The sequence below is a fragment of the Pseudomonas gregormendelii genome (assembly GCF_017114825.1).
Lineage (GTDB): Bacteria > Pseudomonadota > Gammaproteobacteria > Pseudomonadales > Pseudomonadaceae > Aquipseudomonas > Aquipseudomonas gregormendelii.
The window spans coordinates 1-57,671 of record NZ_JADEVO010000010.1 but is presented as its reverse complement, the minus strand read 5'-3'; the positions used below and the strand labels follow the sequence as shown (position 1 = coordinate 57,671).

Sequence of the window (57,671 nt, the reverse complement as noted above, 5' to 3'; positions counted from 1 at the left end):
GACGCCACAGACCTGGCCAGTGTGCAGATGGAATTTGGGCTGGTACCAGGACTGGATCTGTCCTTGAGCGAGCGCCGCGCCCACCTCCTTCTCGCTGGCCAGCAACAACGGCGTTGCCGGCGCGGATGTCACCGGCAGACGGCTCAGGTGTTTGTCGAGCAACTCGCGCAGCGCCTGAGGGTGCAGTGGTTTGCCGACATCACCCAGCAACTCAAGCCCCAGCAGGGAGACGATCTGGTGCACCGCCCGCCGCAGGTCCGCCGACAGCGAACTGCTGATGATGATCGACCTGACCTGCCCGCTGGCACCCAGGCGGCGAAAGAACTCCAGGCCGTCCATGCCTTCCATCTGCAAATCGCACAGGGCGATGTCGACCGGCCCCACCTCCTGCAGGATGGCCAGCGCCTGCGCTCCGTCGCAAGCTTCGAACACCTCGCGACAGCCTGCCTGCCGGAACATGCTCACGGCCACTGAACGTTGAAAGGCGTGGTCTTCGAGTATCAGAACGCGCGGTGCCGGGCAGGTCATGTCATCTCGACTCGTCTTGGAAGGGAAGACGATTATCCAGCGGATCATATTTAGGAAACGCCCCAAACCTTGTAGGAAATTTCCCAAGTATTGTCTGATGATGCCTGAGTGCGGTCACGCCAACCGCTGCGCCAGCCGCTCCATCGCCTGATGCAACTCGTCAATGGCCTCGGTTAATTGCGCCGGGTTCACCACCTCGCAAGCCGTTTCCAGACGCTCGCATGCGCCGATCAGCCCCTGAGCCTTGATGATTCGCGCACCGCCCTTGATGCGGTGAGCCAGGTTCGCCAGCCCCGGCACGTCGTTTTGCGTGAACAACCGCATCAACCGCGCCATATCGTCATCGTTGCTGGACGCCAGGTCATCCAGCAGGCGCTTGATGGAGGCCTCGTCGCCCCGCGTCAACTGGTGCAGCCCGGCCAAGTCAATCTCGTCCGTGAGCGGGGTGGCTGCCTGCTCGGCACTCGGGGCGAGGCTAGACAGCCGGGCGCCGAGGTCCTCGAGGCTGATCGGCTTGAACAGGCAGTCATCCATTCCCGCATCCAGGCAGCGCTGCTTTTCCTCGGCTTGTGCATTGGCGGTAAATCCCAGGATGAGGCTGGGCACCAGGCCCTTGTCGCGCTCTTCCTGGCGGATCACCCGGGCCAGTTCATAGCCTGTCATGACCGGCATGTTGCAGTCGCTGATGACCACATCAAAAGGCTGGCTACGCCATGCGCGCAAACCCTGCGCGCCGTCTTCGGCATCCCGCACCCGATGGCCGAGGTAACTCAGTTGCTGGGACAGCAGCAAGCGGTTCGCCGGGTAATCGTCGACGATCAGGATACTCAACGCACGATGCGCCGGTGCCGGTGCGACCGGCACAGTCGCTGGCTCATGCCGAGGTTGCAGCGTAGGCAGATCGAGGACAACGTCAACCCGGGTGCCCTTCCCCACATGGCTGTTCAACGTCAGCTGGCCGCCCATCATTTCGCACAACGTGCGGCTGATGACCAGCCCGAGGCCCGAGCCGCTGCGCGCCGACTGGCGATTATTGCTGGCCTGGGTGAATGGGCTGAACAACCGTTGCTGATCCTCATCGCTAATGCCGATGCCAGTGTCGGCAACCTGCAGACGCAGCGTCAGGCGCTCGTCTGGACCGGGGTAAACCCTCACTTGCAGATGGACCTCGCCAGCCTCCGTGAACTTGATGGCGTTGCTCAACAAATTGGAGATGATCTGCTTGAAGCGCAGAGGGTCGACCAGCACCTCGCGATGGGCGGCGACATCCAGCTCAAGGCTCAGGCGCAGCTGTTTCTGTCGCGCCAGCCCCTCGAAAATACGCGTGACGGCGATCACCAGCTGACCCAGGTTGGCGCGCTCCGGGGCCAGGCTCAAATGCCCGGATTCAATGCGCGAGACATCCAGGATATCGCCGATCAGATCAAGCAGGCTGCGCGCTGCACCTGAGGCCACTTCGATGGCAAAACGGTCGGTCAGCCCCTGCTCGGCCTTCTTCATCGCCAGTTCCAGCATGCCGATCACAGCGTTCATTGGCGTGCGGATCTCATGGCTCATCGTGGCCAGGAAGGTGGTCTTCGCCCGGTTCGCAGTGTCGGCGTCGTCCTTGGCTTCGCGCAGCGCCTGCACCAGGCGCTGGCGCTCGCTGATATCGATCCAGCCCCCGATCAGACCACTCACTTCACCGTTACTGGCACGGTACGGCAGCATCCAGTGGTAGATGGTCAGTACGTTTGCGCCCAGGGTCAGCTGGCGATCCTGGACCTGGGGCCGGCCGTCCTTCATCACCTGCAGGTAATCTTCATGGCAGGCCGCCGCTTCCTGCACGTTCTTGAACATGCCCTCGATCACGGTCTTGCCGACCACCTCGTCGCGCTCGATGCCAAATACGTCGAGGTAACCCGAATTGCAGATCAGCAGCCGTGCCTGGCGGTCGCGCACGTAGATCGGGTGCGGCGTGCCGTCGATCAGCACGCGCATGAATTCCAGCTGATCGCTGAGGGCCACTTCCGCCTGCTTGCGTTTGGCAATCAGTTGGCGCAGGTAGGCGATCCAGCCCAGTGCCAGCAACAGCAACACGGCCGCCAGGGCGAAGCCTTGAATGATCGCCGCGCGATGCCGTACCCAATAGCTGTCGTCCACCACCACTTCGCTGCGCCAGCGGTTGGACACTTCGTCCAGCTCCTCCGGGGGAATACTCAGCAGGGTTTTGTCGAGGATCGAATACAGTTCGCCGGCATCGCGGGCGGTCGCAAAGCCCAGGCGCGCGGAGTCGGTGCCGACCGTGCTGGTGATCCGCAGCCGGTCGCGATACTGCCGGGAAATCATGTAGTGCGCAGTGATCAGCGCGCTGACTGCAGCATCGGCCTGACCGTTGGCCACCAGGGTCATGGCGTGCTCGGCGTTGTCGGCATCGATCAATTCAATGCCCGGGTACTGCTCGATCAACTGGTCGCGCATCGGCGTGCCGCGAATCACCGCCAGGCGTTTGCCACCCATCTCGTCCAGGGTCGCGGGACTGCCGCCGGAGGTACGGCTGACCAGCACGTAAGGCGTGCTGAGGTAGGGACGGGTAAACCGCAAGGACTTCTCGCGCTCGGCGCTGGGGGTCAGGCTGATCAGCAGGTCCGCCCGGCCGGATTCGACCTGCCGGATCAGCTTGGGGACGGTGTGCACGCGCTGAATGTCGAACTTCAACCCGGTGCGCAGCGCGACCTTGGCCAGCACATCGGCACCCAGGCCGCGAAACTTGCCGTCCTGACCGTAAAACGACACCGGCAGGAAACTCTCGTCTATGGCCACCTTGACGTGGGGATGCTGCGCCATCCAGCGCCGTTCCGCGGCGCTGAATTGCAACACTTGCAACCCGCTCATGTTCGCCCCGCCCGCGCTCCAGCGTCGCTGGATGCTCACCCGCTCGCTCGCCGGAATCACCGCCAGCGCCGCATTGACGATGCGCAGCAGGCGCGGGTTGTCCCCGGTCATGGCAAAGGCGAAGTCGTTGACGTTGGTGTCGAGAAAGGCCGCCAATTGCACGTTGTTCAGGTAGTTTTTGTTGATCAGGTAGTTGGCGCTGATGGAATCGCCCAGGTAGACATCAGCCGTGCCGAAGGCTACCGCACCGATCGCGCTCAAGGTCGAGGGATAGAGTTGCAAACGGGCGTTGGGAAAGTGCGCCTTGACGGCTTCCGGCGGCAGGTAGTGGTAAAGCATCGCCACCTGTTTTCCAGCCAGGTCCGGCGTGGCGTTCTGGCTATCGCCGATGCGGGTGACGAGGGTCGGCTGGTCTTCGGCGTAGGGGCTGGACATCACCAGCTGCGGGTTCGCCGCCTCGAAGTCGTTGGACGTACCGAGCAGGTCGACTTCGCCCTGCTGGACCGCGTGCACCACATCCGCCCGGGACGGATAACGCCGCACTTCGATGCGCACCTGCAGTAGCTCGGCGAGCAATGCCGCGTAGTCGGCCGTCAGCCCTTCATAGTCACGCCCGGTGCCAGTGATGCCAAAGGGCGGGTAGTCCGGTGCCGAAGCGCCCAACACCAATATGCCCTTGTCACGCAGCCATTGCCGGTCGGGCTCATCGAGCGCCACCTGGTAGCCTTCGATCTGGGAACGCCCCAGCAACCGCAGGTTTTCCACCGGCGCTGCTGCGGCCCATACGCAATGAACGGTGCCCGACAACAGCACCACGGCCAGCCATTTACCCCATGCCCGACTCATTCACACCAACTGATTGCGCTTGGCGAAATCGGCGAGGTACACCACGGACTTCACGTTGAGTTTTTCGATCAGGCGGGTCTTGTAGGTGCTGATGGTCTTGCTGCTCAGCAGCATGGCTTCGCCGATCTCCTTATTGCTCATGCCGTTGGACAATTGCTGCAAAATCGTCAGTTCTCGATCGGACAGGCTCTGGATCAGTTCCAGGTCAGTGGCCTGGGCATCACTGCGCCGCACTGAGCTGCTCGCCAGGTTTGGAAAGAAGGTGTAGCCGGTCAGGACGGCCTTGATGGCCCTGACCAGTTCGTCGAGGTCGTCATTTTTGGAGATATAGCCGGCGGCACCGGCCTTCATGCAACGCATGGCGTAGAAGATCGGCGATTGCGAGGTCAGTACTACGATTTTGCAATGCGGTTGGTCGGTCATGATCCGGCTGATGACTTGCAGGCCATCAAGCCTGGGCATGGCGATGTCGAGGATGATCAGGTCCGGGGCGAGTTCGCGGGCACGTTGCACGGCGTCCGCGCCGTTGCCGGCCTGGGCGATCACTTCGATATTTTCCTGCTGCAGGAGCATTGAGACTGATGCCCGAATGAACGGGTGATCGTCTACCACCATCGCTTTGACCATAGGCACCTCTGCAAGACATGACGGGCATTGTAGCGAGAGGGCGCGGCGATGGCTGCCTGATGGCGTTTTTTTTGATGGGGTACAGGTTGCAGGCGCACGCTAACCTTGCAGGAGCCCGGCCTGTAGCGATGGTGGTCGATCATTGATGTAGGAGCAAAGCTGGCTCGCGATGGCGGTGTACCCGTCAGCTCAAATGTTGAATGCCTGACAGAAATCGCGAACCAGCTTTGCTCCCACAGAGGTGTTTCGAACTAACCTCGGGAATCTCAGCTAGCCGTCGCCAACAACAAATCCACCACCGAGCGGCTATGCCCACGACTCTTGCCATGCTCATACAACGACCCGGCAATTTCGTCTGCGCGAATCGGCAGGATTGACAGCAAGGTGTCGCTCAGTCCGTGGCTGGCCTGACAAAATCCCTGCATGTAAATGCCCGCTGTGCAGCGCTCGTCGGTGATGAGTTTGTAGTGGCGATCCACCTCGAACTCGCCCAGGTATTGTTCCAGCGGCGCCAGCAGTTTGCGGTGCATCTGGCGTTCGTAACCGGTGGCCAGCACCACGGCGTCGTAGAGGCGAACCGTGACTTCACCGGTGGCGTTGTTGCGCACCGCCAGCTCGATGCCGCGCTCGGTGGCGGTGGCTTTTTCGATGGTGGTCAGGGTGCGGAAAGCGTGGCGGGCGATGCCTGAGACTTTCTGGCGATAGAAAATGCCGTAGATGCGCTCGATCAGGTCAATGTCCACCACCGAATAGTTGGTGTTGTGGTACTCGTTCACCAGCCGCTCACGTTCAGTGCTGGCCTGCTGGAACACCAGGTCGGTGAATTCCGGCGAGAACACTTCGTTGACGAAGGGGCTGTCATCCGCCGGTTTCAACGCCGAGCCGCGCAGGATCATGTCCACCTGCACCGACGGGAAGCTGTCGTTCAGATCGATAAAAGCTTCTGCCGCGCTCTGGCCGCCGCCAATGATCGCGATGCTCATTGGCTGGTTGTTCACGCAGGGCTGACGGGCCATCTGCGCCAGGTATTGCGAATGATGGAACACCCGGCTATCGCCCTTGAGAGACTTGAACGCCTCGGGGATGCGCGGGGTCCCGCCGGCGCTGACCACCACCGAACGGGTGGTGCGCACGTGCTGCTGGCCCTGTGCGTCACGGGAGATCACTCGCAGCGCCTCGACCTGCTGGTTGTGCAGCACCGGCTCGATGGTCAGCACTTCTTCACCGTAGCGGCTCTGCGCGTCGAACTGCGCGGCGACCCAGCGCAGGTAGTCGTTGTACTCCATGCGGCACGGGTAAAAAGTGCCGAGGTTGATGAAGTCCACCAGGCGCCCGTGGTGCTTGAGGTAATTGACAAACGAGTAAGGGCTGGTGGGGTTGCGCAGGGTCACCAGGTCCTTGAGGAAGGAGATCTGCAGCTCGCTCTGGGTGACCAGGGTATTGCCGTGCCAGCGGTAGTCGGCCTGTTTGTCGAGGAACAGTACATCCAGTTCACCCTGGGTCGGCCCGCGCTCTTGCAGGGCGATGGCCAGTGCCAGGTTCGAAGGGCCGAAACCGACGCCGATCAGGTCGTGAACGATGGGCGATGCAATTGCCTGTGTCATTTCCAGTGTCCTCTGGATGAGCCCCTCAACAGCGGGGAGAAAAAGCTGAGTGACCAAGGCGGCGAGTGCCAGGTCGTCTGTTGATAGGAAACGAGGACAGTGAAACAAAATTTAATACTTACCCTTGACGAGAGCGTCAGGGTCAATGGCCATCCCATTGCCGCATCCGCACCCGGCAATGTTTCATCGCGTTGACGATGTGTTTTTCCACCAGGGCTCGGGAAATGCCCAGGTGCTCGGCAATTTCGGGATGGGACAGGCCATCGATCTTGCGCAGCATAAAGCTCTCCCGGGACAGCCGGGGCAGTTCCGACAAGGCGCGCTGGAGCATTTCCAGGCGCTGGCCGTGGTCGAGGCTGTTATGTGGCGACGGGGTGAAGTAGCGCTCCTCGTTATCGAGCACTTCCAGCGACTCGACCTGGCGCAGGGCATTGCGTCGGTGATCGTCGATCACCAGGTTGAGCGCAGTGCGATAGAGAAAGGCCCGCGGTTGCTCGATCGGTGTGGTGCTGGAGCGTTCAAGTACCCGCAGATAGGCGTCATGCACCACGTCTTCAGCCACCTGACGGTTACCTAGCTTGGCGTTCAGGAAACACACCAGCTCCCGATAGTAGTTCTCCAACATGACTCCCAGCCGCATGGGTGCGGATTCAATCCTTGAGCCACCCCGCCGAACGCCGAAATAGGCAGTGGCAAGATAGTGGCAGAGCGAGGCGCGTAATTTATAGTAATTCTCATATAGATTTAAAGTATTGCTTGGTCTTGCCCGACAAATTGTCACGGTCTATATGTGTGCCCACATGAGTCCGCGCCTAAATTCGCCGCGGCATTTCTCGTATTAAGGACAGCTCCCCGTCTCTGCCGGCCTGCCGGCAGCGTTCGACTATTGCCGGATATTCCCCGGCAGAGCGCACGACGGGTCGATTTCCATTGGCCGGAACCCTGCATGAAACGTCCCCGACACACCCGACGCGCCCTGCTTGCAGCCCTGTGTCTGATTCCCGTTATCGCCGTCGCCGCCTGGCAGATGATCCCGCCCGGTCGGGACAAGTTCGCCACAGTACAGGTCACCCGGGGTGACATCGAAAGCAGTGTCACCGCGCTGGGCACCCTGCAACCCCGGCGCTATGTCGACGTCGGTGCCCAGGCTTCCGGGCAGATACAGAAGATCCACGCGGAGGTCGGTGATGTGGTCAAGGAAGGTCAGTTGCTGGTGGAAATTGATCCGTCCACCCAACAGGCCAGACTCGATGCCGGGCGCTTCTCGATTGAAAATCTCAAGGCGCAGCTTGAAGAACAGCGGGCCCAGCACGCGCTGGCGCGGCAAAAATTCCAGCGCCAGCAGCAGCTCAAGGCTGGCGGGGCGACCCGCGAAGAAGACGTGCAAACGGCCCAGGCCGAACTGCGCGCCACCCAGGCGCGCATCGACATGTTCCAGGCACAGATTCGCCAGGCACAGGCCAGCCTGCGCAGCGATCAGGCGGAACTTGGCTACACGCGCATCTATGCGCCGATGGCCGGCACCGTCGTCGCCCTGGACGCCCGGGAGGGCCAGACCCTCAACGCCCAACAGCAAACTCCGCTGATTCTGCGCATCGCCAAGTTGTCGCCGATGACGGTCTGGGCCGAAGTTTCGGAGGCCGATATCGGCCACGTCAAACCCGGCATGCAGGCCTGGTTCACCACCTTGAGCGGCGGCAACCGCCGCTGGAGCAGCACCGTACGGCAGATACTTCCGGTGCCGCCCAAACCTCTGGACCAAACCAGCCAGGGCGGCGGCAGCCCGGCCAGTTCGAGCAAGAGCGGCAGCGCGCGAGTGGTCTTGTACACCGTGTTGCTCGACGTCGACAACGCCGACAACGCCCTGATGGCGGAGATGACCACCCAGGTATTTTTCGTCTCCGACCAGGCCAGGAATGTCCTCACCGCCCCCATCGCCGCCCTGCAAGCCGGTACCCAAGCCGACCAGCAGACCGCCCAGGTTGTCGCTGAAAATGGCAGCCTGCAGCAACGCATTGTGCGCACTGGCATCAGCGACCGCCTGCGGGTGCAGATCCTCGACGGCCTGGAGGAAGGTGATCACCTGCTCATCGGCACGGCCAGCGGGAGTGGCGGCTGAATGCTGACGCCCCTGATCGACCTGCAGGACATTCGCAAATCCTATGGCGGTGGCGACGCCCCTGAAGTCCACGTGTTGCGCGGTATCGACCTGTCGATCCACGCCGGGGAGTTCGTGGCGATCGTTGGCGCCTCCGGCTCCGGCAAGTCGACCCTGATGAATATCCTCGGCTGCCTCGACCGCCCGACCTCGGGTGAGTACCGCTTCGCCGGAGAAAATGTCGCCGGCCTCGACAGCGACGAGCTGGCCTGGCTGCGCCGTGAAGCCTTCGGGTTTGTCTTCCAGGGGTACCACCTGATTCCGTCTGGCTCTGCCCAGGAAAACGTCGAGATGCCGGCCATTTATGCCGGCACGCCAGCGGCTGAAAGGCACGCACGCGCCGCCGCCCTGCTCGACCGCCTGGGCCTGGCCTCACGCACCGGCAATCGTCCGCACCAGCTTTCCGGCGGCCAGCAACAACGGGTGTCGATTGCCCGCGCCTTGATGAACGGCGGCCATATCATCCTCGCCGACGAACCCACTGGCGCCCTCGACAGCCACAGCGGCGCCGAGGTCATGACCTTGCTCGACGAACTGGCAAGCCAGGGCCACGTGGTCATCCTGATCACCCACGATCGCGAAGTGGCGGCGCGGGCCAAGCGCATCATTGAGATTCGCGACGGGCTGATCATCAGCGACAGCGCCCTGGACAACCCCCAGGTGCAGACCTCGGCCAATCCTGGCGCGCTGCAGGCGGTGGACCTGCGCAAGCGCCTGGCCGAGGGCGCCGAAGCCACTGGCGCCTGGAAAGGTGAACTGGTGGACGCGGTGCAAGCCGCCTGGCGAGTGATGTGGATCAACCGCTTTCGCACCGCGCTGACCCTGCTGGGGATCATCATCGGCGTTGCGTCGGTGGTGGTGATGCTGGCTGTTGGGGAAGGCAGCAAACGCCAGGTCATGGCGCAGATGGGTGCATTCGGTTCCAATATCATTTACCTCAGCGGTTCATCGCCGAACCCGCGAACCCCCTTGGGCATCGTCACCCTGGACGAGGTCAAGGCGGTCGGCAGCCTGCCGCAGGTGACCCGCATCATGCCGGTCAACGGCCAGGAAGCCGGGGTGCGTTTTGGCAACCTGGACCACCTCAGCTACGTCGGTGGCAACGACACCAACTTCCCGGCGATCTTCAACTGGCCCGTGGTCGAAGGCAGCTACTTTACCGAGGCGGACGAACAGAACGCTGCGGCGGTCGCGGTGATTGGCCACAAGGTGCGGCACAAGCTGCTGAAGAATGTCGCCAACCCGATCGGCCAGTACATCCTCATCGAAAACGTGCCGTTCCAGGTGGTCGGCGTGCTCGCGGAAAAAGGCGCCAGCTCCGGCGATTCCGACAGCGACGACCGCATTGCCATTCCGTATTCAGCGGCGAGTGTGCGCCTGTTCGGCACCCAGAACCCGGAGTACATCGCCATCGCCGCGGCTGATGCGCGCAAGGTCAAGGAAACCGAACAGGCCATCGAGCAGTTGATGTTGCGCCTGCATAACGGCAAGAAAGATTTCGAACTGACCAACAACGCGGCGATGATCCAGGCCGAAGCGCGCACGCAAAATACCCTGTCGCTGATGCTCGGTTCGATTGCCGCGATCTCCTTGCTGGTGGGCGGGATTGGCGTGATGAACATCATGCTCATGACTGTCCGCGAGCGCACCCGCGAGATCGGTATCCGCATGGCCACCGGTGCCCGTCAGCGCGACATTCTGCGCCAGTTCCTGACTGAGGCCGTGATGCTCTCGGTGGTCGGTGGGCTCGCCGGCATCGCCCTGGCGCTGATCGTCGGCGGCGTGCTGATTCTCAGTGAAGTGGCGGTCGCGTTCTCCTTGATAGCGGTGCTCGGCGCCTTTGGCTGCGCCCTGGTCACCGGTGTTGTCTTCGGCTTCATGCCGGCCCGCAAAGCTGCCCGACTCGACCCGGTCACGGCCCTTACCAGTGAATGATCGATTTATGAAGCCGCCACTCAGCCTGTTGACCCTCTGCCTGTTGCTCAGCGCCTGCGGCACTCCCGTCCAGCGTCCGGACAGTGGCCTGCAGACCCCTGCCGCCTGGCAATCGCCGCACAACACTGGCGCCGCCCGCAGCAATACCCAGTGGTGGTCGCAGTTCGGCAGCCCGCAGCTTGGCCTGCTGGTGGAACAGGCCCGCTTGGGCAGTTTCGACCTGGCTGCGGCGATGGCCCGGGTCCGTCAGGCCCAGGCCGAGACGGTGGTGGCCGGCGGCTCGCAGTTACCTGAGCTCAAGGCCGGCCTGAATGCCAATCGCCAGAAGCTGCTGCGTGGTAATGGTTACAGCCAGCTGGACGCCGACAGCAGTAACAAGGCGGTGGACTACTTCGACGCCAACCTCAGTGCCAGCTACGAAATCGATTTCTGGGGGGGCCAGCGTGCGTCTCGCGACAGTGCGCTATTCGCGCTGCAGGCCAGCGAATTCGATCAGGCCACGGTCGAGTTGACCCTGCAGAGCAGCGTCGCCAATGGTTATGCACAAACCTTGTCTCTGCGCGAACAGCAGCGCATCGCCGAGTTGAACCTGGCCAACGCCCGGAGCGTGCTTAACCTGGTGCAGACCCGTTACGACTCGGGCTCGGCCACGGCCCTGGAACTGGCGCAGCAGAAGAGCCTGGTGGCGGCGCAGCAACGGCAATTGCCGCTGGTGCAGCAGCAGGCCCAGGAGGCGCAGGTCAACCTCGCTGCCCTCCTTGGCCAGCCAGTGCAACAGCTGTCGTTGGGCCAGGAGCGCTTCGATCAACTGGTATGGCCCACCATCGCCGCCGGCGTGCCCAGCGAGCTGCTCAGCCGTCGCCCGGACATCGCCAGGGCAGAAGCGCAGCTGGCGGCCGCACAGGCCGACGTGACCGTCGCCCGGGCGGCCATGCTGCCCACGGTAACCCTGAGTGCCGACCTGGGTTCAGGCGCCGATCGCGCGGCGGATATCCTGCGCAGCCCGTTCTACAACCTCACCGCAGGATTGCTCGCACCGGTGTTCAACAATGGGCGCCTGGGCGCCGAACGTGACAAGGCCACGGCTCGCCAGGAAGAGCTCCTGGAGAACTATCGCGGGGCGATCATCAATGGTTTCGCCGACGTGGAAAAAGCCCTGAACAGCATTCGCGGGCTGGATCAGCAGCGGCAGTGGCAAGGGGAGGAGCTGAACCAGGCCCAGACGGCGTTCAACATCGCGCAGAATCGCTATCAGGCCGGGGCCGAGGACTTGCTGACGGTGCTGGAGACCCAGCGCACCTTGTATGCGGCGCAAGACCTGAATGTACAGCTGCGGCTGGCGCGGTTGCAGGCCAGTGTAGCGCTGTATAAAGCGTTGGGTGGAGGGTGGCGGGCGCTGTGATGGGCGTGTCCATGAGGACCCCTTCGCGGGCAAGCCCGGCTCCCACAGTGATCTGCGCCGAACACAAATGCTGCGTCCACCACCAATACCTGTGGGAGCGGCGGTGCGACGATTCGACTTGCCCGCGATGAACGATAACGCGGCCTTCAAGCCTGGCTTTGCCTGGCCTTCAAATGCCGCGCATACCAGGGCCGCTGCGGTACCTTGCGCAACAGCCCGGCCAGTTTCTGCTCATCCTCACCAAAAGTAATGCGCAGCGCCAGCTTCATGGTTTCCGGGTCCATCTCCATTGACGTGCCCGCCTGCAAACCCGGTGTGGTGCTGCAACCATGAGTCCCCGGCCCCAGCCACGGGTCATCCACCTCAACCCAGCGCCCCGGCGCAAACCACGCCACGCCATTGACCTCCAGGCGACTGACCTGCCCCGGATGAAAACGCTCGTGGGCGCGGAACCAGTCTTCCAGTCGATCATCGATCCAGCCGTGAAAATGCCAGAATACCGGGCTCACATGGGAGGAAAAGGGGTCGCCGAGAAAATCGTTCTCTGCGGCAAACCAGCGCGCGGAAAAGTCCGAGGGGTCACGGGCAAACGGCACCGGCTGGCCATTGGACGGATCGCGCGGCACCGAGGCCCAGCGCATGTGCAGCCAGTCGTGCAGGCCCAACTCGACCTCGGAACCGAACTGCCCCAGCGTCAGCTTCGACAGATAACGTGGATCACGATAACGCGACTCCCACACCTGGAAATTGCTGTGGTAGGTCTCGGCCGTCTTGATGTCGGCCACCCACTGCGAGTACTCGGCATCGTCGTCGGCCAGCCAGGTGGGCGGCAAAGACGTGCCATCGTGATTATCGAAGTAGCGGGCGAAGCCGATTCGATCCCGCGCCAGTTCCGGCTGCGGCAGGGGAAAATGCGGCCACGACGGCAAATCCTGCATGGAGCGCGCCGTACCGAGCATGTGCCGGTGCATGAAGAAAAAATCCACACCGGAGCCATTGCGATCCTTGCGCGTGCCCCGGGCATCGCGCTCTTTGTTCCGCGGCCCGGGCTGCCAGCCGATACCGCGCAGGGCGTTGCGCTTGTCTTCGGGCAAGGTATGCCACTTGTCCCGGGAGGCGTGCCACAGCTGGTGGAACAGCCGATGCTCCGGCGAAATCAGCCAGGCCAGCAGTGTCGGGTTGAGGCCCGTGCGCTCACGCGCTTCGGGAAACACCCGCTTGAGCGCGATAAAACGATTGTCCTGGGCAGTCATCATCAAGGGCCGATCCAGGTTCAATACCCGGCCGCTGAGCGTCGCGCTGCCGGCGTTGCCGAAACCCGCCCAGACTTCGTCCAGGGACATGCTGAATTCGTAATCCGGGGTGTCGTGCAGTGCATCGGCGCTGATCAAGCGCCAGCTGAGCTCGGCGGGTTTGGCATCCGCCAGGTCACCCAGCACCCGGTAGCGCGGGGCTGCAGTGGCGCGCAAGCGCTCGGCGGTGTCGAGGCAACCGGTGAGGCCGCGGCCCTTGTGGCCGATGTCGAGAAACAGTTCCAGGCCATCCCGGGGCAAGCCTTCGATACCGGCATCATGCCCCTCGAAGCGGATCTGCCAGACGCCGCGCAGGGTATTCGCCAGGTGCTGGCCAGCAACATCCGTCACGTCGAACGTCGCTTCGCCGGGGGTGATCGTCGGGTCCGGCCGGGTCCATTCACGATGCCCATAATAAGCCGCAGGCACGGCGGCACCGGTCAGCGCCAGGCCTGCCATGAACCATCGTCGAGAAATCGTCATTGCCCTACCTGTGTCAGCCATGAAGCAGGCTTTATCCAAGTTAGAACGTTTGTTGCCTTCAAGAATTTAAGCGCATCTCGGGCAAGCCTTGCTCCCACAGGGATCTCCATATGGGCCCGCACGCTCATCTAAATTTTCCCACCGGTCAATCGTTCTTCCCAGATAACCGTTCTTCCCAGATAACCAAGGCCCCTGCGGCCGGCGAACCTGACTGAGATGGCAATGACAAAACCACGTTCGAAAAAGGCGCTCTACATCGGCCTGCCGCTGGTGCTGGCCATCAGCGCCGGAGCCGGCTTTGCGGCCTGGGGCTACTGGTTCAAGGACAACCCCGGCTACCCGGTCAAGGTGATGAAGCAAGCCGATGAACTGCAAGAGCGAATCCTCTCCTTCGACAGCCACGTCACCCTACCGCTCGACTTCGGCACCGCCGGCAATGAGGCCGACAAGGATGGCAGCGGCCAGTTCGACCTGGTCAAGACCGCACGCGGACGCCTGTCCGGCGCGGCCCTGACCATTTTCGGCTGGCCGGAAATCTGGAATGGCGAAAACGCTCCGCACCGCCCCACTGCGGGGTTTGTCGACGAGGCGCGATTCGAGCAGGAAACCCGCTACAAGATCATCAGCACCCTGGTGCGCGACTTTCCCAACCAGGTCGGCATCGCCTACACCCCGGACGACTTCCGGCGCCTGCATGGCGAAGGCAAGTTCGCCATCTTCATGAGCATGCTCAACGCCTACCCGCTGGGCAACGACCTCAACGCCCTGGACAAGTGGGCCGCGCGCGGCATGCGCATGTTTGGCTTCAGCTACGTGGGCAACAACGCCTGGGCTGACTCCTCGCGGCCGCTACCGTTTTTCAACGACTCGCGCGACGCCCTAGGCGGCCTGTCGGAGACCGGCAAGCAGGCCGTGCACCGGCTCAACGACCTCGGGGTGATCATCGACGTGTCGCAAATGTCGACCAAAGCCCTGGAGCAGGTCGCGCAACTAAGCCGCACACCGATGGTGGCCTCGCACTCGGCGCCACGGGCGCTGGTGGACATTCCGCGCAACCTCAGCGACGCGGAGATGCAGCTGATCAAGCAGAGCGGCGGCGTGGTCCAGATCGTTGGCTTCCCGACCTACATCCGCCCGCTCAGCCAGGCGACCCAGGACAAGCTCAACGCCTTGCGCGCACGCTTCGACCTGCAACCGCTGCAGGGGCTGGAGATGGCCTTGATGCCCGGCGACCCGATCATCACCGTCTGGCCGCAGCAACGCTTCGGCGAGTACGCCAGCCAGCTGTACGCAATAGTCGACGAAGAGCCCAAAGCCACCCTCAAGGACTACGGCGACGCCATCGACTACGCCGTGAAAAAAATCGGCATCGACCATGTCGGCATCAGCTCCGACTTCAACGACGGCGGCGGTCTGGACGGCTGGAAAGATGTCAGCGAAGCCCGCAACGTGACGGCGGAGCTGATCAGTCGCGGTTACAGCGAAGCCGACATCGCCAAACTCTGGGGCGGCAATTTCCTGCGGGTGTGGGCCCAGGTACAGCAGTCGTCGAAACCGCTGGCGAACAACTGATGCCCACTTTGCAAAAGCGAACCTGACCCATGACCAACCGTCGATCATTCCTCAAGCAGGCCGGCATCCTCGCGGCGGGCCTGCCCCTGGGTGCCGCTGCAGGCCTGCCGGCCCTGGCGGCTAATCCGGCGCCATTGCCGAAAGACAAATGGTCGCAGTTGCGCCGGCTATTCAACCAGGACCCCGACTACCTGCACTTCGCCAACTTCCTGGTGACTTCGCACCCAAGGCCTGTGCGCGAGGCCATCGAGAGGCATCGCGCCCACCTTGATCGCAACCCCGGCCGGGCCATGGACTGGGACCTGGGGGAAACCGAGAAGCGCGAACAGCAAGTGCGCGAATGGGCCGCACGCTACCTCAACGCCAGGCCCGAACAGATCGCCCTCACCGGCAGTACCACCGAAGGCTTGTCGCTGATCTACGGCGGCATCCATGTGCGTGCGGATCAGGAAATCCTCACCACCGAGCACGAGCACTACGCAACCCACTACGCGCTGGACTACCGCCAGCAGAAAGACGGCGTGAAAGTGCGCAAGCTCAAGTTGTTCGAGAACAGCCGCGAGGTGTCGGTGGATGAAGTGCTGGGCTCGATTGCCAAGGGCATACGCCCCAACACCCGGGTACTGGGCATGACCTGGGTGCAATCGGGGTCCGGCGTGAAACTGCCCATTGCTGAAATCGGCAAGCTGGTGGAAGAACATAACCGCAACCGTACGGACCAGGATCGCATCCTGTATGTGGTCGACGGCGTGCACGGTTTTGGCGTCGACGATCTGGATTTTCCCGACATGCACTGCGACTTCTTTATTGCCGGCACCCATAAATGGATGTTCGGCCCGCGCGGCACCGGGATCATCTGCGCCCGCTCGGCCGAGCTCAAGGACGTGACGCCGACCATTCCGACCTTTTCCGAAGCTACCGCTTTCTCGACCATCATGACCCCCGGCGGCTACCACAGCTTTGAACATCGCTGGGCGCTGGATGAGGCGTTCAAGCTGCACCTGGAACTGGGCAAGGCCCAGGTGCAGGCACGCATCCATGGGCTGAACACCTATGCCAAGAATCGCCTGCTGGAGCACCCGCAGATGGAACTGGTCACCCCCTTGAGCCCGGACCTGTCGGCCGGCTTCAGCTTCTTCCGGGTCAAGGGGCGCGACTGCGAAACGGTCGCCGCACAGCTGATGAAGAACCGGGTGGTGTGCGACTCGGTGGACCGCGATGTCGGCCCGGTCATTCGCATTGCGCCAGGCCTGCTCAACAGCGAACACGAGATCGACCGCTTCATGGCCTTGCTGGGCAACACCGTCTGATGCCTGCCCCCCGGTATGACACGTACCCCTTGTGGGAGCGCGCTTGCTCGCGCCCAAAAGGGAATGTCCACGCCCTCAGTTTTTCTTTCGACGAGACACCCATGAAAAGCAATCTGATAGTCCTGCCGCTCAAGGCGCTCGCCCTCACCGCACTCATCGCCGCACTGGCCCCAACCACCGCCCAGGCGGCCGCCGCGCCGCAACCGGGCAACGTATTCAAGGACTGCCGCGACTGCCCGGAAATGGTCGTGCTGCCCGCCGGCACTTTCACCATGGGCACGCCGGAAGACGAAGTCGGCCGCGAACCCGACGAGGGCCCGATGCACGAGGTGACCTTCGCCAAGCCATTCGCCATGAGCCGCTTCCAGGTCACCGCCGGCGAGTGGGACAGCTACGTGCGCGAAAGTGGCGTGACCATCGCCAATGGCGACACCCGCCCCGGACGCGAATGCATTGCCAGCAAGCCACGCTATCCCCAGGGCGCGCGTCAGCCGGCGGTGTGCATGAACTTCGATGACGTGAAGAACTACGTCGCCTGGCTGTCGAAAAAGACCGGCCAGACCTACCACATGGTCAGCGAGGCCCAACGCGAATACGCCGCCCGCGGTGGCAGCCAGGGCCCCTTCCCTTTTCCGTTCGACGAGGGCAAGGCGTACAGCATCGCCAAACACGCCAACACCTATGGCCCGGCCGACGGCTACAGCTACAGCTCGCCGGTGGGCAGCTACCCGGCCAATGCCTTCGGCATGTACGACATGCACGGCAATGTCTATGAGTGGGTGCAGGACTGCGAACACCCCAACTACGTCGGCGCGCCTGCCGATGGCAGCGCCTGGCTCGAAGCCAATTGCGAGGCCGTACGGATTCGCGGCAACGACTGGGGCGAAGCACCGGTGTTTTCACGCTCGGGCAATCGCAACAGCCAATACCCGCAAGAGCGCGGGGACTGGATCGGGTTTCGCGTAGTGCGCGATCGGTAGGAGCTGCCGAAGGCTGCGATCTTTTGATTTTGATTTTGATTTTTAAGAGCAAGATCAAAAGATCGCAGCCTTCGGCAGCTCCTACGGGAGGTTTGGGCGTTCTGGAGATCGCTATCTCGACAGGCATTGATTCTCTGCCGCCAGTCGCCACCCTGCTAAATTAACCCCCGCACCAGACGTTCTACTGGGTATCTGCCTTTATACCCAAGGAACCGTCTTCCATGACCCAGCCTCCCCGTGGCGCCATCGGCGAATTGTTCGCCCTGTTGAAACCCTTTCGGCTGATCGTCGCCGCCTCCATCTTCCTGGGCATGGTTGGCGGCCTGAGCGTCACGGTGTTGCTGGCGACCATCAACAACGCGCTGCACTCCGAAACCGGTTTGACCCAGGGTGTGGTCGCGCTGTTCGCCGGCCTGTGCCTGCTGGCGCTGGCCAGTTCGATCTGCTCGGACATCGGCACCAACTACGTCGGCCAGCACATCATCGCCAAGCTGCGCAAACAGCTGGGCGAGAAGGTCCTCTCGGCCCCCATCGAGCAGATCGAGCGCTACCGCAGCCATCGCCTGATCCCGGTGCTGACCCATGACGTCGACACCATCAGCGACTTCGCCTTCGCCTTCGCACCACTGGCGATTTCGCTCACGGTCACCCTGGGCTGCATGGGCTACCTCGCCATCCTGTCGTGGCCGATGTTCCTGATCATGGTTGCCGCGATCCTGATCGGCACGGCGATCCAGGCCTATGCCCAAAGCAAGGGTGTGCAAGGGTTCATGGCCGCCCGCGATGCCGAGGACGAGCTGCAAAAGCACTACAACGCGATCGCCGAAGGCGCCAAGGAGCTGCGCATCCATCGCCCCCGCCGCCAGCGCATGTACGTCTCGGGCATCAAGGCCACCGCCGAATTCATCTGCAACACCCAGGTGCGCTCGATCAACACCTTCGTCATCGCCAAGACCTTCGGCTCCATGCTGTTCTTCGTGGTCATCGGCCTGGCCCTGGCGCTGCAAACCTACTGGCCCAGCGCCGACAAGACCGTGATGAGCGGCTTTGTGCTGGTGCTGCTGTACATGAAAGGCCCTCTGGAGCACCTGATCAGCACCCTGCCGATCGTCAGTCGCGCGCAAATCGCGTTCCGCCGGATCGCCGAGCTGTCCGAGCAATTTTCCACCCCTGAGCCGCACTTGCTCCTCAGCGATCAGGGCCAGGTCAAACAGGCGGTGCATGAGCTGAAACTGGCTGATGTGCGGTTCACTTTCCCAGCCGCCGAAGATGCCGCGCCGTTCCAGCTGGGCCCGGTGAGCCTGACGATCAAGCAAGGCGACATCACCTTTATCGTCGGCGAAAACGGTTGTGGCAAGACCACGCTGATCAAGTTGCTGCTGGGCCTGTACACCCCGCAACAGGGCGAAATCCGCGTCAACGGCGAGGCGATTGACTCGCACAATCGCGACGACTATCGCCAGCTGTTCACCACCATTTTTGCCGACTACTACCTGTTCGACGACGTGATCCAGGGCGACCAGCACATCCCCGAAGACGCCAACCAATACCTGCAGCGCCTGGAGATCGCCCACAAGGTCAGCGTCAAGGATGGCAACTTCACCACCACCGACCTGTCCACCGGCCAGCGCAAACGCCTGGCACTGGTCAATGCCTGGCTCGAAGAGCGCCCGGTGCTGGTGTTCGATGAATGGGCTGCCGATCAGGACCCGACCTTCCGCCGCATCTTCTACACCGAACTGCTACCGGACCTGAAACGCCTGGGCAAGACCATCATCGTGATCTCCCACGACGACCGTTACTTCGACGTCGCCGACCAGTTGGTGCGCATGGAAAGCGGCCGGGTGGTTACCGAACCCGTCAGTGCCTGAAAACCGGCTGCACACACCTGTGGGAGCGGGCTTGCTCGCGAAAGGGCCAGCACATTCTGCATGAGTGTTATCTGACCCACTGCTTTGGCGACCAAGCCCGCGTCCACAGGCAGTGCTTTATCGGGTCCGGCGAATTTTATTTGCACGTTTCTTTCCGGTTTTACCTGCGCGCCCCGTCTTAATAATCATTCTTATTCAAAAAAAACTGCACAACACTTTTCAGGAGCTCAGGTAAGTAATGCGACCTCTCACCCGCCGCACACCTCTCGCACTGGCCGTACAGCGCCCGACGCTGCATCGCAGCCTGTTTACCAGCGTACTGCTGACCGCCACCTTGCTGGGGAGCTCGATGGTCAATGCGGCACCTGTAAAAGTGAGTATCCCGGTGCAGCCGCTGTCCAGCGCGCTGACCGAGTTGGGCATGCAGACCAACCTGCAGATCCTCTACAGCCCTGACCAGGTCGCCGGGATCAAGTCCCGCGCAGTCTCCGGTTCGCTGGAGCCGTCCCAGGCCCTGGCGGAACTGCTCAAGGGCAGCGGCATCTCTTTCCAGATCAACGGCAACACCGTGACGCTGGTGTCCGGTGGCAGCTCGAGCCTGCAATTGGGCGCCACCACCATCTCCGGCCAGGCGCTGGGCCTGACCACCGAAGACACGGGCTCCTACACCACCGGTGCAACGACCACGGCGACCAAGCTGCCATTGACCCTGCGCGAGACCCCACAATCGGTGACCGTGGTGACTCGCCAGCAGATGGATGATCGCGGCGCGCAGAGCGTCGGCGACGTGCTGCGCAACACCCCCGGGGTGACCACGCAAAAGTACGACAGTGACCGTACCGAGTTCTCCGCCCGTGGCTTTGCGATCACCAACTTTCAGTACGATGGCGTCAACCAGCCGTACGACGGTGTCTACGGCGAAAACCCCAACAACAGCGACGACTCGGCCAGCCTCGATCGCGTCGAAGTCATCAAGGGTGCTACCGGCCTGATGACCGGCGCGGGCGACCCGTCCGCCACCGTCAACCTGGTGCGCAAGAAGCCGACCAAGGATTTCAAGGCATCGGTCAGCGCCACCGCAGGCTCCTGGGATAACTACCGCACCGAAGGCGACATTTCCGGCTCGTTGAACGACTCCGGCACTGTGCGTGGGCGCTTCGTCGGCGCTCTTCAGGACAAAGATTCGTACATCGACCACTACAGCCAGAAGAAAGACCTGTTCTACGGCGTCCTCGAAGCCGACCTGACCGACGATACCTTGCTGACCCTGGGCGTCGACAAGTCCAGCGCGACGCCGCGCGGCAGTTCCTGGACAGGTAATGCGCCCTACTTCACCGATGGCGGCCGCACCGATTTCTCCCGCAGTTTCAACCCGGGCGCAGACTGGAGCCGTCGTGATTTCGACAGCGTCACCTACTTTGCCTCGCTGGAACAGGCGCTGGCCAATGACTGGAAATTCAAAGCCAGCTTCGACCAGAAAACCACCGATCACGACACCCAGCTGGCCTCTGCCAGCGGTGGCTACGCCGACCGTGCCACGGGCGAAGGTAACTTTCTGTACTGGGGACGCTGGGAAGGCCATCGCGTACAAAACACCGCTGACGTGAGCGTTTCCGGTCCTTTTACCCTGGGTGGCCGCGAGCATGAATTGGTCGCCGGCTTCATGGCAGCCCACTCGCGCCAGACCGGGGCAACCTACGACACCAGCGCCTTTGAACTGGTCCCGGGCAGCATCTACGACTGGAACGGCACCCTGCCCAAGCAGGAGTTTCCGAAAAACGGCAAGTACGAACGCACCCAAAGCCAGAACGGCCTGTACCTGGCCACCCGCCTGCGTCCGACCGACGACCTGTCGTTCATCCTTGGCAGCCGCCTGAGCACGTTCAAGTACAACGAAGACTACTCCTACTACCCGGGTGGCAGCCTGACCGACACCCATGCCAGCTACAAGGAACACGGGGTAGTCACGCCCTACGCCGGTGTGGTCTACGACCTGAACGAGACCTACTCGGTCTACGGCAGCTACACCAAGATCTACCAGCCGCAGATCAACAAGGACATCAACGGCTCGACCCTGGCACCGGTTGAAGGCGACAGCTACGAAACCGGTCTGAAAGCCGCCTACCTCGACGGTCAACTGAACGCCAGCCTGGCCTTCTTCCGCATCGAGCAGGATAACGTCGCGCAATCGGTCGGTACCGATCTGAACACCGGCGATGGCATCTTCGAAGCCACAGACGGCGCCACCACCAATGGCGTGGAACTGGAACTGGCCGGCGAACTGGCACCGGACTGGAACGTTTCGGCCGGCTACACCTACGCCCGCACCCGCGACAAGGACCATCAGCGCATCTACGGTTTCCCGCTGGCCACCAGCAAGCCGGAACACGTGATCCGCACGTTCACCACCTACCGCCTGCCCGGCGCGCTTAACCAGGTCACCGTCGGCGGTGGCATCAGCTGGCAGAGCGCGTTCTACGGCCTGAGCTACAGCCCGGACGTGGGCGGCGGCGAAGGCGGCGAGACCTCACTCAAGCAAGGCGGCTACACCCTCGTCGACCTGATGACCCGCTACAACTACGACGATCACCTGAGCTTCACCGTCAATGCCAACAACGTCTTCGACAAGAAATACCTGTCGGGCCTTGGCAACTTCGGCACCACGTTCTACGGCGAGCCGCGCAACCTGCAGCTGACCGCGAAGTATGATTTCTGAGCGATAGGCTGAAATGAAAATGCCCGCTTCTTTCGAAGCGGGCATTTTTTTATTGTTAAAAGCAACATCAAAAGATCGCAGCCTTCGGCAGCCCCTACGGGTGTACCCACCATCCTGTAGGAGCTGCAGAAGGCTCGGGCCGCGTTCGGACGATCTTTTGACTTTAATATGTTTGATCCGTCAGCAGCTACTCAGAACATCCAAGCTGATCCAGCGCCCGATTCACTACCAACTCCCCCATCATGATCACCTGCGCAATCCCCAACAAGGCATTGCGCGAACTGCCCTCCATTTGATCCACCAGATCGGTGACCATGACATTGGCCGACGCCAGCGACTCGCAGGCATAGGCCAGCAAGGTTTCGGTGTCGAGCTCGGGGTTGACGGTGAACAGCGTGCAGAGTTTGCGCGGGGTGGCTTTGATGTCGGCGATCGAGGGCCGGGGTGCGGCAGTTTGGTGGGGGCCAGGTGAATCGGAATTATCAGGGGCTGTTGTCGGATCAGTGTCCGGCGGGTTGGGCGTTACCTTGAACATAGATGAAACTCCATATGTGACTAAAGGAGCCCTCACCCTCGCTACCAAACGAAGGTGGCGGCCATACGGAGGTTGGTAGACCGGTACATATGGCAAAACCGGCGCGCTCGAAAGCGCCCTGCGCACGGCCACCATATTTCAAATGCCAGAAGCACCTTGATCAGGTGACGTTATGCGTCATATGTACGAGGGCTACCAAACCCGATCGCTGTTTTCCAGCGACCACGCAACGATAGCGCCCGCACCCAAGGCGCACAAGTCGGCGGATTCTGACGTACCTGTAGGCAATGGCGCAAGGCGTTGTAGCCTGCAGGAAGTAATCATGGGCACGATTAAACACACAGCATCAATCGCTGTTTAAAGAACAAAACTCTATTGGGTTGTGTCCTCAAGACATGCGAAATTTTGCCGCCACCATCGCACCACACAAACTTGCCCGGAAAATCGTAATCCCCGTTTGAGGGATCGCGAGTGTTGTCGCTGCAGATCACAATCTTGCCCGCACCCACCCCGCCACTTGCGCGTGAATCCCTTCCACTTCGCTCAACAACCCACCCATGCGCATGAAGTCATGGGTCATCCCCGGTTGTTCCAGCAGCGTCATTTCATTCCCCGCCTCGCGCAGTCGTTCGGCGTATGCCAGCCCTTCGTCGTGCAACGGATCGTGCCCGGCCAGGTAGACCAGTGCCGGTGCGAGTCCTGCCAGGTCTTGTGCCAGTAATGGCGAGCAGCGCCAGTCCGCGAGGTCGGCGGGGGTGCGGCTGTAGTGGCTGTAGAACCAGTCCAGTGTCGGGGTTTCGAGCAGGTAGCCTTCGGCGAAATCCCGGTGGGAGGGGCGTTTGGTGGTGGCGTCGGTGACGGGGTAGACCAGTACCTGGGCCTTGGGTTTGAGTTGCAATTCTGCGGGGGTTTGTATCGCGATAATCGAGAGGACGGTGGCCAGGGTTGCACCGACGCTGTCGCCGGCCAAGGCTGCGCGGATGGCATCCAGGCCCTGGGCGGCGCCTTCTCGGGCCAGCCAGTTGGCGGCATCGCAGGCGTCCTGGATCGGGGTTGGGAATTGCCATTCAGGGGCCAGGCGGTAATCGACCGTCAGGAGGTCGAAGCCGCCTTGGGCGACGAGGCGCCGGCACAGGGCGTCGTGGGAGTCGAGGCTGCCGACGACGTAGCCGCCGCCGTGGAAGTACAGGATGACGGGTTGCAAGCCTTCGACCGGGTTGGCGTCGCGGTACAGGCGGGCCGGAAGGTTGTGGCCGTCTCTTGCGGGGAGGGTGAAGTGTTCGCAGTTGATGTGGGTCAGTGGGGTGTCGAGGAAGCTTGAGGAGGCTTCGAAATCGCTGCGGGCCTGTTCTGGGGTGAGGTCGTGCATGGGGCGGCTTTTGCCGGTGAGACGGCCGAATTCGGCGAGTTCAAGGAAGGCTTCGAGTTCGGGCAGGACGGGCATGGGGGGATCCTTTTACACAATAATCGGTGGGGAACGCGCAATGTTGGAAACACCGGTATTCCCGTAGGAGCTGCCGCAGGCTGCGATCTTTTGGCGGTGTTCGATGCACCGATAAGATCAAAAGATCGCAGCCTGCGGCAGCTCCTACAGGAGGCCGTGTTGTCAGACGAAGGCCAGGGTGCGCTCCACGTGTCGTCAGGCGATGGCCAGGGTGCACTCCAATAGCAGTTCGAGGTCGTCGAGCAATTCGTCACCGCGTAGCAGCTCGTAGTGCCCGCCGACCAGCAGACGGTCCACACCGTGATGGCCGACCTGGGCCTCGAACACTCGACGCTCATCGTCACGCCCGGCTACCCACCAGCGGTGCGCCGTGACTTTGATCGCGGGCAGTTGGAGCTGGGCCAGGGCCAATGCCTTGAGGCGTGAACCGCTGTTGAAGATTTGCGTGAGCTCTCCAGCGCCCAGTGCGGCTTGTTCATTGGAGCCATGCAGCGCGGCTTCGATGACGGCGGCGGCCTGATGCTCAGGCAGATCTGCGGCGTGCAACGCCATTAACGCCTGTGCTTCTTCAGACGAATGACCGAGGACAAACTTCAGGAAATCCCCCAGGTCCTCGCGCCAGTCCCCCGCTTCGGCGGTGCCGGCCACGTAGCTGTCGACCAGGCCGGCGAACGCGACGGTCTCGCCTTGCTGTTCCAGCTCATGGGCGACCAGTTGCGTCAACGCACCACCCAGCGACCAGCCCAGCAGGTAATACGGCCCCTTGGCCTGTTGGGCACGAATGCGCTGGGTGTAGGCCTGGGCCATGGCCAGCAGCGACTGATCCTGCCAGAGCGGATCGAGCAGCATGCGGCATTGCAGGCCGTAGACCGTGCGCCGCCCTTCCAGGCGTCGCGCGAGCGGTTCGTAGTCGAATACCGTGCCAAAACCCGCGTGCAGGCAGAACAGCGCCGGCCCGTGCGCCAGCCGCGAGTTCAATGCCAGCAATGGGTCTGGCGCAGCTGCGGCGGGCTCGGCAGCCTGGTAGCTGCAGAGTTCGGCAATGCTGGGTTTTTGCATAAGGTCGCGCAGTTTCAGTTCGAAGCCCAATTCGGCTTGGCTGCGCACCCGCGAGATGACTTTGAGCACTTGCAACGAATCGCCACCCAGCTCAAAGAAGTTGTCGTCGATACCCACTTGCGGCATGCCGAGTACGTCCTGCCAGATCCCGGTCAACGCGCGCTCCAAAGCATTGCGCGGTGCGCGATACCCGCCCAGGGCCCATTCCGGCACCGGCAATGCACGACGATCGAGCTTGCCGTTGGCCGACAGCGGGAAGCGCTCCAGGACCAGGATCCGCGCGGGCACCATGTAGTCCGGCAGTTGCGCCTGCAGTTGCGATTTCAGGCGCCGATCAAGTCCGACCGTGCCGAGCGCCACCACGTAGCCCACCAGCTGTTTGCCCGTTGGCGTGTCGTGCACCACCACGGCTGCATCCTGCACCCCTGCGCACTCACGCAGGCGAGCTTCAATCTCGCCCAGCTCGATGCGGAAACCGCGGATCTTCACTTGCTGGTCCAGCCGCCCCAGGTAGTCGATCAAGCCGCAGTCGCGCTGGCGCACCAGGTCGCCGGTGCGGTACATGCGCCCGCCCGCTGCAAATGGATCGGGAATGAAGCGTTCGGCGCTCATGCCCGGGCGCTGGTGGTAGCCCCGCGCCAGGCATTCACCGCCCAGGTACAGCTCGCCGCTGACGCCCACCGGCAGAGGGTTGAGGTCGGCGTCGAGCACATACAGGCCTCGCCCGGCCACACCGCGCCCGATCGGCGCATAGGCCGCGTCGCAGGTTTCGCTGACCTCGGCACGCCACAACAAAGGCGTGACCACGGTTTCGGTCGGGCCATAGCCATTGACCAGCCGCTGCGGGCGCAAGGCGCGCTTGACCTGCTCGAAACTGGCTTCGGGCACGGCATCGCCGCCGAAGCAGTACACCTCGACCGCTGGCGGATTGCCCAGGCGTTCGGCGACTTCGGCCATCTGTTGCAGGTATGCCGGCGGGAAGCAGGCGACGGTGACGCCATGACGCTGCAGCACTTCCAGGGTTTGTTCCGGGGTCCACAGATTGTCATCGCGAATCACCAGACTGCCACCGGCCAACATCACACTCAGCCAGCGCTCCTGCGCACCGTCGAAGGCGAACGACATGAAGTGCAACTCCCGGCTGCGCGGTGCCAGTTCATAGAGCTCGACGATGCTGCGGCAATGCCGCGCAATCGGTCCGCGCGCCACGGCCACGCCTTTCGGTTGGCCCGTGGAGCCGGAGGTGTAAATCAGGTACGCCAGGTGCCCCGGCAACGGATGGGAAACCGGGCACGCCACGTTGTCGGCAACGCTCAATTGATCCAGCAGCAGACGTGGCGGGCTGTCGGCCAAGGTCAGTCGATCCCCCAGGTTGCTGTCACACAGCAACAGGCTGGCTGCCGAATCGCTCAACATGTACGCCAGTCGTTCGGTCGGGTACGCCAGGTCCAAAGGCAGGTAAGCAGCCCCCGCCTTGAGCACCGCGAGGAACGCGACGATGGTGCGTTCAGAACGCGGCAACGCTACCGCCACCAAGGTCTCCGGGCCAATACCGCGAACGATCAGTTGCTGCGCCAGCCCATTGGCCTGCGCCTCAAGTTCGGCGTAACTGACTTGTCGATCCTCACAGATCAAGGCGATTTTCTGCGGCTGCGCTGTGGCGTGTTGATTGAACGACTGCAGCAAATCAGCGGTGTCGTCGGACACCTGCGGCAGGCTCATGCGTGCTTGCGGCAAGCCGATATTGCCGAGCAGGCACGAAGCGTCCTCCGGCAACGCACGCAGCAATCCTTCCAGCTGCGCACGAATCCGCTCAACTTCAACGTCACTGAAACGATCGCGCAGGAACAGGTATTCGACTTCCAGCCCTTCCTCGTTGGCGCTGACCATCAGGTCCATCGGGAAGTTGGTGACCCCGCCGCTGCCGATTTCGGCAAAGCGTAGCTCGCCCTCCTCGCCGCCTTTCAAGGCGCGGTCCACCGGGTGGTTTTCGAACACGATGATGCTGTCGAACAAGCCCTGGCCACCCTGCCCGGCCCAGCGCTGAATGTCGGACAACGGCGTGTGCTCGTAGTCGCGCACCATCAGGTTGTAATCCTGCAAGTCCCGCAGCCACTCGCCCAACGGCTGTTGCGGATCGAGGGTCTGGATCACCGGCAAGGTGTTGATGAACAGGCCAAGCATGTCCTGGGCACCGGCCAGCCCGGTCGGGCGGCCCGCCACCGTGGCGCCGAACGCGACGCTGCGCTGACCGCTGTGGCGTTGCAGCAACAGCAGCCACGCGCCCTGCACCAAGGTATTGAGCGTCACGCGCTGACGCTTGGCAAAGGTGTGCAGTTTGCGCGTCGCTTCGGCGTCGAGGTTGCTGTACATCACGCCGTGCCCGGAGCCTGCGGCACCCGAAGCCTTGGCCAGAATGGTCGGCTCCTCAAGCAACGCCAGGCGCTCGCGCCAAAAGCCTTCGGCCTGCGCCCCATCCTGACGTTGCAGCCAGGCGATGTAGTCAGCGTAGCGCCCGGTCAGGGGCGCCAGGCTGTCGTTGTGATACAGGCGCAGCATGTCACCCAGCAACCGTGAGGCGCTCCAGCCATCGAGCAACAGGTGATGATAGATCCAGATCATCTGGTAGCGATCCTCGCCCAGGCGCACCAGGATGAATCGCATCAACGGCGGGCAGCTCAGGTCGAAGCCCTTGGCCTGTTCCGCAGCCGCCAGTTCGCCCAGGGCCTTTTCGGTATCGCTGCGTTCACGCCAGTCGAGCTCTTCGATCGGCAGTTCGACCTCGGCAAATACCGCCTGCAGCGGATCGGCCAGGCCGTCGCGCCAGCGGAACGCCGCCCGCAGCACTTCATGGCGCTCGACCAGCGCCTGCCAGGCGGCACGGAAGCGTGGCACCTGCAAACCCTCCACCGCCACGCTCAACTGGTTGACGTAGGGGTTGAGTTCCGGCGAGTCGAGGCAGTGGAACAGCATGCCTTGTTGCATTGGCGACAGCGGATACAAGTCTTGCAGACCGACCCGGGCCGCAAGATCAATGTGCGGCACCAGGGCAAACGCCTCGACTGTCGGCGCGTCGACCAACGCTGCTTCAGGACGGGTAGCCACCGCCGCGAGGGCGCGAATGGTCTGCCGTTCGAACAGCTGCCTGGGACTGAACACCAGCCCACGCTGCCCGGCACGGCTGACCGCCTGCAGCGAGATGATCGAATCGCCGCCCAGCTCAAAGAAGTTCTCGGTGACGCCCACTGTGTCCAGGCCGAGCAATGCCTGCCAGATCTCCACCAGCAAGGTTTCGGCAGCTGTCGATGCGGCCACCTGCGCCTGGTGTTGACGGGACGCCTGTGGCGCCGGCAGGCCCTGGCGGTCGAGCTTGCCGTTGGGTGTCAGCGGCAGCGCGGCCAGGCACATTAGGTGCGCCGGCAGCATGTGCGCCGGCAGACGGCTGCGCAGATGCGCGCTCAGCGCTGCCTGCAGATCCTGCTCATCGGCCAACGGATCCCGGGGCACCACGTAGCCGACCAGTTGGCGACTCACCGGGCCTTCGCGATCGATCACAAGGGCTTCGCGCACAGCCGGGTGTTCCATCAGGCAGGCTTCGATTTCGCCAAGCTCGATGCGGAACCCGCGAATCTTCACCTGCTGGTCGATACGGCCGAGGTATTCAACCACGCCGTCGGCCCGGAACCGCGCCAGGTCGCCACTGCGATACAAGCGCCCGCCCGGCACGAACGGGTCCGGCACGAAACGCTCGGCGGTGAGGTCCGGCCGCTGATGGTAACCCCGGGCAACGCCCTCGCCGCCCAGGTACAACTCGCCCGCCACGCCGACCGGCAATGGCTGCAGGCCGCCGTCGAGAATATAGGCACTGCGGTTACCGACCGGTCGCCCGATCGGCATGAATGCCGAGTCGAATTCAGTCTCCGGATAGGCCAGCCAGATCAGCGGCGTGATCACGGTTTCGGTTGGCCCGTAGCCGTTGATCAGGCGCTTGGGTTGCAGCACCTGCTGGACCTCATCGTACGCATGCTTGGCCATGCCTTCACCGCATGGCGTGTAGGAGCGGATGGGCAAGTCACGGCCCGCTTCGCCCATGAAGTCGGCGATCTGCGCCAGGTAGCTGGGCGTGAAGCAGGCGATGGTGATGCGGTGTTTTTCGATCTCGGCGCAGGTGCGTTCCACGCTCCACAACTCGTCGTCCCGGGGCATCACGGCCGAGCCGAACACCAGGGGTGTCAGCCAGCGCTCGTGGGCACCGTCGAAGCTGATGGAGGCAAATTGCAGTTCGCGATCCTGCGGGGTCATGCCGTACAACTCGCCGATTGCCAGACAATGCATGGCCAGCGGGCCATGGGCCACGCTCACGCCTTTGGGGCGACCGGTGGAACCAGAGGTGTAGATCAGGTAGGCGAGGTTCTCGCCGCCCGTCAGGTTACGCGGGTTGCTTTCAGGCATAAGGGCCAGCGGTTCGTGATCGATGTCCAGCACCGCTAAACCTTCGGGCGACGGCAACTTCTCGCGAAGCCACGACTGGCTGATCAGCAGCGCGATGCCGCTGTCTTGCATCAGGTCACGCAAGCGCTCTGCCGGGTAGGCCGGGTCCAGCGGCACGTAGGCGCCGCCAGCCTTGAGGATCGCCAGCAAGCCGATGATCATCTCGGGCGAGCGCTGCATGGCCAGGCCCACCCGGACTTCCGGGCCGATGCCCAGCTCGCGCAGGCGATGGGCCAACTGGTTGGCGCGGCGGTTGAGCTGGTCGAAGCTCAGTTCCAGATCGTTGAAGATCAGCGCCGTGGCGTGCGGTCGAATGTCGGCCTGGGCCTCGATCAGCTGGTGCACGCACAGCGGGTTTTGGACCACGGTAAACGCCGGGTTCCACTCGACTAACTGTTGCCCGCGTTCCGCTGCGGTCAGCAGCTGCAGCTCACTCAAGGCGACTTGCGGCGCAGCGACCATGGCGGCCAGCAGCCGCGCCAGGTGCTCGCTCATGCGGGCAATTGCGGCGCTGCTGAAGTGGCTGCACTGGTAGCTCCAATGGATGCTCAGCTGATGCTCGGCGGTGGCAGCCAGGGTCAGCGGGAAGTTGGTGCGCTCGTGGTTCTGGGGAATCAGGAAACTCAATCCCGCCGGCGCACCCTGTTGCAGCGCGGCGGCCACCGGGAAGTTTTCGAACACCAGCAGGCTGTCGAACAGCGGTTCACCGCTGCGTCCGGCCCAGCGCTGAATGTCGCCCAGGGCGGTGAATTCGTGCTCGCGCAGTTCCAGGTTTTGCGCCTGCAAACGGCCCAGCCACTGCCCGACACTTTCAACGGAGTCGGGGCTGCTGATCACCGGCAAGGTGTTGATGAACAGGCCAAGCTGGCTTTCGGCTCCCGGCAGGTCCACCGGCCGACCGGCCACGGTGGCGCCGAATGCGACGCTGCGCTGACCACTGTAGCGTTGCAGCAGGATGGCCCAGGCGCCTTGCAGCAAGGTGTTAAGGGTGACTTTCTGTTGTCGGGCGAACTCGCTGAAGCGCTGGCTGGTGGTGACATCGAAGCGCTGGTGATGGTCTGCGAGCACGCCCGGGGTCCCCTGCCCGCCATTGCCATGGGCCAGGCTTTGCGCCAGCAGGGTCGGGTTGTCGAGGCTGGCCAGTTGTTCGCGCCAGAACAACTCATCGGCCTGGGCATCCTGGCGTTGCAGCCAGCCGATGTAGTCCGCAAAACGCCCGGTCGGCGCCTGCACGTCCTGGCCGGCGTAACGCTGCAGGACTTCGCTCAACAGCAGGGAATGACTCCAGCCATCGAGTAACAGGTGATGGTGGGTGTAGATCAGCTGCTGGCGCTCATCGTCGAGACGCACCAGGGTCAGGCGCATCAAAGGTGCGCGGGTTGCGTCGAGCTGCAGGCGTTCACTGTCGAGCAGCTGCGCCAGCGCTGCGGCCTGATCATTGCGGCCGCGCCAGTCGAGACAGGTCATCGGCAACTGCAGATGACGATGGACCAATTGCACCGGCGCGTCGCACCCCTCGGGGAAATGGAAGCTGCTGCGCAGGATCCCATGGTTGTCGAGCACCGTTTGCCAGGCGCGGCCCAGCCGCTCGGCGTCGAGGCCATGGGCTTCGACGCTGAGCTGGTTGACGTAGGCGCCGCTGTCGGATTCGTAGAGGCTATGGAACAGCAAGCCGGCCTGCATGGGCGACAGCGGATACAGGTCCTCGATCTGCGCCGGTGGCACCGGCAGGCCATCGAGTTGGGTCTGGTTCAAGCGCGCCAGGGGGAAGTCCGCCGGGGTCACGCCGCCTGCGCCATCGCTCAGGCAATGGTCAATCAGGTCTAACAGCTCTTCACGGAAATTCGCCGCGAGGGTTTCGATTTCGTGCAGGTCGAAGCATTCGCGACTGAAGGTCCAGTCCAGTTTCAGTTCGCCGCCATACACCTGGCCATCCACCGACAGCCAGTTGGGCAGTGGCGCATCCGCCGCCTGCGCAGCGCCGCTGGATTCACGAGCCGGTGTGAACAGTGCGTCTTCGGCAAAGCTCTGGTCAAACTGGCCGAGGTAGTTGAAGGTGACGCGCGCTTGCGGCAACGCGGCCAGCGCGGCTTGCGCCGAGGCATCGCCCATGTAGCGCAGCAGTCCGTAGCCCATGCCCTTGCCGGGGATCTCGCGCAACTGCTGCTTGATGGCCTTGATCGAACCCGGCAGGTCGGCGGTTGGGGTCAGGCACACCGGGAACAGGCTGGAGAACCAGCCCACGGTGCGGGTCAGGTCGATGTCGTCGAACAGCTCTTCGCGGCCATGGCCTTCGAGCTGGATCAGCGCCGAGGGGTGACCGGTCCAGCGACTGAGGGTGCGGGCCAGTGCGGTCAGCAGCAGGTCGTTGACCTGGGTGCGGTAAGTCGCCGGTGCCAGCTGCAGCAGCTGGCGAGTGTGTTCGCGGTCCAGGCCGATGCTGACGCCCTGTCGCAGATGCCCGGCCTGGCTGGCCTGCGGGTTGGCGGCTGGCAGCAAATCGTTGCCGAGGCTGAGTTGCGCCTGCCACCAGTCCAGCTCGCTGGCAGCCGCTTTGGAACGTGCGTAGGTGTCGAGCTGATCAGCCCAGTCCTGGAAGGAGCTGGTCTTCGCCGGTAGCTCCTGGCCTTGATAAGCCGCTTGCAAGTCCTCCAGCAACACCCGCCACGACACGCCGTCCACCGCCAGATGGTGAATGACCAGCAGCAGGCGCTGGGTGCCATCCGCCTGTGCGATCAATGCGACTCGCAGCAGCGGGCCGTCTTGCAGGCTGAGGCTGCGCTGGGCTTCATCGCACACCGACTCCAGGGATGCATCGCTGGCCACGCGCGCGGTCCAGAGCATGTCGACGACATCGGCGCTGTCCGCGCCAACATAGCGCGCAGACCACTCTGTGGCAGCGAGCCTGCTCGCGATGAGCTCAGCACCGGCAACATGGAGGTCGCCTGCCCCACCGCCATCGCGAGCAGGCTCGCTCCCACAGGGATTTGTGGCGTCGCTCACACGCGGGACCTGCTGGCTGAAGCGCAAGCGCAGGGCGTCGTGTTGCTTGAGCAAGCGCTGCAGCGCGGCCTGCAGGCGCGGCAGTTCGAGGGGCTCGCGGGGGGTCAGCAAGAGGGCCTGGTTCCAGTGCGCGCGTTGCGCGATTGGCTCGTCGAAGAACCAGCGCTGGATGGGAGTGAGTTTTTGCAGGCCGTACACCGGACCTTGCTGGGCCAGCGGAGCGGCCTGTTCCTTGACCACGGCGGCCAGCGCCTGCAAGGTTTGCTGCTGGAACAAATCCCGCGGTTGCAGGCTCAAGCCGGCGCGACGGGCACGGCTGACCACCTGGATCGAAATGATCGAGTCGCCACCCAGCTCGAAGAAATTGTCCTGGCGGCCGACCTGCTCAACGCCCAGCACCTCCTGCCAGATCTGCGCCAGCACCTGTTCGTGCTCGCTGCGCGGCGCTTCGAAGGCGCGCTGGGTGACCTGCGCGGTTGGCGCCGGCAGGCGTTTGCGCTCGAGTTTGCCGTTGGGGCTCAGGGGCATTTGCTCGATCATTACGGTCTGCGCGGGCACCATGTAGTCCGGCAGGCTGGTGAGCAGATGGGCCTTGAGCGCTTCGCGCCAGGCACCTTGCTGCCCGGCATCGGCGCTGATCAGGTCGCGTTCCCGGGGCACGATGTAGGCGACCAGTTGCTTGCCGCCCGGGCCATCGACGGCCAGCACCACGGCATCCTGCACCTGGGCATGCTCTTGCAGGCGCGCCTCGATTTCGCCCAGCTCGATGCGCAGGCCGCGAATTTTCACTTGATGGTCGATGCGCCCGCAATACTCGATGGCGCCATCGGCGCGATAGCGTGCCAGGTCGCCAGTGCGGTACAGGCGCTCGCCGCTGCCGAACGGGTCGACCACAAAACGTTCGGCGGTCAGCGCACCTCGACGGTGATAACCCCGCGCCAGGCCGACCCCGCCCAGGTACAACTCGCCCACGGCGCCCAGGGGCAAGGGCTGCAGTTCGCTGTCCAGGACACAGGTACGCAGGTTGGCAATCGGCCGGCCGATCGGCACGCTGTCGCGGCCTTCTTCCACGCACGTCCAGTGGGTCACGTCGATGGCCGCTTCGGTGGGGCCATACAGGTTATACAGATTGGCTTGCGGCAGGCTGCGCAAGGTCTGGCGTTGCAGCTCCATCGGCAGCGCTTCGCCGCTGCAGATGATCCGCTGCAACGAGGTGCAGGCCCGCGCTTCGTCGGCACCGATAAACGCCGCGAGCATCGATGGCACGAAGTGCAGCGTGGTGATCGCCTGCTCGACGATCAACCTGGCCAGGCCTTGCGGATCGCGATGTTCGCCGGGGGCGGCGATGACCAGGGTGGCGCCCTTCATCAGCGGCCAGAAAAACTCCCACACCGACACGTCGAAACTGAACGGCGTCTTTTGCAACACGCGGTCCGCCGGTTGCAAGTCGTAGGCTTGCTGCATCCATTGCAGACGGTTGTGCAGCGCCACATGACGGTTGCCCGCGCCCTTGGGTTTGCCGGTTGAGCCTGAAGTGTAAATCACGTAGGCGAGGTTTTCCGCGACCGCAAGGTTCGGCAGATCGGTACCGGGCAACTCCCCGAGCCAATCGCCTGCGGCCTGCAGGCACAGGGTGCGCACGCTGTCCGGGGTCGGCAGTTGTTCCAGCAAATGTTCCTCAGTCAGCAGCAAGGCGATGCCACTGTCTTCGATCATGTAGCTGAGGCGATCAAGCGGGTATTCAGGGTCCAGCGGCACATAGGCGCCGCCAGCCTTGAGAATCGCCAGCAGGCCGATGACCATCTCGAACGAACGGTCGCAGGCGATTCCCACCAGCACTTCCGGACCGACGCCCTGGGCGCGCAGGTGATGGGCCAGGCGGTTGGCGCGCTGGTTCAGCTCGGCGTAACTCAGGGACTGGCCCTGGAACACCAACGCCGTGGCCTCGCCGTTTTCAACCACGCGTTGCTCGAAATGCCGCTGCACGCAGACTTCGCCCGGATAGGCCTGAGCGGTGTGGTTGAGGTCGTCGAGAATGCGCAGACGCTCGTCGGCGTCCAGCAATGGCAACTCGGCAAGCGGGCATTGTGGGTTGGCCACCACACCGGCCAACAGGTTGCGCCAGTGATGCGCAAAGTGCTCGATGCGTTCGGCGTCGAACAGATCGGTGGCATAGGTCAGGCTGGCAAACAGCAGGTCGCCCTGTTCCTGGGTGTCCAGTTGCAGGTCGAACTGGGTGGTGTGCGCGGTGGCATGCAGTGGCTCGACGCGCAGGCCAGCAAGTACACCGCTGGCGCCAGCCGGCTTGGCTTGCTGGTGATTGAACATGACCTGGAACAACGGGCTGTGGCTGAGGCTGCGTTCGCCCTGCAGCGCTTGCACCAGTCGCTCGAATGGCAGGTCCTGATAGTCTTGGGCATCCAGCGCTGCGGCGCGAGTCTGGTCGAGCAACTGGATGAACGGCTGACGTCCATCGAGCTCGGCGCGCATCACCTGGGTGTTGACGAAGAAGCCGATCAGGCCACGGGTTTCTGCGCGATTGCGGTGGGCAATCGGCACCCCGACCCGCAGGTCCGACTGGCCGCTATAGCGATAAAGCAGCGCCTGGAAACTCGCCAGCAATAGCATGAAGGGAGTCACGCCGTGCTGTCTGGCCAGGGTCATCAGGCCGCTGGCCAAGGCGGCATCGAGGGCGAAGTCCAACCGTGCACCGCGTTGGCTCGGTTGCGCAGGACGTGGACGATCCGTCGGCAATTCGAGTAGCGGCTGCTCGCTGCCTAATGTGTCACGCCACCAGTTGAGTTGGCGCTCCAGCTCACCCGCTTCCATCCAGCGACGTTGCCACAGCGCATAGTCTGAATACTGGATCGGCAATGCTTCAAGCGCAGCGTTCTGGCCCTGGCAATGCGCGGCGTAGAGCCGTGAAAACTCTTCAACCAGCACGCCCATCGACCAGCCATCGGTGACGATGTGGTGCAGGGTCAGCAGCAGTACGTGGTCTTCGGCGTCGAGCTGCAACAGGCTGACCCGCAACAGCGGCCCCTGTTGCAGATCGAATGGCCGGGCGACTTCCTGCTCGACGCTGTGCATTGCAAGATCGAGGCGCAGGGACTCGGGCTCGCCGCGCAGGTCGATACGCTCGATCGGCAGTGAGGTGCACGGCGCCAGCGTCTGCAGCACCTTCCCGTCGTCCTCGACGAAACGGCTGCGCAAACTTTGATGCCGCTGCAGCAGCACGTCAAAACTGTGCTGCAACGCCGCGACATTCAGCGGTCCGTACAAGCGCAGCGCCGCTGGAATGTTGTACGCCGAACTGTGCGGATCCAGCTGCCAGAGAAACCATTGGCGCTGCTGCGCGTAGGACAGTTCGAAGCTTGTTTGCGCCTCAAGGGCAGGCGGAATCGGCAGCTGGCCAAAGCTCACGCCCTGCTCCTGCATGCGGCTCAGGAACTCGCGGCGCTTGGCGGCTGGCAGGCCGGCGAAGCGGCTGGCGATACGCTGGGCAGTGGTGTGTTCCATCAGTTGATCTCCATCTCGTCCAGAAGCGACTCAAGCGCATCCAGGCGTGCATCGTTGTCAGCCGGGGCGTGTTGCCCGGCCATGGCGGCATAAGCCTGAAGGTCGGTGGACTCGAACAGCGCACGCAGCGGCAGCTCGATGCCCAGGTCCAGTTCCACCCGGGCGCTGGCCTGGGCGGCGAGCAGCGAATGCCCACCCGATTCGAAGAAGTTGTCGCGCCGACCGATCTGCGCCACGCCCAGCACCTCGGCCCAGATCGCCGCCAGTTGCTGTTCGAGCTCACCTTCAGGGGCTTCGAACGGTCGTTGCCAATCCTCGGCATCCGGCAGCGGCAGGGCCTGGCGATCAAGCTTGCCGTTGCCGGTCAGCGGCAAGGCGTCCAGCAGCAGCCAGTAACTGGGTACCATGTAGTCCGGCAGGCCGACCTTGAGCGCGGCGCGCAGTTGATCGCGCCAGGCGATCGGGTCGAGTGTGGCTTGCGCAGGCACCAGGTAGGCACACAGCTGCGGGCCACCCTCACCGGCGTGCACACTCAACACCGCGTGGCGCACGCCCGGCAGGGCCAGCAATGCAGCCTCGATCTCGCCCAGTTCGATGCGGAACCCGCGGATCTTCACTTGCTGGTCGATCCGGCCCAGGTAATCAATGCTGCCGTCGGCGCGCTGGCGGGCCAGGTCGCCACTGCGATACAGACGCTGTGACGCGTCGAACGGGCTTGGCACGAAGCGCTCGGCGGTCAGGCCGAAGCGGCCGTGATAACCCCGCGCCAGGCCAGCACCGGCGATATACAGCTCGCCCGCCACGCCCACCGGTACCGGGTGCAACTGGCTGTCGAGCAGGTACCAGCGCAGATCGCGAAGCGGCAGGCCGATCGGACTTTGCGCCTTGCCTTCGAGGTCGGCCAGGCGGATGGCGCGGCAGGTCACGTGTACCGTGGTTTCGGTGATGCCGTACATATTCACCAGGCTCGGCCGCTGGTCGCCGAACCGTTCGAGCCAGGGGCGCAGGCTCGCGACTTCCAGCGCTTCACCGCCGAAAATCACCTGACGTAGCGCCAGGGTACGCGGGCTGGCGCAGGCGATCGGCAGCAACTGGCGGAACGCCGTGGGGGTCTGGTTCAACACAGTCACGCCTTCGTCGCACAGCAAGCGGTGCAATTGCTGCGGATCGCGGCTGATGTCATACGGCACAATCACCAGGCGCCCACCCGTGCACAGTGAACCAAACAGTTCCCATACCGAGAAGTCGAACGCGTAGGAATGGAACAGGGTCCACACATCGTGCGGGCCGAAGTTGAACTCGCCAGCGGTGGCCGTGAGCAGTCGGCCGACGTTGCCATGGCTGAGCAAAGCGCCCTTTGGCCGCCCCGTGGAACCGGAGGTGTAGATCACGTAGGCGAGGTTGTCGGGTGCCGCCAGTGGCGGCAGGTTAGCGTTGCTGAAACCCTCCAGTTGCAGTGATTCGAGGCTTAGGACTCGCACGCCATCCCGGGCTGGCAAGCCTTTGACGAGGTGTTGTTGCGTGAGCAGCAACCGGATGCCGCTGTCTTCGATCATGTAGCTCAGACGCTCGGCCGGGTACTGCGGATCGAGCGGCACATAGGCGCCACCGGCCTTGAGAATCGCCAGTAAGCCGATCACCAGTGGCATCGCCCGCTCGGTCGCAATACCGACCCGCACCTCGGGGCCCACGCCTTGCTTGCGCAGGTGGTGCGCCAGGCGGTTGGCCTGGGCGTTGAGCGCGGCGTAGGTCAGTTGTTCGCTTTCGCAGACCAGCGCCACGGCGTTCGGGCGCAGCTGGGCCTGTACTTCGAACAGCTGATGCAAGGTGGGCGACAGCGGCTGTGCCTGGAACGCCGGATTCCAGTGCTGCACCAGTTCGTCGCGCTGTGACTGGCCAATAAGCGGCAGTTCGGCGACGCGTTGCTGCGGGTCCGCGACCACGGCACGCAACAGGTTCAGCCATTGCGCGGCGAGTCGCTGCATCGAAGCCTGGTCGTACAGATCGGTGGCGTAAGTCAGGCTGGCATCGAGTTCCTCGCCATGCTCCTGGGTATCAAGCACCAGGTCGAATTGCGTGGTGAGTTGCGACCAGTGCAGACGCTCGACCTGCAGGCCGGCCACCGTGCGCTCGACGCTCGCGCCCAGTTGCTGCTGATGGTTGTACAGCACCTGGAACAGCGGGCTGTGAGTGAGGCTGCGATCCGGCTGCAAGGCATCGACCAGTTGCTCGAACGGCAGGTCCTGATGGGCCTGGGCAGCCAGTGCCGTCTGCTTGACCTGTTGCAACAAGCCACTAAATGGCTGCTGCCCGTCGATCTCGGCGCGCAGCACTTGAGTGTTGATGAAGAAGCCGATCAGGCCTTCGGTCTCAAGACGCGAACGGCCGGCGCTCGGCACTCCCACGCTGATGCTCGACTGCCCGCTCTGGCGATGCAGCAACGTCTGGAAGCTCGCCAGCAGCAACATGAACAGCGTCACCTGTTGGTCCTGGGCGCATTGGCGCAAACCGGCCAGCAAGTCGCGATCCACGTTCAGCATCAAACTGGCACCGCGCTCGCTGCGGCGTGCCGGCCGGCTCAGCTCGCTTGGCAACTCCAGCGGCGCCTGGCTGCCAGCCAGTTGCTCGCGCCACCAGGTCAGTTGTCGTGCGCCCTCGCCCGCGTCCAGCCAGTCGCGCTGCCAACGGGCGTAGTCGCTGTAGTGCACCGCCAGCTCAGCCAGGCCGGCTTCGCTACCGCAGGCGGCCGCCTGATACAGTGCGCTGAACTCATCGACCATGACCTGCATCGACCAGCCATCAGCGGCAATGTGGTGCACGGTCAGCACCAGCACGTGTTCGTCGGTGCTCACTTGCAGCAGCAGTACGCGCCACAGCGGGCCGTTGCGCAGGTCGAAGGGACGGGAAATTTCCTCAGCCACCGCCTTGTCGACCGACAACGAATCGATTGTGCGATGCTCCAGGCACAACGCCAGGTCATCGTGCAGCACCGGACGCGCCAACTGGCCGTCCTGTGTGAAGGTGGTGCGCAGGGTCTGGTGACGGGCCTGTAACTGGGCGAAGGCTTCGCGCAGGGCGTCGCGGTTCAGTGCGCCCCTCAGGCGCAGCGCGGCGGGAATGTTGTAGGCCGGGCTCTGGGGGGCCAGCTGCCACAGGATCCATTGACGCTGCTGGGCGTATGACAGCACCGGCGGCTGATCGAGCGGAGCCTGCTGCAGGACGGGTTGGACGCTGGCCTGCGCCCGCGCCACTCGCTGGGCGAACTGTGCCAGGTTCGCGGCGCTGAACAGGCTGCTCACCGACAGTTCGAGCCGCCACTGCTGACGCACACGGGAGATGACCTGCAGCACCAGCAACGAGTGCCCGCCCAGTTCGAAGAAGTTGTCGTCGCGACCTACGCGCTCGACCTGCAGCACGTCCTGCCAGATCAGCGCCAACTGCGCTTGCAACCCTTCGCCAGGCGCTATGAATGGGCGTTGCGCATCGCCGGCATCGACCCGTGGCAGCGCTTTGCGGTCAAGTTTGCCGTTGGTGTTCAGCGGCAGTCCCGGCAGCAGAATCAGTTCAGTGGGCACCATGTAGTCCGGCAACGACTGGCGCAAGGCCGCTTTGAGTGTCTTCAGGTAATCAACCGCAGAATCGACCTCGGCGCTGGCCACGATGTACGCCACCAGTCGCGTGCCGTCCTGGGCGATGACGGCCGCTTCGCGCACCTCATCCCGGGCTTGCAGGCAGGCTTCGATTTCGCCCATCTCGATGCGCATGCCGCGAATCTTTACTTGATGGTCGATGCGCCCGACGTACTCCAGGTTGCCGGCAGCGTTGCAGCGCGCCAGGTCGCCGCTGCGGTACAGGCGGGCGCCGGGTTCGCGGGCGAACGGGTCCGGCAGGAAACGCTCGGCGGTCAGCGCCGGGCGGTCGAAATAGCTTTGCGCCAGGCTGGCCTGGGCGCCGATAAACAGTTCACCCACGCCGCCATCGGGCAGCAGGTGCCCGGCACTGTCGAGCACATACAGCGCCCGGCCGGCGATGGCGCGACCGATGGGGATGCCAGACACGTCGCTGGCATCTTCCAGGCGGCAGTCTTGGATGCTCGATACCACGGTCGCTTCGGTAGGGCCGTAGGTGTTGAGCAGTCGCACCTGAGCCAGGCCGGCTTGATGCCACAGGCGCAGGCCTTCCACCGACATGGCTTCGCCGCCCACGTGCACCTGGCGCAGAGCACCGAGATTGCGGATGACGCCGCTGGCGCATTCCCGGGCCAACAGGTACCAGTACGCAGCCGGCAAGTCGGCCACGGTCACGCCCTGCCGGACGATTTCGGCGGCCAGGCGCCCGGCGTCCCACAGCTCATCACCGCGCATGATCAACGCGGCGCCCACGCACAGCGCCGGGAAGCACTGCTCGACGAAGCCATCGAAGCTGAAGGTGGCGAACTGCAGCACGCGGTCTGATGCTGACAGGCCCGAATAGTCGGCGGCGGTCTGGCAGAACTCGCGGAGGGCGGCGTGGGTGATGGCTACGCCTTTGGGTTGGCCGGTGGAGCCGGAGGTGTAGATGATGTAGGCCAGGTTTGCGGCGTCCGGGATGACGCTATCGCGAGCAAGCTTTGCTCCTACAGGGTTTGGTCCTACCGGCTCTGCTCCTGCAGCCGCAGTGGTGGTGGTTTTGTTCAGGGTCAGGCGCGGGATGTTTTTTATGTTTTGCAGCAGGCCGGGTTCGCAGAGCAGTTGGTCGAGGCGGCTGTCTTCGATCATGTACGTCAGGCGTTCGACGGGGTATTGGGGGTCCAGTGGCACGTAGGCCGCGCCGGTTTTCAGCACGGCGAGCAGGCTGACGATCAGTTGCGGGCCACGGTGCAGCGCCAGGCCGACACGGGTACCTGGGCCGGCACCGTTGGCGAGCAGGCGCTGGGCCAGGTCGTTGGCCTGGGCATTCAACTCGCCGTAGCTCAAGGACTGACCGTCAATCTGCAACGCCAGCGCGTCGGGATTGGCCGCAGCCTGGGCAGCGATCTGCTGGTGGGCGAAAAGTGTTGTGGATAGCTCGACGGCAGATGATCGATTGGCCCCGATCGCCGCACGGGTTTCGACCTCGTCGAGCAGCTGCAGCGCGCCCAGCGGAGCATCCGGCAACGCTGCAAACTGCACCAGCAGATGCTGCAGATTGGCGGCCATCTGAACAATGTGCGCCGCACTGAAGCGCGCCGAGTCGTAGCTGAAATCCAGGCTCAGGCCGTCGCCCAGCTCGATGCCCAGGGTCAATGGATAGTGGGTGCGTTCGTGGTTGTGCAGGTTGCTGAACGACAACCCGGCCGGAGCACCTTGCTTGAGCGCTGCCGCTACCGGGAAGTTCTCGAACACCAGCAGGCTGTCGAACAGCGCGGCCCCCTGCTGCCCCGCCCACCCTTGAATGTCGTAGAGCGGCACATGCTCGTACTCGCGCATGGCCAGGTTCATCTCTTGCAGTTCACTCAGCCATTGGCTGACGGTGCAATCAGGCTTCATCGCGCAGACCAGCGGCAGCGTGTTGATAAACAGCCCGAGCTGTTCTTCGATCCCCGGCAACGGCGCGGAACGACCGGCGACCGTGGCCCCGAATACCACGCAATCCTGGCCGGTATAACGCTGCAACAACAGGCTCCAGGCGGCTTGCAGCAGGGTGTTGAGGGTGACCTTCTGCTGGCGGGCGAACTCGGCCAGACGTTGGGTCGCGGGGCCGTCGAGGGCAACGCGGTAGTCCTCGCTACCTTCGGCTCCCACCGGCGGGCGCAAGGCTTCAGCCAGCAACGTTGGGGCTTGCAAGGGAGCCAACGCAGCCTTCCAGAAGTGCTCGCCCGCCACGGCGGACTGCTGCTGCAGCCAGCCCAGGTAGTCGCGGTATTGCCCGCGGTTTTGCCCCGCTGCTGCTGGGCTCCAAGGGCCAGCGGCGTAGTGCTGGATCACTTCGGCCAGCAGCTGCGCGTTGCTCCAGCCGTCCATCAAAATATGGTGGCTGGTATAGATCAGGTGCCAGTCCTGGTCGCCCGTCTGCACGAGTTTCAAGCGAAACAACGGCGCGCTGCCCAGCTCAAAACCTTGAGCACGTTCGGCGTCGGCCAGGGCATCGGTGTCGGTCGCGTCCAGCACCTCAAGCGGCAAGGCGACCTGACGGACAATCGCTTGATGCGCGCGGTCGAGGCCCTGCCAATGGAAGCTGCTGCGCAGGATGTCGTGCCGGGTTAGCGCAGCCTGCCAGGCTTGGGCGAATCGCTGCGGGTCGAGGCCCCGAATGTCCAGGCGTAACTGGCTGATGTAGGCACCGACCTGCGGTTCATACAGGGTGTGGAACAGCATGCCCTGCTGCATGGGCGATAACGGATACAGGTCTTCGAGCGTCGCGATCGACAAGCCGTCGAGTTGCGCCTGGCTGATGCGCGCCAGCGGGAAATCCGAGGGAGTGGCCTGGGGCGCTTCAACGCCGCAGCAGTGTTCGATCAGCGCGTTGAGCTCAAGTGCGTATTCGTCCGCCAGGCGCTGGACGGTCGCCGTGTCGAACATTTCGCGACTGAAGCCCCAGCTCAGCGCCAGCTCACCGCCGTACACCTGGCCTTCAACGGTCAGCCAGTTGCCCAGGGGCGCCGATGGATCCTGGGCCACACCGCTGCCTTCAGTGGAGGGCAAAAACATCGCGGCATCGTCGAACTGGCGGTCGAACTGCCCCAGATAGTTGAAGGTGATGCGCGGTTGCGGCAGTGCCGCCAGTTCTGCGCGAATCCCTTGGGCGCCGAGGTAGCGCAGCGCGCCGTAACCCAGGCCTTTGTCCGGCACGGCACGCAGTTGTTCCTTGATGGATTTGATCGACGTGCCGAGGTCTTGCGACGGCACCAGGTTGACCGGGAACAGGCTGGTGAACCAACCCACTGTGCGCGTCAGGTCGATATTGTCGAACAGGTCTTCGCGACCATGGCCTTCGAGCTGAACCAGCGTGCTGCCCTGCCCGCTCCAGCGACAAACCGCCCGTGCCAGCGCCGTCAGCAGCAGGTCGTTGACCTGAGTGCGATACGCCGCCGGTGCGTGTTGCAGCAGCTTGCGGGTCTGTTCGGTGTCGAGCCTGGTCTCGAGTTTTTGTTCGAAGCGGTTTTGCAGGGCCCCGGCTGGACGCTCGCACGGCAAATCGTTCGCAGCCTCGCGCAACTGGCTTTGCCAGTAAGGCAGGCTGCTTTCAAACGCTGGCAGATGATCTTGCAGGCGCGCAACCCAGCGCTGATAAGTGCTGGTTTTCGCCAGCTTCCTGGCGCTGCCGCTGTAGAACTGCTGCAGGTCTTCCAGCAGCACGCGCCATGAAACGCCGTCCACCGCCAGGTGATGGATGACCAGCAGCAAACGCTGGGTGCCATCGGCCATTGCCACCAACAGCGCGCGCATAAGCGGCCCTTGGTGTAAATCCAGACTGCGTTGGGCTTCATCGCACACAGCGTTGAGCGCTTCGACCGACTGCGCCTGACGTTGCCATAATACCGATTCAGTGGTCGCTGCCGAGTAGGTCTGCTGCCAGCCTTCGGCGGTCTGGGCATAACGCAGGCGCAAGCTGTCGTGATGGCTCAGCAATTGCTCAAGCGCACGCTGCAGCGCCTCGACGTTCAACGCCTCGCGCGGCACCAGCAGCAGTGACTGGTTCCAGTGTTGCCGCTCAGGGATCGCCTGGTCGAAGAACCCCTGTTGCACCGGCGCCAAGGCCACCGCGCCACTCGCCGGCCCCTGGTCAATCAGCGGCCGCTCGCCGCTGCGGGCGGCCTGGGCCAGGCTGCGAACCGTCTGGTGCTGGAACAGATCCTTGGGGCTCAGCACGATGCCGGCCTGCCGCGCGCGGCTGACCACTTGCATGGAAACGATGGAGTCGCCGCCCAGTTCGAAGAAGTTGTCTTCCAGACCGACGCTGTCGAGAGCCAGCACGTCCTGCCAGATCGCCGCGAGGGACTTTTCCATGACCGTGCGCGGCGCTACGTGCTCGCGCTGTTGTTGCGAGCCATCGACGGCCGGCAAGGCCTTGCGGTCAAGCTTGCCGTTGGGCGTCAGCGGCAGTTGTGCGAGGAACAGCAGGTACGCCGGGACCATGTAGTCCGGCAGATGCTGGCGCAGCGCGGTCTTGAGGCATTCACGCAGGTTGGCTTGCGCATCGATGTCATCCACCAGCGCCGGATCGCCGGGCACGATGTAGGCGACCAGTTGCTGCCCGTTGACACCGTCTTGCGCCAGCACGGCCAACTCGCGCACGGCTTCTTGTTGCAACAGCCGCGCTTCGATTTCTCCCAGCTCGATACGAAAGCCCCGCACCTTAACCTGATGGTCGATGCGCCCGACGTATTGCAGCGCGCCATCGGCCTGATAGCGGGTCAGGTCGCCGGTGCGGTACAGGCGCTCGCCGTTGCTGGCGAACGGGTTGGGCACATACTTTTCGGCGGTCATGCCCGGGCGTGCGAGGTAACCGCGGGTGATGCCTGCGCCGCACACGTACAGCTCGGCGGACACCCCTTGCGGCACGGGTTGCAGGTCGGCGTCCAGCAGATAGCTGGCGCTGTGTTTGAGCGGTCGGCCGATGTTCGCGCGGCCACCCGCCTCACGGCGAGTCCAGGTGGAATAGGTGGTGTCTTCAGACGGGCCGTACAGATCGTATACGTGCTCCACGCCCGGTTGCTGGTACAGCGCCTCGACCAGGCTTTGCTTCAGCGGTTCGCCCGCGAGGTTGATGATGCGCACGCTCGACGGAATCTGCCCCTCGCGCTGCAAGGCATTGATGGCCGACGGTACAGTGTTGATCAGGCGCACCTGATCACGGGCCGGGAGTTGCGGCAGTTCCAGGGCGTTACGGGCGATGATCAGCGAGCCGCCGTTGGCCAGGGTCACGAACAGCTCCCAGACTGACAGGTCGAAGCACACCGAGGTGGACGCCAGTACGCCCTGAATATCTGCGTGGCTGTAGACCGATTTCGACCAGTCGATCAGCGCCAGCACGTTGCGGTGGGTGATGGCGACGCCTTTGGGTTTGCCTGTGGAGCCGGAGGTGTAGATCACGTAGGCCAGGTTGTCCGGCGTGACGCGGGTGACCGGGGCGCTGGTCGGGTAGTCGGCGACTTGCAAATCGTCCATGAGCAGCACTTGGGTGTCGGTGGATACGGCCAATGTCGCCGCAACCGATGGCTCCGTCAGCAACACCAGGGCGCGGCTGTCTTCAAGCATGTAGGCGACGCGTTCGGTCGGGTAATCCGGGTCCAGCGGCACATAGGCGGCACCGCTCTTGAGTACGGCGAGCAGCGCGACCAGCAAGTTCTCGGAACGTTGCATGGCCACGCCGACACGCACTTCCGGGCCAACGCCCAGGGCGATCAACCTGTGAGCCAGGCGATTGGCCTGGGCATCGAGTTGGGCGTAGGTCAGTTGCCGGGTGGCGAAGGTCACTGCCAATGCGCCGGGGTCTGCGGCGACTTGCCGGCTAATCAGTTCGTGAACGCACAGCTCTTGCGCGAACGCTTCGTCAGCGCGATTCCAGTCATGCACGATGCGCTGGTATTCAGTGGTTTCCAGCATTGGCAATTCACTGATGCGCTGCCGGCAATCGCAGACCATGCCCTGCAGCAAACGCGTCCAGTGCTGCGCCATGCGCGCGATGGTCGGGGCGTCGAACAGGTCGTTGGCGTAGGTCAGCGCAGCATGCAATTTGCCGTGCGTTTCATTGCTGTTGAGGTCATAGGTGTCGAGGGTCAGGTCGAACTGGGTGGTGCGCCCTTCCCACTCGATCACCCCCAGAGCCAGGCCGGACGCAGTGCTAACGGTGGAGATGTCTGCGACCTGCGGCTGGTGGTTGTACATCACCTGGAACAGCGGTGTGTGACTAAGGCTGCGCTCGAGCTTGAGCGCTTCGACCAGGCGCTCGAACGGCAGGTCCTGGTGGGCCTGGGCGCCGAGGGCGGTTTCCTTGATGGCGCGCAGCAAGTCGTCGACCCGGGTCTGACCGTCCAGTTGGGTGCGCAGTACCTGGGTATTGACGAAGAAGCCGATCAGGCCTTCGATCTCGGCGCGATTGCGGTTGGCAATCGGCACGCCGACGCGGATGTCGGTCTGCCCGGTGTAGCGATGCAGCAGCGCGTTAAAGGCGCCCAGCAGAAGCATGAACAGGGTGATGTTGTGTTGCTGGGCCGTGGTTCGCAGTTGCTCGGCCAGTTGCGGGTCGATGGCGAACTCGTAACGGGTGCCGCGATGGCTGGGCAGCGCCGGGCGCGGATGGTCGGTGGGCAGCTCCAGCACCGGGTGTTCATTGCCCAGTTGCGCCTGCCAGTAGGCGAGCTGCCGCGCCTGCTCGCCCGCTTCCAGCCAGCGCCGCTGCCACAAGGCGTAGTCGCTGTACTGGATCGGCAATGGCGGCAGTTGCGGCTGTACGCCGGCTTCAAAGGCGTCGTAGCAGCGGATGAATTCGTCGATCAGCACGTTCATCGACCAGCCGTCGGACACGATGTGGTGCAGGGTCAGCAGCAGGACGTGTTCCTGTGCTGCGAGCTTGAGCAAGGTGACTCGCAGCAATGGGCCGCTGGATAGATCGAAGGGTAATTGCGACTGCTGCCCGGCGGCGTTCGCGACGGCGAGTTCTCGCTCATCGGCGGATAAATGGCTGAAGTCGACCTGATCGATGGCCAGCGACGCAGAGCCAGGTACTTGCCGCAAGCTGTCATCGGCCTGGCGCTGGAACAGGGTGCGCAGGGTTGCGTGACGCGCCACCAGACTGGCGAAGGCCTGCTCCAGTGCGCCCAGGTCCAAATGCCCGCTCAGACGCACCGCCCCCGGCAGGTTGTAGGCGCCACTGAGGGGATCCAATTGCCAGAGAAACCACATGCGTTGCTGGGCGTAGGACAGCGCCTGGCGATCTTCGGCTTCGACGCCGGCAGGAATCGGGAACCGGGCGAAATCAACACCTTCCTTGTCCAAGGCCGCGAGGAACATCTGGCGCTTTTCCAGGGGCAACCCGATAAACCGGCGAGCAAGTTTCAAGGAGTCTTCAGCGTTCATTTCTTGGTATCCGGATCAGTGGCGGGAAGCACAAAGGCACGTCGTCCCTATAAAACGAATGCAGACCGGAAAAATTAGCGAATGAGAATAACTATCAGAGAGACGAGGTTTGATGCGGAAAGTGGCTGCGCGGCAAACCAAAATGTGGGAGCGGGGTTGCCCGCTCCCACAAAGGCGTTGCATCAGGCGCTGGCGACGATGGCGTGCCGGCGATGGTGGATGTCGAGTTGATCCTTGATCACTTTCAGCACCTTGGCCTCGTGTTCATGGATGAAGAAATGGCCACCGGCAAGCATGTCCACCGAGAAACTACCGCGGGTTTCCCTGCTCCAGCCAATCAACTGTTCGGTGCTGGCGCGATCGGCCTTGCCACCGAGGACATGCACCGGACACTTGAGCGGCGCACGCTCGACAGGTTCGAAGCGACCGCACAGCAGGAAGTCGGCGCGCAGCACCGGCAAGGTCAGGCTCATCAACTCTGCGTTGGCCAGGACTTCCTCGCTGGTGCCGTTGAGGCTGCGCAGTTGCTCAATCAGCTCGGCATCGGATTTGGGCTCGGCGAAACCCCGGTCGTAGTCGGCGCGCATCGTCGGTGCGGCGGTGCCCGAAGCGAACAGCGCTACGGGTTCCGGGCTACCCAGCGAACGCAAGGCATGGGCCATTTCACAGGCCAGCAGCGCGCCGAGGCTGTGGCCGAACAAGGCATACGGAGCCTTGAGAGTGACCAGTTGTTCCTCGGCCAATTGCCGCGCCAGGCGGCGCATGTCGGTGTGCAGCGGCTCGCCAAACCGTGCACCGCGTCCCGGCAGTTCCACCGGTTGCAGCTTGATCCACTCCGGCAGCTTGCGCCGCCAGCGGCTGTAAACCATGGCGCTCGCGCCTGAATAGGGCAGGCACAGCAATGTCAGCTGGGTCACCGGGCTCACCTCGATAGTTGTCTGGTTGGAGAACGTATGAGGCGGGCGGTGAATTAGTCGGCTAGCCATCGCGAGCAAGCTCGCGCCTACAATTTGCGGAAGCTCTGGATGGCCGAGCCCAGCACCACGGCGCCAGCCGCAATCGCCACCCAGAACCCGCTGGGTGCGCCAAATGCGTCCACCAGCCAACCCGAACTGGCCGCACCAATGGCCACGCCGATGCTCAAGCCGGTGACCAGCCAGGTCAGGCCTTCGGTCAGCTTCGCCGGGGGCACGATCTGCTCAACCAGAGCCATGGCGACGATCAGGGTCGGGGCGAAGAACAGCCCGGCGACGAATACCGCCAGGGACAGGCCGAGGATGTTGGTCGCCAGCAACAACGGCAAGGTCGTCACCGCCGTCGCCACGCCGCCGTAGAGGAACAGTCGCGGCAGCGGCACTTTCGAACGCAGTGCGCCGAACGCGAGCCCCGCCATGCACGAGCCGATGGCGTACACCGACAGCACAATACTCGCCGTCGCCGGCTGGCCCTGATACCGGGCAAACGCCACGCTGACCACATCGATCACGCCGACAATAGTGCCCATGGCAACCATCAGCAACACCAGCAACCGCAGCTCGCCGGAGCGAATGATCGAGCCCTGGTGGTGCGCTTCGTGGGGATGAATCGCAGGTTCGGTCGCCCTCTGCAGGACAAATGCAGTCACGCCGATCGCCAACATCAGCAACGCCGCCAGCGGCCCGGCTTCAGGGAAGACCACCACGCATAATCCCACCGACAAGGGGGGCCCGACGATAAAGCACACTTCATCGAGCACCGACTCCAGTGCATAGGCGGTTTGCAGCTCGGGCTTGCCGCGGTACACCTCGGTCCAGCGTGCCCGCACCATGGCCGACATGCTGGGCATGCAACCGGCCAGCGCCGCGAACAGGAACAGTGTCCAGTGCGGGGCCTGCAGTCGAGTGCAGAGCAGCACCATCAGCAGCGCGCCGCCACCGATCAGCGCCGACACCGGGAGGATGCGGCGCTGGCCGAAACGGTCCACCAGACGGGAAACCTGTGGTGCGCAAAAGGCAGTGGCCAGGGCAAAAGTCGCCGCCACCGCCCCAGCCAGGCCATAGCCCCCCTGTAACTGCGAGAGCATGGTGATCAATCCGATGCCGGTCATGGAAATCGGCATGCGCGCGATCATCCCGGCCAACACGAAGGCTCTGCTGCCTGGGGCCCTGAACAGTTCGCGGTAGGGATTTGCCATGGTCTGACTGTCTCTGGAAGGGAGTGCAAATTGCCATAAGGCGGGGGGCGGGGAAAGCGCTGAATTGCTGGTTGAATGTTAAGGCCCCAGGATCTTTTGATCTGCTGGTGAACTCTTGAAGTCCGAAACCAGTCAGCTGATAAGGCCCTCAACTCAAGGCGCTAACCCTATGCTGATATCCCTGAACCAACAGGTCGCCCTCATCACCGGCGCCAGCTCCGGCATCGGTGCCGGCGCCGCCAAGGCCCTGGCCGCTGCCGGTGCTGCCGTGGTGCTCAACTATAACTCCCAGGCCGCCCCGGCTGAAGAACTCGCCCGGCAGATCAACGCGCAAGGCGGTCGCGCCATCGCCATCGGCGCGGACGTTGCCAAGGAGGAAGACGTCGAACGACTGTTCGCACAAACCCTCGAAGCCTTCGGCTCGCTGGATATCCTGGTGGCCAATTCGGGCCTGCAGAAAGACTCCTCGGCAGTCGACATGAGCCTCGCGGACTGGAACCAGGTGATCGGCGTGAATCTTACCGGCCAGTTCCTGTGTGCCCGCGCCGCCCTGCGAATTTTCAATCGACAGGGCATTCGCGAAGGCGTGTCCCGGGCCGCCGGAAAAATCATTCACATGAGTTCGGTGCACCAGCGCATTCCCTGGGCCGGCCATGTCAATTACGCCGCCTCCAAAGGTGGCGTCGACATGCTGATGCAGAGCCTCGCCCAGGAAGTCAGCCACCAGCGCATCCGCATCAACGGCATCGCCCCGGGCGCGATTCGTACCGCTATCAACCAGGCAGCTACTGAGGGCGCCGCTGCACAGGAACTGCTCAAACTTATTCCCTATGGCCGCATCGGTGACGTCGAGGACATTGCCAATGCAGTGGTCTTTCTCGCCTCCGATGCCTCTGACTACATCGTCGGCACCACCCTGTTCATCGACGGCGGCATGAGTCTCTATCCGGAGTTTCGCGGCAATGGCTGATCATCATCCCGAACGACAAAGCGCTATCGACGCCCACGGCATCATCGGCGACATGCGCAGCGCTGCACTGGTCAATGATCGAGGCAGCGTGGACTTTTTCTGCTGGCCGGAATTCGACAGCCCGTCGATCTTCTGCTCGCTGCTGGACACCCCCGACGCCGGAATTTTCCAGCTGGCACCGGACTTGCCGGATGCGCGTCGGGAGCAGATTTACCTGCCGGACACTAACGTCCTGCAAACCCGCTGGTTGAGCGACCACGCGGTGGTCGAAGTCACTGACCTGTTGCCGATCGGCGACAGCGAGGACGACCTGCCGGTGTTGATGCGCCGGGTTCGCGTTGTCAGCGGTCGGGCGACCTTTCATATGCGCTGCGCTGTGCGACACGATTACGCCCGCGCCAGCACTCGCGCGCAGATGGCTGATCAGGACGTGGTGTTCGAGGCGACCGACCAGCCTGCCCTGCGCCTGTCCTCGGATCAGGTGATGCGCATCGACGCGAACGCAGCCGTAGCGCAATTCAGCCTGGAACAGGACCAGAGCGCGCAATTCATGCTCGGCGGCGTGGATGACCCGCGCTTTGAACAGGGCGCGGCGGACATGTGCATGGAGCGCACCCTGAAATTCTGGCGCGACTGGAGCGGCCAGTCCAATTACCGAGGCCGCTGGCGGGAGATGGTCAATCGTTCGGCCCTGGCGCTGAAGCTGCTGACTTCACGCAAGCATGGCGCCATCCTTGCGGCCGCCACCTTCGGCCTGCCGGAAACACCTGGCGGCGGGCGCAACTGGGACTATCGCTACACCTGGATCCGCGACGCCTCGTTCACTGTCTATGCGTTCATGCGCCTGGGTTTCGTCGAAGAGGCCAATGCGTACATGGGCTGGCTCCGTGGACGGGTCAGCGATTGCCGCGGCAAGTCGATGAAGCTGAACATTCTCTACGCCGTCGATGGCCGTCAGGAACTGCCGGAATCCGAGCTGTCCCACCTTGCCGGCCATGGTGGTGCAACGCCGGTGCGCATCGGCAATCAGGCTTACGACCAGGTGCAACTCGACATCTTCGGCGAGCTGATGGACGCGGTGTACCTGGTGAATAAGTACGGCGATGCGATCTCCCACGAGGGCTGGAAGCACGCGGTTGAGGTGGTCGATCAGGTCTGTGAAAACTGGCAGCACAAGGACGTCGGCATTTGGGAGATGCGCGGCGAACAGCATCATTTCCTGCACTCGCGATTGATGTGCTGGGTTGCGCTGGACCGGGCCATTCGCCTGGCGTCCAAGCGCTCGCTGCCAGCGCCTTTTGCGCGCTGGGATGAGACCCGACAGGCCATTTATGCGGACATCTGGGACAATTTCTGGAATGAAGAGCGGGGTCATTTCGTCCAGTATATCGGCGGCACAGCCCTGGATGGTTCGATGTTATTGATGCCGCTGGTGCGTTTCGTCAGCGCCAAGGATCCCCGCTGGCTATCAACCCTGCAGGCTATCGAGAAAACCCTGGTGCGTGACGGCATGGTCTACCGCTATCGTAACGAGGATGCAGGAATTGACGGTCTGGAAGGCACTGAAGGTGCATTCGCAGCGTGCTCGTTCTGGTACGTCGAATGCCTGGCCCGTGCAGGCCAGGTGGAGAAGGCGCATCTGGAGTTCGAGCAGCTGCTCAGGTACGCCAATCCGCTGGGGTTGTATGCCGAAGAGTTCGACACCCGAGGGCGGCACCTGGGCAACACGCCGCAGGCCCTGACCCATTTGGCGTTGATCAGTGCGGCGAGCTTTCTCGATCGCAAGTTGAGTGGCGAAAAGAATTATTGGCAGCCATGATGAAGGCCTAAACCCCGAAGAAGCCCCCCAAGCCACGCTCAGGGCATTACTGGATCTGCTGCAGCGCTGATGCAAAAGCGTTCCCGATAGGCTTGCGGAGTGACCCCCATCGCCCTCAGGAAACTGCGCCTGAGGGTCTCTTCGCTACCGAACCCGCATTGCATCGCCACGCGCTTGATCGGCACACCGGTGTCGCTGAGCAACCTGCGCGCCGTTTCCACTCGAATCGACTCAATCGCCCGGGCGGGGGTCTGGCCGGTGTCGGCGCGGTAGTGGCGAACGAAACTGCGTTCGCTCATGCCGGCCTGGGCGGCGAGTGTTGGAATCCCCAAGTCCAGGGGAAGATTTTCGCTGATCCAGGCATGAAGTTCGTCAAAGCGGTTACCTTCTTTTTGCAACGACAAGGTCACGCTGAATTGCGACTGGCCACCGGGACGCTTGAGAAATACCACCAGCTGGCGGGCCACTTCCATGGCCATCTCGCGACCGAGGTCCTGTTCGACCATCGCCAGCGCCAGATCAATGCCGGCAGTGACGCCGGCCGAGGTCCACACCGGGCCATCGTTGATGAAGATCGGGTTGGGCTCCACCCGCAGCAACGGATGCTGCTGCGCCAACTGTTCGCAACGGGTCCAGTGAGTGACTACCCGCCGGCCATCGAGCCAGCCACTGGCGGCGAGCAGAAAAGCCCCGGTGCACACCGAGGACACGCGCCGGCAAAGGGCTCCGTGCCTGCGCACCCAGCTCACCAGTGCAGGGTCCTGAGCCGCTTCATACACGCCCCAGCCGCCGGCGATGATCAAAGTGTCGCTGGCCGACTGTGGGAGCGGTTCAGTTAGCATGGCCAACCCGGCAGAGGACATGACCGCCCCGCCACCGCTGGCGATCACCGTCGGTGCGTAGGGCGCTGGCAGGCCTTGCTGGCGCACAATGTCATTGGCCGAGGCAAACACTTGCAGCGGCCCGGTGACATCGAGCAACTGCACCTTGGGGAACGCGAGCACATGAATGACTTTAGGCATATTGGCGTAATTCGTGGGTTGATTGGCGTATGCGCCACATCCTAGAAGGCTAGAGTGAAGTCGTCCACCCACTTCATGAGAAATCACCATGGCGTTGCAAATTGGTTTTCTGCTGTTCCCACAGGTCCAGCAATTGGACCTGACCGGGCCTTATGACGTGCTGGCGTCCCTGCCGGACGTACAGGTGCATCTGGTCTGGAAGGACCTGGCGCCAGTGACCGCAAGCACCGGGCTGGTCTTGCAACCGACTACGACGTTCGAGGACTGCCCGGCTCTGGATGTGATCTGCATCCCCGGCGGCAGTGGCGTCGGGCCATTGATGGAGGATGAGGTGACGCTGGCGTTCATCAAGGCCCAGGCCGCCAATGCACGGTATGTGACGTCAGTGTGCACCGGCTCCCTGGTACTCGGCGCGGCGGGCCTGCTCAAGGGCAAGCGCGCCACCACGCACTGGGCCTATCACGAATTGCTCAAGCCTTTGGGGGCTATCGCGGTTCAGGACCGTGTGGTGCGCGACGGCAACCTGCTGACCGGCGGCGGGATCACGGCGGGTATCGATTTTGCCCTGACGCTGGCTGCGGAACTGTTCGATGAGGGCACTGCGCAGTTGGTACAGTTGCAACTGGAATACGCTCCCGCGCCGCCCTTTGCTTCGGGCAGCCCGCACACTGCGCCGGCTGCAGTGCTGGAAGACGCCCGGCGCCGTGCAGCGCCATCGCTTGAGCAGCGAACGCGGATTACCGAGCGGGCCGCCGCCAGGCTGTAACCTTTTATTGTAGGAGCGAGCTTGCTCGCGAAAAATGAATGAACGCCGCGGGGTATCAAGCTTTCCGCGTTATCGTCGGAACGCAGCCCGGAACAAGCTCGCTCCCGCAGGGATCGCGGAGGCACCCATCGTCGAACGGCCGGTTTTGTACAGACGAAAAAAAACCCGCCGAAGCGGGTTTTCCCAAGACCATGTCGACTCCCTGTCGATAGCGTTCCGTGCTGATGGTCGATCGTCCCTGATCCCGAGGCACTTCCTGTGCCTCGGTTGATGGGGTCAGAATACGCATCGGATCCAAAATGTAACAGACGATATCAGTACCATAGCGTGTAGGACATTCGCTATAGCTGCTAGCGGGGAACCCTTGGCGCTCCCCTCGCTGAAAGCTGCAAACCTGGGACGCGGGGGTGATGAAGTTCTGCATAACTCAGCTGGCCCGGCGCTTCAACCGTGGCCAGAACCTGCGGACATTTACTCTTGCTGGGGTTGCGGTGCCTTGTGGCTGATTTTGAGGAACTCCTCGATATTGTTCATCTGCTCATCCCAGCCCCGGCTGTCCATGCGGAATGCCTTGAGACGGCGCTCCTGGGGGATGTGATCGAAGCCGGACTCGGTGACCTTGAGCAACGTGCCGCCATCCATATCTTCCAGCTCGAACAACACCAGGGTGGTCGGCTCCTGAGAATAATCGATGTGCGGCTCCACGGCGTAGGGATGCCAGCGAAACGAGAACACCCGCTCCGGCTCAACTCGCTCCACGAGTACGTTCCACAGCAGGTGCTCATAACCGGGGTAAGTGATCTGCCCCTGGGTCCACTCACCGGCGACAAACCGCTTGCCCTCCAGTGCCACGCCAAACCACTGGCCGAAGGCTTCGGCATGGGCGATTACGCGCCAGACCTGCGAACGCGGGGTCCTGAGCAGGATTTTCCTTTGGATACGATCTGATGCTGGGTTCATAAGTCACCTCCTGTAATGAACAGTAGGCCTGTAAGACCACAAGACCAACCTTAAAGTTGTACCAAGCGCATGCTGTAATCAACCCATGGCGCTCATTCGGCTGGGAAATGACTGCAGCGCAGCGGCTTTTGCGCGACCGGTAACCGACTTCGCCGGGGTTCGCTACACTGCCCTTCTCTTTAAGATGTCATAGCGAGAACTCCCATGTACTCACGCTTTCTCCTGGCGCTGACGCCCCTGCTGTTTACCCACCTGGCCCTGGCCGCAGATTGCGATAACGCCACCGACCAGGCGACGATGAACCAGTGCGCCACCCAGCAGAACAAGGCAGCGGACAAGGAACTGAATGCGCTGTACCAGCAGATTACCGGGCGGCTGAAGAGCGATCCGGACCGCAAGAAGCTGTTGATCGGCGCGCAGCGCTCATGGATTGCGTTCCGGGATGCGGAGTGCAAGTTTTCAGCTTCGGGGGTGGAAGGTGGGAGCGTTTACCCAATGATCTACGGTAATTGCATAACAGAGCTGACCCGCGCACGGGTGGAGACTTTCAAGAATTATTTGAAATGCCAGGAGGGCGATATGGGGTGTCCGGTGCCTGGTCAGACGTGAGGATCCCCAGGAGCCTTGCTCGGCGTGGCGTATTGCGGCTTGAGATGGCCCTCCTGATCGAGTAACCAGGCGTCCATGATCTGCCGCACCACCGGGCCGGCGACGCGACCACCGGCTTCACCGTTTTCAATCATTACCGAGATGACAATCTTCGGGTGCTCGGCTGGGGCGAAGCCGACGAACAAGGCATTGTCGCGGTTGCGTTCCAGCGTCTTCGCCCGGTTGTAGCGCTCGCCTTGCTTGATGGCGACCACCTGCGCGGTACCGCTCTTGCCGGCGATGCGGTATTGCGCGCCCTGCGCGGCCGCTCGGGCAATCCCTCGAGCGTCGTGCATGACCATCTGCATGCCGTGGTTGACCTGCTCCCAGTCCCGGGGATCCTTGAGCAGGATATTCGGCATCGGGTGTTCGTCTACCGGGGCGACACCGTCTACGGTTCTGGCCAGATGTGGCCGGTTCCACACGCCTTTGTTGGCGATCAAGGCGGTGGCCTGAGCCAGTTGCAGTGGCGTGACCTGCATATAGCCCTGGCCGATGCCGAGGATCACTGTCTCGCCCGGGAACCAGGGCTGGCGACGCGTAGCGCGCTTCCACGCCTGGGAGGGCATCAGGCCGGCAGACTCTTCGAACATGTCCAGCGAGACCTTTTCGCCAAGCCCGAACATGGCCATGTAGTCGTGCAGGCGATCAATGCCCAGCTTGTGGGCCAGGTCGTAGAAATACGTATCGTTGGAACGCATGATCGCTGCGTCCATATCGACCCAGCCGTCACCGCTGTGATTCCAGTTGCGGTACTTGTGATCGAAGTCCGGGAGCTGATAGTAGCCGGGGTCGAAGACGCGGGTCTGGGGGGTGACTACACCGGCATCAAGGCCTGCGATGGCCACTTCAGGCTTGATGGTTGAGCCGGGGGCGTAGAGACCGCGTAGCACGCGGTTGAACAGCGGCCGGTCGATAGAGTCGTGCAGCGCGGCATATTCCTTGAAGCTGATGCCGGTGACAAACAGGTTGGGATCGAAGCTGGGTTTGCTGACCATCGCCAGCACTTCGCCGGTTGCCGGATCAAGCGCTACCACGGAGCCGCGGCGGTCTCCCAATGCTTGCTCGGCAGCTTCCTGCAGTTTGACGTCAAGGCTGAGCACGATGTTTTTGCCGGGGATCGGGTCGGTGTGCTTGAGCACCCGCAACACCCGGCCCTGGGCGTTGGTTTCGACTTCTTCATAGCCTACATGGCCGTGCAGCTGCGACTCGTAGAATTTCTCGATGCCGGTTTTACCGATCGACTGGGCGCCACGGTATTCAACCGTATCGAGCACCTTGGACTCTTTCTCGTTGATTCGTCCCACATAGCCGATGGAATGTGCGAAATGGGCGCCCATCGGGTAATGGCGAACAAACTGTGGTTCCACATCGATGCCCGGCAAGCGGAACTCGTTAACTGCAAGCACCGCGATCTGCTCTTCGGTGAGCTCATAGAACAACGTGACCGGCACGAACGGGTGCCGCACCTGCTTCATAGCCTTGTCGAACAGCGCGCGATCCTCGATTGGAAGGTGCAGGAGGTTGACCACCTGATCCAGCTCGTCTTTGACGTCTGCGGCGCGTTCACGGGTGATGGTCAGGTTGAAGCTGGGACGGTTGTCCGCAAGCACCACGCCGTTGCGGTCATAGATCAAGCCACGGGTCGGGGTGATCGGGAGGACATGGACGCGGTTGTTTTCCGAGATCGTCGAGTGGTAGTCGAATTCGAGTACTTGCAGCACATACAGGCGCACAACCAGTGCGCAGGAGATCGCCGCAACGAACAAGGCGCAGGCCATGAGTCTCCTGTTGACCAGGCGCGTCTCTTTTTCGTGGTCTTTGATCGGTATCGGTTGGGGCATTTCTGCAGGAGCTCTATGGATATGAAAAGAAGTGCCGGTCCATAGGCGTTGCTATGAACTGGTCAAGCAATCCCGGACACCGTTTACGGTGCTTATGCCGCTTTTTGCTCCATAGCTATTGGCGACAGGTAGTTGTTGTAGCTGTGGAGCCTGGTGCGGTTGTAGTACATGAAGAAACGCA

27 protein-coding genes (1 of these 27 running past the window's edge) are annotated in these 57,671 nt (G+C 63.0%); 12 read left to right on the top strand and 15 right to left on the bottom strand.

Annotated elements, in window-relative coordinates; translation table 11 throughout:
• From IMW75_RS09430 to IMW75_RS09410, 5 genes are all read right to left on the bottom strand, one after another.
• A protein-coding gene (locus tag IMW75_RS09430) for an EAL domain-containing response regulator (protein WP_045062615.1) crosses the window boundary here: on the bottom strand, positions 1 to 528 show its beginning. 678 nt of this gene lie to the left of the window's left edge; 528 of the gene's 1,206 nt are visible here — the first part of the coding sequence; it begins with the start codon at positions 526 to 528; its stop codon lies off the left edge, out of view.
• 114 nt (positions 529 to 642) lie between these two features.
• Complete coding sequence (locus IMW75_RS09425; RefSeq protein WP_205892454.1) at positions 643 to 4,248, bottom strand: transporter substrate-binding domain-containing protein; 3,606 nt, start codon at positions 4,246 to 4,248, stop codon at positions 643 to 645.
• Positions 4,249 to 4,875, bottom strand: coding sequence for a response regulator transcription factor (locus IMW75_RS09420; RefSeq protein ID WP_045062614.1), 627 nt, complete (start codon positions 4,873 to 4,875; stop codon positions 4,249 to 4,251).
• Between the two features lie 266 nt (positions 4,876 to 5,141).
• On the bottom strand, positions 5,142 to 6,479 hold the full coding sequence (locus tag IMW75_RS09415; RefSeq protein ID WP_205892453.1) for a lysine N(6)-hydroxylase/L-ornithine N(5)-oxygenase family protein: 1,338 nt from the start codon (positions 6,477 to 6,479) through the stop codon (positions 5,142 to 5,144).
• A 142-nt stretch (positions 6,480 to 6,621) separates the two neighbouring features.
• Positions 6,622 to 7,104, bottom strand: a complete 483-nt coding sequence (locus tag IMW75_RS09410) for a sigma-70 family RNA polymerase sigma factor (protein ID WP_272873836.1) — start codon at positions 7,102 to 7,104, stop codon at positions 6,622 to 6,624.
• A gap of 321 nt (positions 7,105 to 7,425) precedes the next feature.
• Between IMW75_RS09410 and IMW75_RS09405 the strand changes: the two genes are divergently transcribed.
• From IMW75_RS09405 to IMW75_RS09395, 3 genes are read left to right on the top strand one after another with little or no spacing between them, the layout of a single operon-like run.
• Complete coding sequence (locus IMW75_RS09405) at positions 7,426 to 8,598, top strand: efflux RND transporter periplasmic adaptor subunit (RefSeq protein WP_122838683.1); 1,173 nt, start codon at positions 7,426 to 7,428, stop codon at positions 8,596 to 8,598.
• Positions 8,599 to 10,572, top strand: coding sequence for a MacB family efflux pump subunit (locus tag IMW75_RS09400; RefSeq protein WP_205892452.1), 1,974 nt, complete (start codon positions 8,599 to 8,601; stop codon positions 10,570 to 10,572). It abuts the gene before it with no gap.
• 7 nt (positions 10,573 to 10,579) lie between these two features.
• The gene (locus tag IMW75_RS09395; RefSeq protein ID WP_205892451.1) at positions 10,580 to 11,974 is read left to right on the top strand and encodes an efflux transporter outer membrane subunit; all 1,395 of its coding nucleotides are present in this window, start codon (positions 10,580 to 10,582) and stop codon (positions 11,972 to 11,974) included.
• A gap of 146 nt (positions 11,975 to 12,120) precedes the next feature.
• Here the strand turns inward: IMW75_RS09395 and pvdP are convergent, their stop codons facing one another.
• On the bottom strand, positions 12,121 to 13,749 hold the full coding sequence (pvdP, locus tag IMW75_RS09390; RefSeq protein WP_205892450.1) for a pyoverdine maturation tyrosinase PvdP: 1,629 nt from the start codon (positions 13,747 to 13,749) through the stop codon (positions 12,121 to 12,123).
• Positions 13,750 to 13,971: 222 nt separating this feature from the next.
• Here pvdP and pvdM point away from each other — a divergent pair, with 222 nt between their 5' ends.
• From pvdM to IMW75_RS09365, 5 genes are all read left to right on the top strand, one after another.
• Complete coding sequence (gene pvdM, locus IMW75_RS09385; RefSeq protein WP_045062604.1) at positions 13,972 to 15,321, top strand: pyoverdine-tailoring dipeptidase-like protein PvdM; 1,350 nt, start codon at positions 13,972 to 13,974, stop codon at positions 15,319 to 15,321.
• Positions 15,322 to 15,350: 29 nt separating this feature from the next.
• Positions 15,351 to 16,631, top strand: a complete 1,281-nt coding sequence (pvdN, locus tag IMW75_RS09380) for a pyoverdine-tailoring periplasmic protein PvdN (protein ID WP_205892449.1) — start codon at positions 15,351 to 15,353, stop codon at positions 16,629 to 16,631.
• A gap of 101 nt (positions 16,632 to 16,732) precedes the next feature.
• A complete protein-coding gene (pvdO, locus tag IMW75_RS09375; protein WP_205892448.1) occupies positions 16,733 to 17,611 on the top strand; it encodes a dihydropyoverdine dehydrogenase in 879 nt (292 codons plus the stop codon).
• A gap of 221 nt (positions 17,612 to 17,832) precedes the next feature.
• On the top strand, positions 17,833 to 19,482 hold the full coding sequence (locus tag IMW75_RS09370) for a cyclic peptide export ABC transporter (RefSeq protein ID WP_045062599.1): 1,650 nt from the start codon (positions 17,833 to 17,835) through the stop codon (positions 19,480 to 19,482).
• A gap of 238 nt (positions 19,483 to 19,720) precedes the next feature.
• Positions 19,721 to 22,198, top strand: coding sequence for a TonB-dependent siderophore receptor (locus IMW75_RS09365; RefSeq protein WP_205892447.1), 2,478 nt, complete (start codon positions 19,721 to 19,723; stop codon positions 22,196 to 22,198).
• Between the two features lie 187 nt (positions 22,199 to 22,385).
• Here IMW75_RS09365 and IMW75_RS09360 read toward each other — a convergent pair whose 3' ends face one another.
• The 6 genes from IMW75_RS09360 to IMW75_RS09335 form a co-directional block, all read right to left on the bottom strand.
• Positions 22,386 to 22,733, bottom strand: coding sequence for a DUF6124 family protein (locus IMW75_RS09360; RefSeq protein ID WP_205892446.1), 348 nt, complete (start codon positions 22,731 to 22,733; stop codon positions 22,386 to 22,388).
• 487 nt (positions 22,734 to 23,220) lie between these two features.
• Positions 23,221 to 24,177, bottom strand: a complete 957-nt coding sequence (locus tag IMW75_RS09355; RefSeq protein ID WP_205892445.1) for an alpha/beta hydrolase — start codon at positions 24,175 to 24,177, stop codon at positions 23,221 to 23,223.
• A gap of 195 nt (positions 24,178 to 24,372) precedes the next feature.
• A complete protein-coding gene (locus IMW75_RS09350) occupies positions 24,373 to 36,249 on the bottom strand; it encodes a non-ribosomal peptide synthetase (protein ID WP_205892444.1) in 11,877 nt (3,958 codons plus the stop codon).
• Entirely contained in the window at positions 36,249 to 47,288 is an 11,040-nt protein-coding gene (locus IMW75_RS09345) for a non-ribosomal peptide synthetase (RefSeq protein ID WP_205892443.1), read from the bottom strand. Before IMW75_RS09345 ends, IMW75_RS09350 begins: the two co-directional genes overlap by 1 nt.
• 182 nt (positions 47,289 to 47,470) lie before the next feature.
• Positions 47,471 to 48,205, bottom strand: a complete 735-nt coding sequence (locus tag IMW75_RS09340) for an alpha/beta fold hydrolase (protein ID WP_205892442.1) — start codon at positions 48,203 to 48,205, stop codon at positions 47,471 to 47,473.
• Between the two features lie 86 nt (positions 48,206 to 48,291).
• Complete coding sequence (locus IMW75_RS09335; protein ID WP_045058166.1) at positions 48,292 to 49,461, bottom strand: MFS transporter; 1,170 nt, start codon at positions 49,459 to 49,461, stop codon at positions 48,292 to 48,294.
• 169 nt (positions 49,462 to 49,630) lie between these two features.
• Here IMW75_RS09335 and IMW75_RS09330 point away from each other — a divergent pair, with 169 nt between their 5' ends.
• Together IMW75_RS09330 and IMW75_RS09325 are read left to right on the top strand one after the other, a co-directional pair.
• A complete protein-coding gene (locus IMW75_RS09330; RefSeq protein ID WP_045058165.1) occupies positions 49,631 to 50,431 on the top strand; it encodes a glucose 1-dehydrogenase in 801 nt (266 codons plus the stop codon).
• Positions 50,424 to 52,250 (top strand): glycoside hydrolase family 15 protein, encoded by a 1,827-nt coding sequence (locus IMW75_RS09325; protein ID WP_045058164.1) that lies wholly within the window; start codon positions 50,424 to 50,426, stop codon positions 52,248 to 52,250. The genes IMW75_RS09330 and IMW75_RS09325 overlap by 8 nt, the downstream gene beginning before the upstream one ends.
• A 38-nt stretch (positions 52,251 to 52,288) precedes the next feature.
• Here the strand turns inward: IMW75_RS09325 and IMW75_RS09320 are convergent, their stop codons facing one another.
• A complete protein-coding gene (locus IMW75_RS09320; protein ID WP_205892441.1) occupies positions 52,289 to 53,272 on the bottom strand; it encodes a GlxA family transcriptional regulator in 984 nt (327 codons plus the stop codon).
• An 88-nt stretch (positions 53,273 to 53,360) separates the two neighbouring features.
• Between IMW75_RS09320 and inhA the strand changes: the two genes are divergently transcribed.
• A complete protein-coding gene (gene inhA / locus IMW75_RS09315; protein ID WP_045058162.1) occupies positions 53,361 to 54,038 on the top strand; it encodes an isonitrile hydratase in 678 nt (225 codons plus the stop codon).
• A gap of 471 nt (positions 54,039 to 54,509) precedes the next feature.
• Here inhA and IMW75_RS09310 read toward each other — a convergent pair whose 3' ends face one another.
• Positions 54,510 to 54,998: an SRPBCC family protein gene (locus tag IMW75_RS09310; protein ID WP_045058161.1), complete on the bottom strand. Its 489-nt coding sequence runs from the start codon at positions 54,996 to 54,998 to the stop codon at positions 54,510 to 54,512.
• A 204-nt stretch (positions 54,999 to 55,202) separates the two neighbouring features.
• Here IMW75_RS09310 and IMW75_RS09305 point away from each other — a divergent pair, with 204 nt between their 5' ends.
• Positions 55,203 to 55,607 carry a lysozyme inhibitor LprI family protein gene (locus IMW75_RS09305; protein ID WP_205892440.1) on the top strand — a complete coding sequence of 135 codons (405 nt, stop codon included), beginning with the start codon at positions 55,203 to 55,205 and terminating at the stop codon, positions 55,605 to 55,607.
• Here IMW75_RS09305 and mrdA read toward each other — a convergent pair.
• On the bottom strand, positions 55,598 to 57,490 hold the full coding sequence (gene mrdA, locus IMW75_RS09300; RefSeq protein ID WP_205892439.1) for a penicillin-binding protein 2: 1,893 nt from the start codon (positions 57,488 to 57,490) through the stop codon (positions 55,598 to 55,600). The genes IMW75_RS09305 and mrdA overlap by 10 nt on opposite strands.
• Positions 57,491 to 57,671 lie beyond the last annotated feature (181 nt).

Coding starts and splice junctions, on each gene's coding strand:
- IMW75_RS09360 (WP_205892446.1), bottom strand. CDS start 22,733: ATGTTCAAGGTAACGCCCAACCCGCCGGACACTGATCCGACAACAGCC.
- IMW75_RS09305 (WP_205892440.1), top strand. CDS start 55,203: ATGTACTCACGCTTTCTCCTGGCGCTGACGCCCCTGCTGTTTACCCAC.
- pvdN (WP_205892449.1), top strand. CDS start 15,351: ATGACCAACCGTCGATCATTCCTCAAGCAGGCCGGCATCCTCGCGGCG.
- IMW75_RS09395 (WP_205892451.1), top strand. CDS start 10,580: ATGAAGCCGCCACTCAGCCTGTTGACCCTCTGCCTGTTGCTCAGCGCC.
- IMW75_RS09365 (WP_205892447.1), top strand. CDS start 19,721: ATGCGACCTCTCACCCGCCGCACACCTCTCGCACTGGCCGTACAGCGC.
- IMW75_RS09425 (WP_205892454.1), bottom strand. CDS start 4,248: ATGAGTCGGGCATGGGGTAAATGGCTGGCCGTGGTGCTGTTGTCGGGC.
- IMW75_RS09405 (WP_122838683.1), top strand. CDS start 7,426: ATGAAACGTCCCCGACACACCCGACGCGCCCTGCTTGCAGCCCTGTGT.
- pvdM (WP_045062604.1), top strand. CDS start 13,972: ATGACAAAACCACGTTCGAAAAAGGCGCTCTACATCGGCCTGCCGCTG.
- IMW75_RS09310 (WP_045058161.1), bottom strand. CDS start 54,998: ATGAACCCAGCATCAGATCGTATCCAAAGGAAAATCCTGCTCAGGACC.
- IMW75_RS09335 (WP_045058166.1), bottom strand. CDS start 49,461: ATGGCAAATCCCTACCGCGAACTGTTCAGGGCCCCAGGCAGCAGAGCC.
- IMW75_RS09325 (WP_045058164.1), top strand. CDS start 50,424: ATGGCTGATCATCATCCCGAACGACAAAGCGCTATCGACGCCCACGGC.
- pvdP (WP_205892450.1), bottom strand. CDS start 13,749: ATGACGATTTCTCGACGATGGTTCATGGCAGGCCTGGCGCTGACCGGT.
- IMW75_RS09345 (WP_205892443.1), bottom strand. CDS start 47,288: ATGAACGCTGAAGACTCCTTGAAACTTGCTCGCCGGTTTATCGGGTTG.
- IMW75_RS09370 (WP_045062599.1), top strand. CDS start 17,833: ATGACCCAGCCTCCCCGTGGCGCCATCGGCGAATTGTTCGCCCTGTTG.
- IMW75_RS09415 (WP_205892453.1), bottom strand. CDS start 6,479: ATGACACAGGCAATTGCATCGCCCATCGTTCACGACCTGATCGGCGTC.
- IMW75_RS09350 (WP_205892444.1), bottom strand. CDS start 36,249: ATGGAACACACCACTGCCCAGCGTATCGCCAGCCGCTTCGCCGGCCTG.
- IMW75_RS09330 (WP_045058165.1), top strand. CDS start 49,631: ATGCTGATATCCCTGAACCAACAGGTCGCCCTCATCACCGGCGCCAGC.
- IMW75_RS09355 (WP_205892445.1), bottom strand. CDS start 24,177: ATGCCCGTCCTGCCCGAACTCGAAGCCTTCCTTGAACTCGCCGAATTC.
- IMW75_RS09410 (WP_272873836.1), bottom strand. CDS start 7,104: ATGTTGGAGAACTACTATCGGGAGCTGGTGTGTTTCCTGAACGCCAAG.
- IMW75_RS09420 (WP_045062614.1), bottom strand. CDS start 4,875: ATGGTCAAAGCGATGGTGGTAGACGATCACCCGTTCATTCGGGCATCA.
- inhA (WP_045058162.1), top strand. CDS start 53,361: ATGGCGTTGCAAATTGGTTTTCTGCTGTTCCCACAGGTCCAGCAATTG.
- pvdO (WP_205892448.1), top strand. CDS start 16,733: ATGAAAAGCAATCTGATAGTCCTGCCGCTCAAGGCGCTCGCCCTCACC.
- IMW75_RS09320 (WP_205892441.1), bottom strand. CDS start 53,272: ATGCCTAAAGTCATTCATGTGCTCGCGTTCCCCAAGGTGCAGTTGCTC.
- IMW75_RS09400 (WP_205892452.1), top strand. CDS start 8,599: ATGCTGACGCCCCTGATCGACCTGCAGGACATTCGCAAATCCTATGGC.
- mrdA (WP_205892439.1), bottom strand. CDS start 57,490: ATGCCCCAACCGATACCGATCAAAGACCACGAAAAAGAGACGCGCCTG.